The following is a 57671-nucleotide window of genomic DNA, read 5'->3' as shown; positions in this document are numbered from 1 at the left end:
CGTGTAGAGGGGGTGCAGCCGCTCGGGGTGCCCGCCGGTGCGTTCCACACAGCCGTCCACCCAGCGCAGGAATGCCTCGGCCTCGGTTATCGAGCCCAGGTCGACCAGGGCCCGGGCGGTCATCGCGGCATCACGCAGCCAGCAGTACCGGTAGTCCCAGTTACGGACTCCGCCCAGTTCCTCCGGCAGCGAGGTGGTGGCCGCCGCCAGGATCGAGCCGCTGGCCTCGTGGCAGAGGCCGCGCAGGGTCAGTGCGCTGCGGGCGACCAGGTCCCGGGCGGTGGTCGGCAGTCGCAGCGAGGCCACCCAGTCCTTCCAGGGGCGTTCGGCTGCGGCCTGCCGTTCGTGGATGGGCAGCCGGTGGTGTTCCAGGCTGTGCGTACCGAAACGCAGCTCCAGCACCACCTGACCACCGAGCGCGGCGAGGTCCACCACCGCCTTGGCGGTCTCGTACCCGCCGTCGTTGCCGACCTCCCACTGCACCCCGGGGGAGTAGAGCGCGACAGGTTCGTTGGAGCCGAGCACCAGCAGGCCGTCACCGAGCGGCTGAAGCTGCACGGCGACCTGGGCGAACTCCGGCCGGGGCGCGAACTCAAGGCGAACCCGACCGGTGCCGGTGAGTACCCGGACCAGGGTCGAGTCACCGGAGATGATGGCTGGGCCGTCCGGCGTGGCCTTGGGGTCCGGCTTGTCCAGCCAGTCGGTGACGGTGAGACCGGACCAGCGGGTCTCCACGGTCATCGTGCCGGAGCGGTAGCGCTGGCCCAGCGGAATGCCGCCGCGTTCGGGTGCGACGCTGAAGTGCCCGGCCGGACTGCCGCCGACCAGGTCCGCGAAGATCGCCGCCGAGTCGGGCTTCGGGTTGCACAGCCAGCTCACCTTGGCGTCCGGCGTGAGCAGCGCGACCGTACGACCGTTGGCCAGCATCGAGTGCCGCTCGATCGGTACCGCCCGTTCACCGAACAGCCAGTGCCGTCGGGTCTCCAGCAGCAGCCCGAGTGCCCGGGCGGCCTCGATCGGCTCGGCCACCCGGTAACCGGCCTTGGTCTCGCCGGGGCCGATCTTGATGCCGACATCCGGACCGTGCAGGTTGCCGAAGGCGTTTTCGTCGGTCACGTCGTCGCCGATGAAGAGCACCGCACTGGCCGAGAGCTGGGTGCGCAACTGGTCGACGGCGGTGCCCTTGTGGGTGGCCACGACGGAGAGCTCGATGACTTCCTTGCCCTGGGTGACGGTGACGTCCGGCCAGGTCGCGGGACCGCTGCGAACCGCGTCGATGGTGGCGGCGGCGATCTGGGGATCCACCCCACGGGTGTGCACGGCGACACTTGCCGGCTTGCGTTCCAGTCGGACGCCGGGGTGGGCCGCGGCGATGTCGCGCAGGGCGTCCCGCAGCCGGGTGCGTACGGCGATCAGCTCGGGGGAGAGCCGCTCGACGAAGCCGATGTCGAATTCGGAACCGTGGCTACCGACCAGGTGGACCTCGCTCGGCAGCCGGGAGAGGGCGGCCAGGTCGCGCAGCGCGCGGCCGGAGACGACCGCCACGGTGGTCTGTGGCAGCGCCGCCAGGGCCCGCACCGCGGCCACCGACTCCGGCAGCGGTACGGCCTTGCTGGGGTCCTCCACGATCGGTGCGAGCGTGCCGTCGTAGTCGCAGGCGACCAGGAGTTGGGGTACCCGGGCGATCCGCCCGATGGCGGCGCGTAGTTCCGGGTCCATCGGGCCCGCGACGGGCGTGACGTTCTCGGTGGACGCCGCGTTCACGCTGCCTCCATGTCGGGCACACCGAGCTCGGTGAGGAAGGACTTCGCCCAGTGCCCCACATCGTGGGTGCGCAGATGGCGTTGCATTGTCCGCATACGGCGACGAGCCTCCGGCTTCTCCACATGCACGGCCCGTAGCAGAGCGTCCTTGACCGCGTCGGGGTCGTGCGGGTTGCACAGGAACGCCTGACGCAGCTCGGTGGCGGCGCCGGCGAACTCACTGAGTACGAGTGCGCCCCCGTGGTCCGCCCTTGATGCGACGTACTCCTTGGCCACCAGGTTCATTCCGTCTCGGAGCGGAGTAACCATCATCACGTCGGCGGCGGCGTACATCGCAGCCAGTTCGGTCCGACTGTACGACTGATGCAGATAATGCACCGCCGGCACGCCAACCCGGCCGAATTCGCCATTAATCCGACCAACTTCGCGCTCAACCTTGACGCGAAGTGCCTGGTAGTGCTCCACCCGCTCGCGACTCGGTGTGGCGACCTGCACCATAACCGCGTCGGGGACTGTCAACTTTCCGTCAGCCAGCAACTCGCGGAAGGCCTTGAGGCGGAGTTCGATGCCCTTGGTGTAGTCGAGCCGGTCGACGCCGAGGATGATCGTCCGGGGATTGCCCAGCTCCTCGCGGATCTCCTTGGCCCGCGCCTGGATCGCCGGGTCGGCGGCCAACCGCTCCATCTCCTGCGTGTCGATCGAGATGGGGAACGCGCCGGCCTTGACCTGACGGCCGTCCACCTGGATCATCTGGCCCTCGTACCGCAGCCCCAGCAGGTGCCGGGCGAGCCGGACGAAGTTCTGCGCGGCGAGCCGCTGCTGGAACCCGACCAGGTCGGCACCGAGCAGGCCACGCAGGATCTCGGCGCGGAACGGCATCTGCATGAACAGCTCGATCGGCGGGAACGGGATGTGCAGGAAGAAGCCGATCCGCAGGTCGGGGCGCAGCTCCCGGAGCATCGCCGGTACCAGCTGTAGCTGGTAGTCCTGGACCCAGACCGTCGCCCCCTCGGCGGCGACCTCCGCAGCGGCCTCCGCGAACCGGGCGTTGACCAGGCGGTACGCCTCACGCCAGCGGCGCTTGTAGGCGGGCGTCTCGACGGCGTCGTGGTAGAGCGGCCAGATCGTCGCGTTCGACTGTCCCTCGTAGTAGCGCTCCAGTTCCTCCGCGCTCAGCGGCACCGGATGCAGCCGGATGCCCTCCAGGTCGAACGGTTCGGGGGCCGCGCCGGTGCCGCCTGCCCAGCCGACCCAGGTGCCCTGGTGTTCGGCGAGAACGGGATGCAGTGCGGTGACCAGCCCGCCAGGGCTGCGTCGCCACTGCCGTCCCTCGGGTGTGCTCACCTCGTCGACCGGCAGTCGGTTCGCCACTACGACAAAGGAGCTACGGACGGTCACGATCGGCCACCTCCGGGTGCTGACGGGTCCACCGCGATGAGCGTACTGAGCGTAGCTGCGGCGTCTGTTCCCCTGTGCCGGACTCACCTACCCGCCCCGAACTCGGCGAACCCTGGACGTGATCATGTTGACAGGTGAGCCGCCCCGACCGGCCCTCGGGGCGGTGACGGGCCCCGGTGGACCTGGTCTGGCGGGGCGATGTGGGCGCAGCCCGGCGTACCTGTCAGGATTGACAACGGCGTGCGCGCGGCCGGCTCCCGGCCGACGGCGACGGACGGCGGCCCTGGCCCGCGTCCGTGGCACGCGAAATCGGCGATCGAAAGCGACGGAGGAGCCCGCACCGTGGCCCAGTTCATCTACGTCCTGGACAAGGCGCGCAAGGCGCACGGCGACAAGGTCGTGCTCGACAACGTGACGCTGAACTTCCTGCCAGGCGCCAAGATCGGGGTGGTGGGTCCGAACGGCGCCGGCAAGTCCAGCCTGCTCAAGATCATGGCGGGTTGGGATCAGCCGAGCAACGGTGAGGCCCGTCTGATGCCCGGCTTCACCGTGGGAATGCTCGCGCAGGAGCCGCCACTCAACGACGCCAAGACCGTGCTCGGCAACGTCGAGGAGGCGGTCGCGGAGACGAAGGTCAAGCTGGAGCGGTTCAACAAGATCGCCGAGCAGATGGCCACCGACTACTCCGACGAGCTGATGGAGGAGATGGGCCGGCTCCAGGAGGAGCTGGACCACGCCGACGCGTGGGACATCGACTCCAAGCTCGAACTGGCCATGGACGCGCTGCGGTGCCCGCCGCCGGACGCCGACGTCACCCAGCTTTCCGGTGGTGAGCGCCGCCGGGTCGCGCTGTGCAAACTGCTGCTGGAGGCCCCCGACCTGCTGCTGCTCGACGAGCCCACGAACCACCTGGACGCCGAGAGCGTGCAGTGGCTGGAGCAGCACCTGGCCAAGTACGCCGGCACCGTCGTCGCCATCACCCACGACCGCTACTTCCTGGACAACGTGGCCAACTGGATCCTGGAGCTGGACCGCGGTCGCGCCTACCCGTACGAGGGCAACTACTCCACCTACCTGGAGAAGAAGGCGGCCCGACTGGCGGTCGAGGGGCGCCGCGACGCCAAGATGAAGAAGCGCCTGGCCGACGAACTGGACTGGGTGCGCTCCAACGCCAAGGCTCGGCAGACCAAGTCCAAGGCTCGCCTCGACCGGTACGACGAGATGGCCGCCGAGGCGGAGAAGACCCGCAAGCTGGACTTCGAGGAGATCCAGATCCCGCCGGGTCCGCGTCTGGGCAACACCGTCATCGAGGCGAACAGCCTGACCAAGGGCTTCGGCGAGCGGGTGCTGATCGACAACCTCTCCTTCTCGCTGCCGCGCAACGGCATCGTCGGCATCATCGGCCCGAACGGCGTCGGCAAGACCACCCTGTTCAAGACCATCGTGGGGCTGGAGGAGCCGACCGGTGGCTCGGTCCGGGTCGGCGAGACCGTCTCGCTGTCCTACGTCGACCAGAACCGGCAGGGCCTCGACGGCGACAAGACCGTCTGGGAGGTCGTCTCCGACGGACTGGACCACCTCATGGTGGGCAAGGTCGAGATGCCCTCGCGGGCGTACATCGCGGCGTTCGGCTTCAAGGGCCCCGATCAGCAGAAGCCGACCAAGGTGCTCTCCGGCGGCGAGCGCAACCGGCTCAACCTGGCGCTGACGCTGAAGATCGGCGGAAACGTCATCCTGCTCGACGAGCCGACCAACGACCTGGACGTGGAAACCCTCTCCAGCCTGGAGAACGCGTTGCTGGAGTTCCCCGGCTGTGCGGTGGTGATCTCCCACGACCGGATGTTCCTGGACCGGGTCGCCACGCACATCCTGGCCTGGGAGGGCGACGACGAGGACCCGGCGAAGTGGTTCTGGTTCGAGGGCAACTTCGAGGCGTACGAGAAGAACAAGGTCGATCGCCTCGGCGCCGAGGCGGCCCGCCCGCATCGGGTGACGTACCGCAAGCTGACCCGCGACTGACCGGGCGGTCTGTCGTGGCTGACCGGTTCGTCTACCACTGCACCCTGCGCTGGTCGGACCTGGACGCGTACGGCCACGTCAACAACGCCCGCTTCCTCACCCTCTACGAGGAGGCCCGGGTGGCGTTGATGTTCGTCGGCGCCCGGGCGAACGGGGTGGGCTCGTTCGCCGAGGGCGTGGTGATCCGTCGGCACGAGGTCGACTACCTGCGCCCGGTGGACTACGCCCTCGATCGGGCCACCGTCGAGACCGCACCCACGGTGCGGATCGAGCTGTGGGTGGAACAGTTGCGCGCCGCGTCCTTCACCATCGGATACGAGATGTACGACGGCGAACTGCTCATCAGCCGGGCGCGTTCGGTGCTGGTGCCGTTCGACCTGGCTCGGCAGGTGCCCCGGCGGCTCAGCGAGCCGGAGCGGACGTTCCTGCTCGGCTACGCCCCGGGAGGTGCGTCGTGAGCGTCGGACACGGCATCGTCGACGTCGCCGACGCGGGGGCGTTCCTGGCCCGGCTCGTGCGGTTGGAGCGCGCCGCCCTGGTCCGACTGAGGCCGGCCGCTGTCGGCGCGCGTACCGCCCTCTGGGCGCGGCTGCCGTGGGAAGTGCTGGCCGTGCGTACGGTGGCCGGCGCGGGTCCTGGTGATGTGACGGTCGCCGCCGGGCAGTTGCTCGCCGAATTCGCGGCCGGCCGTGCGGACCTGCCGGCCCGCCGCGACGCGCAGTGGCGGTGGGCCTTGCCGCCAGCGGTGAGCCGGCGGGTCGAGACGATGCCGGGCGGGGAACTGCGCCGGCTGGCCGAGGCGGCGGCCGGTACCCTGCGCGAGGCGGCCGAGCACGGCGTCGGCGGCCGGGCGGTGGGGCAGCGGGTGCTCCGCGACGCCCTGCTGGACCACGTGGCGGTCGTGGTCACCCCCGACGACGAGCCTGACCGTCCGGTGGAGGTGACTCAGCGGATGGTGCAGGGTCTGGTTCGAATGGGTTTCCTCGGTGCCTCCGAGGATTCGGCAGCTGGTGACGGCGTGCAGGTACGTGCGGCTGGCCGATGGGTCGGATTGGTGGGACCGTACGGAGCCATCTGGTCGCAGAAGGCCACCGATCTTGTCGTGCGGCCATCCGTGACTCATCCGAACGGCTGACCGCTACCCATCCTTCCGGTTTGGTGCTGGCGTTGGGGGGGTGCTTCGTTCCGGCTGTCCGGGTACCGTCCATCCTCGGATCCACCCACTGTAGGCGACCGGATCCGCTGGGGAGTGAGGTGCGCGAGCGATGCCGTGGTGGTCATGGCGTCCAGGTCCCGCCAGTGGCGGTGACCCGGAAACTCGAAGCAGGATCATGGTGGAAGGTACGGTCCGGGTCGGCCCGCCGGCGCCCCGCCAACCGGGCGACGACTGCCCGGCTGCGGAGCGTCCGTTGATCGCCGACATGCCAGCCACCGTCGAACAGGTCACCCTGCGTCGGATCTGCGACGCGCTCGACCTGCTCGACGTGCGTTACCTGGCCGACGGCGACGGCAACCTGCTGGCCATGTGGGAGCGACACGCGGTGCTGGTCACCCTGGAGGGGCCGGAGGACGAGATCCTCGTGCTGCGTGTCCGGCCACACGCGACGGTGCCGCCGGACTGGGCGGACCGGGCCTACCGGGTGGTCAACGAGTGGAACCACACCCGACGTTTCTGCAAGGCGTACGTGGGTGATCCCACCGAGCGTGGCCAGTTGCCGATCTACGCCGAGTTGCAGGTCCCGCTGGCGGCCGGTGCCCACGACGCGCTCCTGGTCGAGCTGCTCGACTGTGGCGCCGCCGTGGCCACCAGCTTCGTCGACTGGCTGCACGACGAGGGCGCCCTGCTCTGAGCGGCGGAGGCAGCCGCCCCGCCGTGGTGGCGGGGCGGTGGAGGTCAGCCGTGGGCGGCCGGGTCCGCCATGTCGTTCACCATGAAGTACGCCGCCCGTTCGAGGTAGTTCCACAGCTCCGTGGCCAGGGCCGGGGGCAGGTCGAGGCTGTCGACCGCCCGGCGCATGTGTCGCAGCCAGGCGTCGCGTTCGGCCGCGCCGATCCGGAACGGGGCGTGGCGCATCCGCAGTCGGGGATGGCCCCGCTGCGCTGAGTAGGTGTTCGGGCCGCCCCAGTACTGCATGAGGAAGAGCCGCATCCGGTCGGCGGCCGGGCCCAGATCCTCCTCCGGATACATCGGGCGCAGCAGCGGATCGGCGGCGATGCCGGCGTAGAACTCCTCGACCAGCCTGCGGAACGTGGGCTCACCGCCGACGGCGTCGAAGAACGTGACCGCTTCGCCGTGGCCTTCGGACTCACCTGCGGGATTCACCGTTCCATCCTGCCAGGCCCGCCGGGGCGCTCGCCCGGTCGGCACCGGGTGAACGAGGGTGGCTCAGGTCACCGCGTGCCGAGGCCGTCCCGGACCCACGTGTCCGGGCCCGGGATCCTCGGCAGAGGTGTCCCCGGACGATCCGGCAGGGGCGGTGGCATCGGCACTCGCGACGGAGGCGGCTCGGGCGGCGTCGACGGAGGCGGCCACGGTCTGCTGGTCGGGCCAGCGCAGGGCGACGATCGACATCAACAGCACCCCGGCGACGCTCCACACCCCCACCACGAGTGGAATCGGGAAGCGCTCGGCGAGCAGCCCGGTCACCAGCACGGCCGCACCCTGGATGACCTGCATGCCGGTCGCCATGACACCGAACGCCCGGGCCCGGAAGCCGTCCGGGAGGGCCTGGACGAAGAGCCCGTTGGCCGTCGGAATCAGCCCGGCGACGGCGAATCCGCAGATGGCGGCGAGTAGCGCCACCACCACCGGCGGCGGATCCAACAATGCGGGCACCAGCGCCAGCGGGGCGCCCACGGCCAACGGCCGTAACAGGCGCAGTCGGCGGGCGGGTGCGACGGTACGGCCGATGATCAGCCCGCCGAGGATGAAGCCGGCCGGGGTGGCTGCCATGATCACGGCCTGGGCCAGCCCGGGGTCCATGCTCTGGCCGGCGTGCTCGTTGGCCCAGGCGGCGGCCAGCCCCTCCGGCACGATGGAGAAGAGCATGGCGCTGAAGACCAGGACGGCGATAGCACGCAGCACCGGCGTCCTGAAGACGATCTGAAAGCCCGCGGCGGTCTCCCGCAGCAGGTGACTGCGGTGGGCGTTGGTCATCGCCGGTGGTCGGTCGTGCACCCCGAGCCGGACGATCACGGCGGACAGCGCGAAGGCGACCGCGTTCATCAACAGCGCGGCGGTGGGGTTGACCGTCGCGATGGCGGCGCCGAGCAGGTAACCGACCACCTGGGCGGCCTGCCCCACGCTCGCGTTGACGGACAGCCCGACGACGAGTCGGTCCCCGGGCAGGATCAGCGGCAGCAAGGCCGACCGGGCGGCCTGACTCGGTGGGTTCGCCAGCGTGGTGGCGAACAGCAGCACCAGGATCAACGGCACCGGCATCCCGGGGATGGCGACCAGCAGCATCAGCGACATCCGGATGAGGTCGCAGACCATCATCACCTGTCGGTACGAGTGCCGTTCGGCGATCGTGGCCAGCAACGGGCCGCCGACGAGCCACGGTAGATAGCTGACCGCGAAGGCGGCCGCCGACAGCGCCACGGACTCGGTTTCCCGGTAGACCAGGAGGGTGACGGCTGCCCTGGCGACGTAGTCACCGACCCAGGTCAGCGTGCTGGCCGCGAAGACGGCGCGGTACTCACGCTGGGCGAAAACCTCCCGGAAGGTGGCCGGCCCCTCCGGAGAAGGTCGCTCGTCGGACACCATCGCCTCCATCGTCCCGGTGTCTGGCCACTCGTGATGGCGGCCCGGGACCATCGTCAGGTCTGCGGATCAGCGAGGACGTGACACCGCTCGGTAAGCGCGTGCACCGGATTCTGCCCGATCGTCTGACAACTGGCTAGGGCGAACGGTTGGTTGGTCGCATCTCCGACTGAACGAACGGACGATACCCGAGGGGGCCGCTCAGTCGCGACCCCCGCCGGTCGGTTCAGGTGGCGCCGCCTTGACCGGTCTCGGAGTCCGATCGAGTAGGTATGCCGGGGTAGAGGCGGCCCGCCGCGATCCTCGCCGTGATACCCGAGTTCTCCAGCGCCTCGGCCAGTCGGCGACGCAGCTCCCGGGCGACGGTGAACTGACCGTCGGCGGTCGTCTTCACCACCGTGCGCATCACCGTGCCCTCCACCGTGACCTGCTCGACGCCGAGGACCTCCGGCGGCTCGACGATCGAGCTGGCCAGTTCCGGGTCCACCGCGATCGACGCGGCGGCGGTACGCAGCACGGCCGTCGCCTCCTCGGTGCCGGCGAAACCGATGGGCAGGTCAACCACCACCAGCGCCCACCCCTGGCTCTTGTTGCCCACCCGGATGATCTCGCCGTTGCGGATGTACCAGAGCACGCCCCGGGCGTCCCGGACGGTGGTCACCCGGAGCCCGACCGCCTCGACCACGCCGGTCGCCTCGCCGAGATCGACGTTGTCGCCCACCCCGTACTGATCCTCGATCAGCATGAACAGCCCCGCGATCAGGTCCTTGACCAGGCTCTGCGCGCCGAAGCCGAGGGCCACGCCGGCGATGCCCGCGCTGGCCAGCAGCGGGGCCAGGTCGAAGCTGAACTCCTTGAGCACCATCAGTAGGGCGATGCCGAAGATGAACGCGGTGCTCATACTCCGTAGCACCGAACCGATGGCCTCGGCACGCTGCCGGCGACGCTCCGGAACGAACTCGCCAGGCTCGGTGGCGGCGGTCGGGATGCGCTCGCGCAGCGGGCGGAGCATGGTCGGCACACCGGCGTCGCTGGTGCTGCGGACGAGTCGACGGATCGTGCGGTGCACCAGCCATCGGGCAGCCAACGCCAGCAGCAGGATCAAAATGATCCGCAGTGGCTTGACGAGGATCCAGAAGCTGCCCTCGGCGAACCACACCGAGTCGGTCCAGTTCCAGACGATCTTGCACAGCGCCTCGTCCAGGCACTCCGGGCTCGGTGTTTCGGCCGGCTCCGGACTGGACGGGGCGGGGGTGGGGCTGAGGCTGCTGACGGTCACCCTGTGTTCGTACCTCAACCGGTCGGCGGGTCCGCCGTCGACCCACCGGCCGGTGCCGCCCGGCCGGCCGAGCGCGGCCGGGGGAAGGCGCGGGCTACCCAGGATTAGTACGTGCATTCCCGGTTCCGATCAGGGACTATTGGCGCAGCGGACGTCGGTGATCCGGCCGGCGTCGACGTGGTGTGGGGCTGTGCCCGACGCCGGTCGGCGGTGGCGAGTGGTAAGCCGCTTGACCGGGAGGGTGACGCGATGCCTGACATACGACCCACGGTGGGCTCCGGCGCGCTGGTCCTCAACGCCACCTACGAGCCGCTGTGTGTCGTGTCGGTACGTCGTGCCGCGATTCTCGTACTCTCCGCCAAAGCGGTATGTGTCGCCGACGGTGAGGGCATCCTGCACAGCGCGCGCAGCGCGCTGCCGGTGCCCTCGGTCGTCCGGCTCACCCGTTTCGTCCGGGTGCCGTACCGCACCCACGTGGGTCTGTCCCGCCGGGCGATCTTCGCCCGGGACGGCTGGCGGTGTGCCTACTGCCGGGGCCCGGCGGAGACCATCGACCACGTCTTTCCCCGCAGCCGGGGCGGCCGGCACGCCTGGGAGAACGTGGTCGCCGCCTGTGCCAGGTGCAACCACACCAAGGGCGACAAGACCCCGGCCGAGCTGGGTTGGCGGCTGCACGCGTTGCCCACCGCCCCGAAGGGGATCGCCTGGCGGGTGCTCGGCCACCGCGCCCCCGACCCGCGCTGGGCCGACTGGCTGGATCTCCGCGAACCCGAAGCCGCCTGACCTGTCAACGGCTCGCTTGTCCGCCCAGCTCAACCCCGCAAGATGCCCACCCGCGCTCGCGGACGACCCCGCGCCTCCCGCGCGGCGAGTACGCCGAACAGGTTTTCGGGGGAGCCCGACCCGCGCAGGGATCAAGCCTGACCGCCCGGAGCGGGTCGGGCTCCCCCGAAAACCCCACACAGGTCAGGCTTCCGGAAACCCCACAGCAAGCCCTACCGAGCCTCGACCAGAGAAGCGAACACCACGACGTTGTCCGCGTACCCGGTCTCCCCGCCGACCCAGCGCCCGCCGCAGGTGATCAGCCGCAGTTGGGGACGGCTGAAGTCACCGAAGACGTCGTCCGTCGGCAGTTGTTCCTTGTCGAACCGGTCGACCCGGTCGACCTCGAAGACCGCCACCGAGCCGTCCGAACGGGCAACCTCGACCCGGTCACCGGCCCGCAGCTGGGGCAGTTGATGGAAGACGGCCGGGCCCGTGGTGGTGTCGACGTGCCCCACGATGACAGCCGGTCCGTACTGACCGGGAGTGGGCCCCTGGTCGTACCAGCCGGCCTCCTGGGCCCGCTCGGCCGGCGGTGCGGCGATGCTGCCGTCGGGGGCGATGCCCACGTTGTGCACCGGTGCCGCCAGGTCGATCTTGTTGATCTCGATGCCGACCGGCTCGCTCGCCGCCAGCAGCGGAAACTTCTTGGGTGGTTGCGCCAGCCCGGCGATGAAGCGGTCCGGTAGCAGGCTCAGCCCGGTCAGCCGTTCGACGCCGAGCATCGCGATGATCAGCAGCATCAGCGAGCCGATCACCAGTACCGGTAGCCCTGGCCCGGAGCGACGACCGTGGTGTCCGGTCCCCACCGCCCAGGCCCGTGGCCGCCGGGGTGGTAGCGGCGCCGCCGCCGGATCGGGCGTGGCGACGCTTGCCGAACCCATCTGCGCCGCGACCCGGACCAGCCGGCCAGCCGCCGCGACCACCCTCCGCCGGACCCGCTGGCTCCGACGGGTGGTGGTTCGCCGTGGACCGGGGCCCGGTTCCGGCGCGGGTACGCGGAAGCCGGCCATGGCGACGGTGGGTCAGGAGCCGGCTCGACGCCGGCTGCTCAGCAGTCCGAAGACCACCGCCGCGGCCACTGTGGCGACGCCGCCCAGCAGCAGCATCGAGCCGGTGCCCCGGTCGGCCGTACCGCCGCCACCGGTCGCCGGCCCCTTGGTGGGCTGTTCCATGTTCAGCACGGTCAGCGTGGTGCTGGCGGTCCGGTCGTTGTCACAGCGCAGGTGCACCGGATAGTCGCCAGCCGCCTTGTTGCCGGGCACGGTGACCGAACCGGTGAGGAAGCCGTTGTCCGGCCGGAGGAAGACCCGGTTGAAGGCGTCCGAGGTCACCTCGGCCTGGCGGTCGTTGGCGTTGTCGCAGCTGGCCCGGATGTGCACCCGGGAACCGGCCTGGACGCTGTTCGGCGTCACCTCGACGAAGGTGTTCTCATTCGCGCTGGCAGGTGCGGCACCGGGCAGGGCCAGCCCGGCCAGAGCGAACGCCGCGATCAGGACGAAGGCCCCGAACAGTCGGGCGATGGTCGACGGGGCGCGGTGGACGCCTCCGTACGGTTGCAGACCTCGCATGATCCCCTCCCTCCCGGCACCGGCGTACCGGGCCTGTTGGGGCGACCCGGGTGGCTTTCCCCCTGCTCCGGCAGCTAACCCGCCTCCCGGCGACGGGGACGGCTGTCCGGAGGGGAACCTTCCCTCGGGGTGACGGGCTGCCAGGCGAGCGGGGTGGAGAGGACCATCGTGCTCGACGGCTGCCCGTAGGGGGCCAGGCGGTCGATGACCGCCTCGAAATCGCCTATCGAACCGGCCGCGACCTTCAGCACGCTGCACGCGTCACCGGTGATCCGGTGGATCTCCAGAATTTCCGGCCATCGCGCGACGTCGGGGTCGTGCAGGATGCAGCGGGCGCCGTAACAGGACATCCGGATCAGCGCGACCACGTTGCGACCGGCCCGGGCCAGGTCGACGTGGGCGTGGTACCCACTGATCACGCCGGTTTCCTCCAGCCGGCGCACCCGCTCGGCGACCGCGGGTGGGGACAGGTGCACCCGCCGGGACAACTCGCTGAAGGACAACCGTGCGTCGGCCTGCAACTCGCGGAGCAGGGCCCAGTCCATCTCGTCCATGCCCGTGACCTTACGTCCGACAGGTCGAACCCGACGAGCGGGTTCCGTTTCACAGGTCGACCACGGAAAGCGCCGTTGAACAGGCATTCCGTCCGGCCAACCTCGCAGGAGATCATGACTGGACGGGCGAGCCGGAAGGAGCGGACGCATGGAGCAGACGGATCTGCGCCCCCGAACGGAGGTGCGTCCGGTCACCGCACGGCAGCGGGTGGCGCGCGCCGCCCGCAACGGCGGCGAGCCCACCCTGGAATTCGCCGAGCGGGTGCCGTACGACGCGTACGTGCAGGCCAGTACGCTGCATCGCCTGCAACAGCCGCTCAGCGCCGACCCGGGCGAGATGTCGTTCCTGATGGTCAGCCAGATCATGGAGTTGTACTTCGGCCTGACCTGTCACGAACTGCGGGAGACGTCCCGGCTGCTGCGCTCCGACCGGGTGTGGGAGGCGTTAGCCCCGCTGCGCCGCGCCGCGCTGCACCTGGAAGGGCTCAACGCGGCCTGGCGGGGACTGCGCTGGATGACCCCGGCCGACTTCAACCGCTTCCGCAACCTGCTCGGCGAGGGGTCGGGCTTCCAGTCGGCGATGTACCGCCACCTGGAGTTCCTGCTCGGGCTGCGGGACCCGGCACTGATCCGCCCGTTCCGGCGGCAGACCGAGGTGTACGCCGAGCTCACCGACGCCCTGGCCAGCCCGAGCGTCTGGGACGAGGTGGTCGCCCTGCTCGCCCGGCACGGTCACGACCTGCCTGCTGACCTGCTGGAGCGGGACGTGGCCACCGAGCACGAGGCGCACCCCGCCGTCGAGGCTGCCTGGGTACGGATCTACGCCGACTCCGGCCCGGACAACCACCTGCGGCTGCTCGGCGAGGCGCTGACCGAGGTGGCCGAGCAGTTCGGTGACTGGCGGCACCACCACATCAAGGCGGTTCAGCGAACCATGGGCGCCAAGGTGGGCAGCGGCGGCTCCGCCGGGCTGGCGTGGCTGCAACGCAGCATGGCCCGGGTGGTCTTCCCGGAGCTGTGGTCGGCCCGGACGGCGATGTGAGGCGGTTGTGACGACGATGAGCAACGACACCGAGGCCGAGGCGCTCCGCCTCGACGCGGCCGAACCGGGGCATCGGCACCTGTTCCACGTGCCGCCGGCCGACGGTGGTCGCTATCCGGAGGCCGCCTACCTGGCGGGCAATTCGCTCGGCCTGCAACCGAGGGCCACCCGGGACGAACTCCTGGCCGATCTGGACGCCTGGAGCCGGCTCGGCGTGGAGGGGCATCTGGCGGCGGAACGGCCCTGGCTGCCGTACCACGAGCTGTTGACGGCGCCGGCCGCCCGACTGGTCGGCGCCCTGCCCACGGAGACCGTGGTGATGAACTCGCTGACGGTCAACCTGCACCTGCTGATGGTCAGTTTCTACCGACCGGCGGGCGAGCGGACCCGGATCGTCATCGAGGACGCCGCCTTCCCGTCGGACAGTTACGCGGTGCGCAGCCAGGCACGGTTCCACGGCCTCGACCCCGACAGCACGGTCGTCCGGCTCGCGCCGCGTCCCGGTGAGGACACCCTGCGCACCGAGGACATCACCGGCTACCTGGCGGCGGAGGGCCACACCGTGGCGCTGGTGCTGCTCGGCGGCGTCAACTACCTCACCGGCGAGCTGATGGACATTCCGGCGATCACCGCGGCCGGCCGGGCCGCCGGCGCGGTCGTCGGGTGGGACCTGGCGCACGCGGCGGGCAACGTGCCGTTGTCGCTGCACGACTGGGACGTCGACTTCGCCGCCTGGTGCTCGTACAAGTACCTCAACTCGGGGCCCGGCGCGCTGGCCGGGGTCTTCGTGCACGAACGGCACCACGGCGACGACAGCCTGCCCCGCTTCGAGGGGTGGTGGAGCACGGCGGCGCAGACCCGGTTCGAGATGGCTCCGGTGAGCCGGCCACCGGCCACCGTCGAGGCGTGGCAGATCTCCAACCCACCGATCTTCGCGATGGGGCCGGTCCGCACCTCGCTGGAACTGTTCGACTCGGTTGGCATGCCGGCGCTGCGGGCGCGCAGCCTCCGGCTCACCTGCTACCTGGAGCGGCTGCTGGACGAGGTCACCGCCGGCCGGCCGCTCACCGTGATCACTCCGCGTGAGCCGCGCCGACGCGGTTGCCAGCTGTCGGTACGCATCGGCGCGGGCAGCGCCAACGAGCTGACCAAGCGACTGCGCCACGAGCACGGGGTGATCGCCGACGCCCGGGAACCGGATGTGGTCAGGTTCGCCCCGGTGCCGCTCTACTCGACGTTCCATGACTGCTGGCGAGTCGCGGACGCGTTGGCCGCGACGGTTTCGGAGGCGGCCCGGTGACCGGGGAACGCGACGAGATCGCGGTGGTCGGTGCCGGGCTGGCCGGTTGCCTGCTGGCCTGCTTCCTGGCGCGCCGGGGTCATCAGGTGGCGCTCTACGAGCGGCGCCCGGATCCGCGCAGCGGCGCCCCCGAGCGGGGCCGGTCGATCAACCTGGCGCTCTCCGAGCGGGGGCTCGACGCGCTGCGTCGTATCGGGCTGGCCGAACAGGTGATGGCGGACGCGTTGCCGATGCGGGGCCGGATGATCCATCCGGTGGCCGGGGCACCGGGATTCCAGTCGTACAGCGTCTCCGGCGGCCGGGCGATCAACTCGATCAGCCGGGGCGCGTTGAACAACGCCCTGCTGGAGGCCGCCGCCAAGCTGCCGGGGGTGCGCATCGCCTTCGAGCACCGGCTGGTCGGGCTCGACCCGGCCACCGCGACGATGACTTTCGAGACGCCGGGGGGCACGGTCACCGCGGGCGCGCGGGTGGTGCTCGGCACCGATGGCGCCGGTTCGGCGGTACGCGGGCAACTGCTCGCCCACGGCCTGGTCACCGAGAGCGTCGACTTCCTCGACTACGGCTACAAGGAACTGACCATCCCGCCGCTGGGCGGCGACTTCGCCCTGGACCCGGGTGCGCTGCACATCTGGCCGCGCGGCACCTCGATGATGATCGCGTTGCCCAACCCGGACCGCTCCTTCACCTGCACCCTGTTCTGGCCCACCCACGGCACTGCCAGCTTCGCCTCGCTGGGCAGCGCGGCGGCGATCGAGCGGCATTTCGCGCAGCACTATCCGGACCTGCCGCCGATCGCTCCGAACCTGGTCGACGACTACCAGCACAACCCGGTCGGGGTGCTCGGCACGGTGCGGTGCGATCCGTGGCAGGTCGACGGCCGCGTCGCCCTGCTCGGCGACGCGGCGCACGCCATCGTGCCGTTCTACGGCCAGGGCGCGAACTGCGCCTTCGAGGACGTGGTGGAGCTGGACCGCTGCCTCGACGAGTGTGCCGGGGACTGGTCGGCGGCGCTGCCGCTGTTCCAGCGGCGCCGACAGGACAATGCCGAGGCGATCGCCCGGATGGCGCTTGCCAACTTCGTGGAGATGCGCGACAAGGTCGCTTCCCCGGTCTTCCGGACCCGGAAGCGCGTCGAGCACGCGTTGGAGCGTGCTCTGCCCGGCCGGTACGTCTCCCAGTACGAACTGGTGTCGTTCTCCACCGTCCCGTACGCGCAGGTGCGGCGTCGGGTCCGCCAGCAGTACCAGGTGGTCGGCCTGGCCGCGGCCGGCCTGGCGGCGGTGGTCGGCGCGGCGGTGGCGCTCGGGCTCAGGAGACGCGGATGACGCTCTGGGATCCCCGGCTGATGGCCGGACGGGCACCTGACGGTCCCGGTCTGCTGCGGAACTTCGTGGGCGGCGAGTTCGTCGCTGCCGGAACCCGGTTCACCAAGCGCAGCCCGGTGACCGGCGAGCCGGTGTTCGAGGTGGCCGAGGCTGACCGGTCCACGGTGGACGACGCGGTGACGGCGGCCCGGGCGGCATTGCGGGGCCCGTGGGGCCGGGCGGGGGAGCGGGAACGCGCCGAGGTGCTGCGCCGCGTCGCCGACGAGCTGGAGCGTCGCTTCGACGACCTGGTGGCCGCCGAGGTCGCCGACACCGGCAAGTCCATCTCGCAGGCCCGCACCCTGGACATCCCGCGGGGCGCGGCGAACTTCCGGGCCTTCGCGGAGATCGTGGCGACCGCGCCGACCGAGTCGTTCACCACTGTCACACCGACCGGTGGTCGGGCGCTCAACTACGCGGTGCGCAAGCCGGTCGGCGTGGTCGCGGTGATCGTGCCGTGGAACCTGCCGCTGCTGCTGCTCACCTGGAAGGTCGCCCCCGCTCTGGCCTGCGGCAACGCGGTGGTGGTCAAGCCGAGCGAGGAGACGCCCGCGTCGGCCACGCTGCTCGCCGAGGTGATGGCGGCGGCCGGGGTGCCGGACGGCGTGTTCAACCTGGTGCACGGCTTCGGGCCCGGATCGGCCGGCGAGTTCCTCACCCGTCACCCGGGCGTCGACGCGATCACCTTCACCGGTGAGTCGGCCACCGGCGGTGCCATCATGCGAGCCGCCGCCGACGGGGTGAAGGCGGTCAGCTTCGAGCTTGGCGGCAAGAACGCCGGGCTTGTATTCGCCGACGCAGACCTGGACGCGGCCGTGACCGGCTCGGTCCGGTCGAGCTTCACCAACGGCGGTCAGGTGTGCCTCTGCACCGAACGGATCTACGTGCAGCGGCAGGTGTTCGAGGAGTTCACCGCGCGGCTGGCCGAGCGCGCCGGCGAGCTGGCGTACGGCTGGCCGGCCGACGAGGCGACGGTGAACATGCCGCTGATCTCCCACGGCCACCGGGACAAGGTGCTCGGGCACTACGACCTGGCGCGGGCCGAGGGCGCGCGGGTGCTCGCCGGTGGCGGGGTGCCCCGGTTCGACGACGCCCGCGACTCTGGCGCGTACGTGCAGCCGACGGTGCTGACCGGGCTCGGCCCGGACGCGCGGACCAACCGCGAGGAGATCTTCGGCCCGGTGGTGCACGTGGCGCCGTTCGACGACGAGGACGAGGCGTACGCCCTGGCCAATTCCACCGAGTACGGCCTGGCGGCGACGGTCTGGACCCGTGACGTGGGCCGGGCGCACCGGGCCGGTGCCCGGTTGGACGCCGGCATCGTCTGGGTCAACACCTGGTTCCTACGCGACCTGCGGACCCCGTTCGGTGGGGTGAAGGCCTCCGGCATCGGTCGCGAGGGTGGCGTGCACTCGCTGGATTTCTACTCCGAGCTGACGAACGTCTGCGTGGACCTGTCATGAGCGAACGGAGTAAGCGAATCATCGGGTTCAGTGCGGTGGTGCCTCATGACGGCACGCAGCGAAGCGGAGTGCCGTCATGAGCGATCTTGATATGGCGGCCAAGGAACTGGCCGAGGCGCGCGACACCGGCAAGCCCTGCCCGCCGCTGCGCGGGCGACTTCTTCCACAGGGCGACGTCGGTGCCGCGTACCGGGTGCAGCAGCGCCAGGTGGGCGAGTGGCTGGCGTCCGGCCAGCGGCGGGTCGGCGCGAAGATCGGGCTGACCTCCCGGGCGGTCCAGGAGAGCCTCGGGGTGTACGAGCCGGACTTCGGGGTGCTCACCGACGCGATGGCGGTGCCCGACGGCAGCGAGGTGACGATCGGCCGCCTGCTGCAACCCCGGGTGGAGGCGGAGGTCGCCTTCGTGCTCGGCGCCGACCTGCCCGACGACCGGGTCACCACCGCCGACCTGCTGCGCGCCGTCGACCATCTGCTCCCGGCCATCGAGATCGTCGACTCGCGGGTCGCCGGCTGGGACATCTCCATCGTGGACACGGTGGCCGACAACGCCTCCAGCGGCCTGTTCGTGCTCGGCACCACGCCCCGCCGGCCGGCCGAGGTCGACCTGCGGCTGTGCGGGATGGTCCTCGAACATGCCGGGGAGCCGGTGTCGGTGGGGGCCGGAGCGGCCTGCCTGGGCAATCCGTTGCACGCGCTGGCCTGGCTGGCCGGCACGATGGCCCGCGCCGGTGACCCGCTGCGCGCCGGTGACGTGGTGCTCTCCGGCGCGCTCGGCCCGATGGTGCCGGTGACGCCGGGTGCCGCGTACGAGGCCCGGATCTCCGGTCTCGGCTCGGTCCGGACCTGCTTCTCCTCCAGGGAGGTCGACGGATGACGGGTGTGGCGGTGATCGGGTCGGGCAACATCGGCACCGACCTGATGATCAAAGTTTTGCGGTTGTCGGAATCGCTGCGGATGGTGGCGATGGCGGGTATCGACCCGGCTTCTGACGGGCTGGCCCGGGCCCGCCGGCTCGGCGTGGCCACCACCGCGCAGGGTGTCGAGGGTCTGGTCGCGATGCCCGAGTTCGCCGACGTGGACCTGGTCTTCGACGCCACCTCGGCCGGTGCGCACCGGCACAACGACGCGGTGCTGCGCGCGCACGGGCGGACCGTGATCGACCTGACTCCGGCGGCGATCGGCCCGTACGTCGTACCGCCGGTGAACCTGGAGGAACACCTGGGCGAGACCAACCTCAACATGGTCACCTGCGGTGGGCAGGCGACCGTGCCGATCGTCGCCGCGGTGCGGCGGGTGACCCCGGTCGCGTACGGGGAGATCGTCGCGTCGATCGCCTCGCGGTCGGCCGGCCCGGGCACCCGGGCCAACATCGACGAGTTCACCGAGACCACGGCCCGGGCGATCGAGGTGGTCGGCGGCGCCGACCGAGGCAAGGCGATCATCGTGCTCAATCCCGCCGACCCGCCGCTGCTGATGCGCGACACCGTCTACTGCCTCTGCCCGGACCCCGACGCCGACCGCGCCGCCATCGCCGCCTCCGTCGGCGACATGGTGGCCACCGTGCAGGAGTACGTGCCCGGGTACCGACTCAAGCAGGACGTGCAGTTCGACCGCGTCGACAGCTACGTACCGTCGCTGGGACGGCAGCTCACCGGGTGGCAGGTATCGGTCTTCCTGGAGGTTTCCGGCGCCGGGCACTATCTGCCCGCGTACGCCGGGAATCTGGACATCATGACCTCGGCCGCGCTGCGCACCGCGCAGCGGCTGGTCGCCCTGCGGGCGGAGGTGCTGGCCAAGTGACAGAGTTGTACATCCAGGACGTCACGTTGCGCGACGGCATGCACGCCATCGCCCACCGTTACACCGTCGACCAGGTCCGCACCATCGCCGCCGCCTTGGACGCCGCCGGGGTGGCCGCGATCGAGGTGGCCCACGGTGACGGTCTGGCCGGGTCCAGCGTCAACTACGGCCACGGCGCGGCCAGCGACGCCGACTGGATCGCGGCGGCGGCCGAGGTGATGACGAGGGCGAAGCTGACCACCCTGCTGCTACCCGGCATCGGCACCATCGCCGACCTGAAGGCCGCCCGCGCGCTCGGGGTGACGAGCGTCCGGATCGCCACCCACTGCACCGAGGCGGACATCTCCGCCCAGCACATCTCCTGGGCCCGGGAGAACGGCATGGACGTGGCCGGTTTCCTGATGATGTCGCACATGAGCGACCCGGCCGGGCTGGCCGCCCAGGCGAAGCTGATGGAGTCGTACGGTGCGCACTGCGTCTACGTCACCGACTCCGGCGGCCGGCTGCTGATGTCCGACGTGGCGCAGCGCGTCGACGCGTACCGGCAGGTGCTTGAGCCGACCACGCAGATCGGCATCCACGCGCACCACAACCTTTCCCTCGGGGTGGCCAACAGCGTGATCGCCGTCGAACACGGCCGGATCGCCGGCGACGGCCCGCCGGGGTCGCCGGCCGGCCGGACGGTCCGGGTGGACGCCTCCCTCGCCGGCATGGGTGCCGGCGCCGGCAACGCACCGCTGGAGGTCTTCGTCGCGGTCGCCGAGCTGTACGGCTGGCAGCATGGCTGCGACGTCTTCGCATTGATGGACGCCGCCGATGACATCGTCCGCCCGTTGCAGGACCGGCCCGTCCAGGTCGATCGGGAAACCCTCTCCCTGGGGTACGCGGGGGTCTACTCCAGCTTCCTGCGCCACGCCGAACGGGCCTCGGCGCGCTACGGCGTGGACGTCCGATCGATTCTGGTGGAACTGGGCCGACGCCGGATGGTCGGCGGGCAGGAAGACATGATCGTCGACGTGGCGCTGGACCTGGCCGGCAAGGAAAAATCATGATCGGGCCGGACATCGCGGGGATTGCCGAGACGCTCGGTACGGCTGCCGACACGGCCACCGCCACCGCTCAACTCGCCGTCGAGACCGGGCTGGACGTCGACGCGGCGTACGCGGTGCAGACCGCGCTGGTGCAGCGCCGGCTGGACCGGGGAGAACGGCTCGTCGGGTTGAAGATGGGGCTGACCAGCAAGGCGAAGATGGCCCAGGTCGGCGTGGACGAGGTGATCTGGGGCCGGCTCACCGATGCGATGCGGGTCCCCGACGGCGGCACTGTCGACGTGGCCGAGTTCATCCATCCCCGGGTCGAGCCGGAGGTGGCGTTCCTGCTGGACCGGCTTCCCGAGCCCGGTGAACCAGTCGGTGACTTCACCGACGCGGTGCGGGCGGTCGCTCCGGCGATCGAGTTGATCGACTCCCGGTACGCGAACTTCACCTTCTCCCTGCCGGACGTCATCGCCGACAACACGTCGGCCGGCGCGTTCGTGATCGGCCCCTGGTCGCGGGTGCCGGACGGGCTGGACAACCTGGGCGTGTTGCTGGAGATCGATGGGCGGGTGGCACAGGTCGGCTCGACGGCGGCCATCCTCGGTGACCCGCGTCGGGCGCTCGACGAGGGCATCCGACTGGCGGGCCGACACGGCGTACGGCTGCGCTCGGGCTGGGTCTTTCTGGCCGGCGCGGCGACTGCCGCGGTGCCGTTGCGTGCTGGTGCTCGTGTCCGGGCTGTGGTCGAGAAGCTCGGTACGGCTTCCTTGCGGAGTTCGTCGTGACCGGCCTTGGGGTTCCGGGCAGCCCGACCGGCTCCGGGCGGTCAGGCTTGATCCCTGCGCCGGTCGGGCTGCCCGGAACCCTCGACGTGGTCGGGGTCCGTGCGCCGGTGCCAGGTGGATTGGATCTGGTGTGGCCGGTGCCGGTGCCGGTGCCGGTGCCGGTGCTGGCTGGGTGGGGGTCTGGTGCTGTCCGTCCGGGTTGTCGCGGGGGTCTGTCGTGAGTGGGGGTGACGGGGCTCGGGTGGTTGCCGGGAAGGCGGTTCCTCGGGGGGCGTTTCCGCATGTGAAGGTGGCGGGCGGGTTCGTCTTCGTGTCGGGGACGTCGTCCCGGCGGCCGGACAACACGTTCGCGGGTGTGTCGGTGGACGAGTTCGGCACGACCGACCTGGACATCCGGGCACAGACCCGGGCGGTGATCGAGAACATCGCGGACCTGCTGCGGTCGGTCGGTGCCGAGCTGACCGACCTGGTCCAGGTGACCAGCTATCTGGTCAACATGAATGACTTCGGGGGATACAACGAGGTGTGGGCGGAGTTCTTCGATGCGACCGGGCCGACCCGGACGACTGTCGCCGTGCACCAGTTGCCGCATCCGCACCTGCTGATCGAGATGCAGGCCGTCGCCCTGCTCCCAGAAGGAGGCCAGCCATGAGTGAGATCGCCGAGCCGTTCAGCTTTCCCGGCTGGATCGCCGAGAACCAGCACCTGCTGAAGCCGCCCGTGGGCAACAAGGAAATGCTGCCCGGCTCCGAGGACTTCATCGTGATGGTGGTCGGCGGCCCCAACCAGCGCACCGACTTTCACGTCGACCCGTACGAGGAGTTCTTCTACCAGGTCAAGGGCAACATGCACATCAACCTCATGCTGCCCGAGGGTCCGCGTACGGTGCACGTGCGCGAGGGCCAGATGTGGATGCTGCCCCGGAACACGCCGCACTCGCCGCAGCGACCGGAGGCCGGCTCGATCGGGATGGTGATCGAGCGGGTACGCGAGGAGGGGACGCTGGAGAAGTTCCAGTGGTACTGCCCCGAGTGCTCGCACAAGGTGCACGAGGTCGAATTGCAGGTGCGGGACATCGCCGCCGACCTGCCACCGGTCTTCGCCGCGTTCTACGGCGACGAGTCGGCGCGTACCTGCGACAACTGCGGCGCCCTGCACCCGGGCAAGGGCTGATGGTGTCTCCGGTGGTGGACGTGCACACGCACGTCGTACCGAAGGGCTGGCCGGACCTGGCCGCCGCGTGCGGCGGGTCCGGCTGGCCCTGGCTGCGGGTCGACTCGGAGCGCGCCGCCATGATCATGGTCGGCGAGACGCCGTTCCGCCCGGTCGGCGCGGAGTGCTGGGACGCCGACACCCGGCTGGCCGACATGAGCACCGACGGGGTCGACGTGCAGGTGGTCTCGCCCACCCCGGTCTTCTTCTGCTACGACCGGCCGGCCGACCAGGCGGTGAAGGTGGCCCGCATCTTCAACGACCTGACCCTGGAGGTCACCGCCGCGGGCGGGGATCGGCTGCTGCCGTTCTGCCAGGTGCCCTTGCAGGACCCGGACGCGGCCTGCGCCGAGGTGGACCGCTGCCTGGCGGCCGGCCACGTCGGCGTGGAGATCGGCAACCACGTCGGCGACCGGGACTTGGACGACGCCGGCATCGTGACGTTCCTGACCCACTGCGCCGAGGTCGGTGCGCCGGTCTTCGTCCACCCGTGGGACATGGCCGGCAGTCCCCGGCTGGACCGCTGGATGGCCCGGTGGCTCACCGGCATGCCCGCCGAGACCCACCTGTCGGTGCTGGCGATGATCCTCGGCGGGGTGTTCGACCGGGTGCCGGACACGTTGCGGATCTGCTTCGCCCACGGTGGCGGCAGTTTCCCGTTCTGGCTGGGGCGTGCCGACAACGCCTGGCACCGCCGCGGTGACCTGGTACGCGGTGCCTCCGCCGCGCCGCCCAGCTCCTACGTCGACAGGTTCTACGTCGACTCGGTGGTCTTCTCGACTCCCGCCCTGCGGCTCCTCGTGGACATCATGGGCGCGGAGCGGGTGCTGGTGGGCAGCGACTACCCGTACCCCCTGGGCGAACGCCCGGCCGGCGCGGTGGTCCGCCAGGCCGACTTCCTCACCGACGCCCAGCGCGCCAACCTGCTCTCCACCAATGCCCTCCGCTTCCTCGGGCGAGGCGATATATAAGGGTGGAATGCTCGTATATACTGGGGCCATGAAGACTGTTATTGATCTTGATGATGAGCTGCTCGAACGGGCCCGTCGTGAGCTGGGCACCAAGAGCAAGAAGGACACCATTCACGCCGCGCTCCGGATGGTCGCCGAGCGCAGCGAGCGGATGGATGGGATCCGGGAGTTGCTCTCCATCGATCGGGACTGGACCGGCTTGCTGGAGGATGACAAGACACCCGGCGGTAGGCGGGACGCAGCGTGACCCCTCCGCCCGGCCTATACCTGATCGACACCTCGGCCTGGGGCCGCCTCCGCCAGCCGATCGTCGGAAAGCGGATCCTGGCGCTGCTCGAGGAGAGGCTGGCCGCGACCTGCCTACCGTTGGACCTGGAGGACGGGCGTAGCGCCCGCGACTTCAGGAATGCGATGACGATCCGCGCCCGGCGCGCCGAGCTGATGATCGACCTTCCAATCACCCCGGCCGTGGCGACGAGAGCGCGGGACCTGCAACTCGCGTTGACCGCCCGGGGACACCACCGGGCCGCGAGTCCGGTGGATCTCATGGTCGCCGCCTCTGCCGCCGAGTACGCGGCCACCGTTCTCCACTACGACCGGGATTTCGACCTGTTGGCGGAAGTCGGTGGACCACGGTCCGAGTGGGTGTCGCCACCGGGCACCCTTGCCTGAGGCCGGACGCTCGTGTCGAGGCGGCGACGAGTGGCCTGAGCGGGCAGGATGGCGGCATGGCCGAGCCGCATGACCTGACCGCGCTGGAACAGGCCGCCGCGCTCGCCCGTGGCGAACTGTCCAGCCTGGACCTCGTCGAGCATCATCTGCGGCGGGTCGACGCGCTCGGCGACACGGTGGGCGCCTTCGTCACCGTCACCCCCGAGCTGGCGCGCGAAGCCGCCCGCGCCGCCGACGCGACGCCGGTCGATCGGCGTGGGCCACTGCACGGGGTACCGACCGCGATAAAGGACCTGACCCTGACGGCGGGCGTCCGCACCACGTTCGGTTCGGCCGCCTTCGCGGACTTCGTACCGCCCGTCGACGCCGACGTGGTGCGCTTCATGCAGGCTGCGGGCCTGGTCAGTCTCGGCAAGACCACCACCTCCGAGCTGGGCTGCTCGCTGTACTCCGAGACCCTGGTGGCGCCGCCGGCCCGCAATCCGTGGGCGTTGGCGTACACCGCCGGCGGCTCCAGTGGTGGCGCGGCGGCGGCTGTGGCGGCGGGCCTGGTGCCGGTGGCGCAGGGCTCCGACGGTGGAGGCTCCCTGCGGATTCCCGCGTCGCTGTGCGGGCTGATCGGCTACAAGCCAAGCCGCGGCGTGGTCTCCGGCGGTCCGCTCGGATTCGGCGCCTTCGGCCTGCCGACCAGCGGTCCGCTGGGCCGGACCGTTGCCGACGTGGCCGCGCTGCTGGACGTGCTGGCCGAGCCGGTGCCCGGCGAGCCGTACCTGCCGCCGGCACCGCCGCCGGGCGGCTATCTCGCCGCCGCCCGGGCCGCCGAGCCCGGCCCGCTACGGGTCGGCCGGTTCACCACCCCGATGCTCGCCGACGAGCCGGTCCACCCGGACTGTGTCGCCGCGGTGGACCGGGCCGCGGAGTTGCTCGTCGCCGCCGGGCACGAGGTCGTCGAGGTGCCGGTACCGCTCGGCCCGCAGGTCTGGCCGCTGTTCGAGATCGTCTGGTACGTCCTCGCGCTCGCCCCGGTGCCGCCGCAGCGGGAGTCCGAGCTGCTGCCGCTTACCCGTTTCCTGCGGACCCAGGCCGCCGGGATCTCCGCCGGCACGCTCACCGCGACCCTCGGCGAGATCCAGGCGCAGGTACGCCTCGGCGTCCGTCGTACCGCCGGCTGTGACCTGCTGCTCTGTCCCACCCTGGCGGCCCCGCAGGCGCCGGTCGGCTGGTTCACCCAGGGGCGTACCCCGGCGGAGGATTTCGACAGGCAACGCCGCTTCTCCCCGTACTGCGCGGTCTTCAACGTCACCGGTCAGCCGTCGGTTTCGCTGCCGGTTGGCGTGACCGCCGAAGGGCTGCCGGTCGGCGTGCTGCTCACCGGCCGCTACGGCGACGACGCGAGGCTGATCGCGACCGCTGCGCAACTGGAAGCCTCCAGTGGCGGATGGGATCGGCACCCCGCAGTCTGGCGGAGCGTCGGCTCCGCTAACGTGAATGACAGCGGAGTCGGGAGGTCACCGCGGTGATCCACCACCCGACCCGATCGAAGATCTCTCTTTCCGCCTGGGGGCGTTGGGATTGTCTGTAACCGACACGTTGCTGGTTTTCGTCGGCATCCCGGCAGCCATCGTGCTGGTGATCGCCGGCCTCGTCTACGCGGGCAGCCAGGGCGGGGGTGGCGGTGCCAAGCGGTACCGGCCGGGCCGGCCGTTCACCTTCACGCCGGTGTGGTTCCTCGGCCGCCCCGAGGAACTGGCCGACTCCGCGGGCACCGCGCTGTCGGTGGGGGCACAGGCGCCCGCGCTGACCAGCCGCACGCAGGAACAGGCCGGCGTAGAGGCGCCGACCGGTGGAACCGGAGGCGCAAGTGACCGTTGGTGAGAAGCAGCACGCGGCCGGGACGGAGAACCCGCCGGACGTGCTCGACGGGCCGTTCTCGACTCGCCAGCTGCTGCGCATCGACGAGGCGCTGCGGGTGGCCGACCGGACGACCGGCCTGGTCTTCTCCGTCTTCGTCGGCGGCCTCGACGAGCCGATCCGGGAGCACGCCGAGCGGTTGCACCGGCAGCTGGCCGAGCCCGACCGGTCGGTGCTGATCGCGATCTCACCCAACCAGCGTCAGCTGGAGATCGTCACCGGCCGGTACGCCCGCAAGCGCGTCCCGGACACGTACGCCAAGATCGCCGCGTTGTCGATGGTGGCCTCGTTCGGTGGCGGTGATCTCGCCGGCGGCATCATCCAGGGCCTCGACCAGCTCTCCCGCTACGCCGGCAAGGGCTGAGCCCGACCGGTACGACAAAAGCCCGGCCCGCGTCGCGCGCGGCCGGGCTTTTGCATGGCCAGGATTTCCAGCTTCACCTGGGCCAGGCGGACGGATCCAGCCGCATCGGCCACGGCTCGGTCACCTCGACCGGATCGTCCGGCCCGACCGTGCCGAGGAGGTTGTAGTGGACCTCTTTGACCAACTCGTAGCGGTACACCACCGGGCCGAAATCACCGCGCTCGACCCGCCAGTAGAACGGGATGCCGGCCTCGGCGTAGAGCGCGGGCTTGGCGAACCGGTCGTGTCGGCGGCTGTTGGGCGACTCGACCTCGACGACGAGCGCGACGTACGCCGGTTCCGCCCACATCCGGTCCTGCGGGGCTCCAACCTTGAGCACCGTGATATCTGGAATCAGGTTGCCGGCCGGCACCTGCACCCCGATCTCCCGGATAACCCGCCACCCCTCCGGGGCCGCCTGCCGCATCGCCATCCGAATGTCATCAGCCAACTCGTGATGATATGGACCGGCGGGTGGGGTCACGTGGAGGCTCCCGTCGATGATCTCGTAGCGGCTTCCATCCTCTGGCAGGTCGGAGAGATCCTGCTCCCGCCAGCTTCGCTCGGGTGGGCGCCGCTCGTGAATCGGCTGTGCCATCACGTCCACCTCCTTCCATCACCATAACCGGCGAAGCCGGCGCGGGCGCACACCCACGCCGGCTCCAGGCTCCCGCCTTGTCAGGCCGTTCGGGCGTCCCGGGCCTGCGCGGCGAGCGCGCGGACCACGCCGTCGCGGCCCTCGGCGACCAGCCGCCGCAACGGCCCGGGGTGGCCCTCCTGCGCCAGCCAGGCGTCGGTGGCCTCGACGGTGTCGTCCTGCACCAGGTAGGCCGGGTACAGGAGCATGGCGAACTCCTGCGCCGGCTCGCTGTCCCGGGTCGCCCAGACCTGCCCGACCGCAGCGAAGTAGCGGTCCCGGTAAGGCGTCACCAGTTCCACCTGCGTGGGGTGGCTGAAGCCCTGCAACAGGGCCCGGTGCCGCCAGTTCGGCAGCGCCTCGGGGCCGGTCAACTGAGCCCAGACGGCGGCCTTGTTCGCCTCGGTCGGCACCAGCGCGTGCGCGTACGCGGCCTCCCGCTCACCGCTTGAGGTCTTGTCCCGGGCCAGCTCCGTCTCGATCTCCGACGCCCCGGCCGCGCCGTTGGCCACCAGTGCCTGCAACACGCTCCACCGCAGCTCGGTGTCGATGGTCAACCCCGGGGTCACCTGGGTGCCCTCCAACCAGCCGCGCAGCACGGCCAGATCCTCGCCGGAGCGGGCTGCGGAGACGTACGCCCGGGCCCAGGCCAGCTGGAAGCCGCTGCCCGGCTCGGCCGCGGCGAGCGCGGTCTTCGCGGTACGGGCCAGGTCGGCCCAGCCGGTCGGCGCCCAGGCCGGGTCGGCGTAGAAGGTGAGCGCGCTGCTGACCTGGCGCAGCGTCGCGGTGACCAGGTTGATGTCCGTCTCCGCCGGCAGCCCGGCCAGCACCAGGGCGACGTAGTCGCGGGTGGCCAACTCGGCGTCGCGGGTCATGTCCCAGGCGGCGGTCCAGCACAGCGCCCGGGCCAGCGACGACTCGAGGCCGGCGATGTGCTGGACCACCGTCGCCATGGACCGCTCGTCCAGCCGCAGCTTGGTGTAGCTGAGGTCGTCGTCGTTGAGCAGCAGCGCGTCGGCCGCGGGCACGCCGGTGAGTGCGCCGAGCTCGGTCAGCTCGCCGTCGACGTCGACTTCGTACCGCTCGCGGCGGACCAGCCGGCCGTCGGCGAGGTCGTAGAGCCCCACCCCGATCCGGTGGGTACGCAGGGTGGGGTAACCCTCCGGCGCCTCCTGACGGACCGCCACCCGCTGGTAGGTGCCGTCCGCGTCGATGGTCAGCTCCGGGCGCAGCGTGTTGACCTGGGCGGTCTCCAGCCACTGTGAGGCGAAGGTGGTCAACTTGCGACCGGAGGCGGTCTCCAACTCGGACAGCAGGTCGTCGAAGGTGGCGTTGCCCCAGGCGTGCCGGGCGAAGTAGGCGCGCAGGCCGGCCAGGAACGGCCCCTCGCCCACGTAGGCGACCAACTGCTTGAGCACGCTGGCGCCCTTGGCGTACGTGATGCCGTCGAAGTTGACCTCGACGGCCTCCAGGTCGGGCATCTCGCAGTAGACCGGGTGGGTGGAGGAGAGCTGGTCCTGCCGGTAGCCCCAGTTCTTCCGGATGGACAGGAAGGTCGTCCACGCCTCGGTGAACCGGGTGGCGTGCGTGTTGCACCAGTGGCTGGCCCACTCGGCGAACGACTCGTTCAGCCACAGGTCGTTCCACCAGCGCATGGTGACCAGGTTGCCGAACCACATGTGCGCCAGCTCGTGCAGGACGGTGTTGGCCCGCTGCTCGTACTCGAAGTCGGTGACCTGCGAGCGGAACAGGTAGTGCGACTCGGCGTGGGTCACACAGCCGAAGTTCTCCATCGCGCCGGCGTTGAAGTCCGGCACCCACAGCTGGTCGTACTTGGGCAGTGGGTACCGCACCCCGAACTGCTGGTGGAAGAAGTCGAAGCCCTGCGTGGTGACCAGGTTCAGCTCGTCGGAGTCCAGATACTGCGCCATGCTCGCCCGGCAGAAGTAGCCCAGGTCGATGCCGTCGTGGGTGTACCGGACCTCGTGGTACGGGCCGGCACACAGCGCGGTGATGTAGGTGCTCATCCGGGCGGAGGTGGCGAAGTGGACGGTCTTGTGGCCCTCGCCGGCCGCCTCCTCCCGCTCCACCGGCATGTTGGAGACCACCTTCCAGTGCTCCGGAACGGTGGCGTGCCAGGTGTAGACGCTCTTCAGGTCGGGCTGGTCGAAGCAGGCGAAGACCCGCTGCGCGTCGGCCGTCTCGAACTGGCTGTAGAGGTAGGTCTCACCGTCGACCGGGTCCACGCTGCGATGCAGCCCCTGACCGGAGTTGGAGAACGCGAAGTCCGCGTCGACGACCAACGTGTTCTCGCTGGCCAGCCCGGTCAGCGTGAGCCCTTTCTCGGCCGAGAAGTCGGCCAGGTCCACCGGGGCGCCGTTGAGCGTCGCCGAGCGTACCGAGTCGGCCGCCACCTCGATGAACGTGCTCGCCCCCGGTTCGGCGCAGCCGAACCGCACCTCGGTGGTCGACCGGAAGGTACGACCGTCAGCGGCGTGAACAGCACTGGACAGGTCCAGACTGATGTCGTACCCGGTCACGTCGAGCAGGCGGGCCCGCTCGGTCGCCTCGACCTGTGTCAGGTTGCGCACTCCCGGCACTGTTCGTCTCCATCCCACTCTCGCCGTCGTCACGGTCGCACGTTCCGTCGACCGCTCGTGACGGCCGGTCCGGGCCTGAGTCTTCCATGTACGGGTAGGCGGTGGTGGGCGAGGTCACGGCTCGATCCTCGGGCAGGTGGCAGGGGGCGGAGCAAAGATCGGAGGTACGCCGGTGCGCCGGCGAAATCATTGCGAAAGGAACTCGTCGTGAACGAGCGCGTCACCGTTGACATGTGGTTTGACCCGATTTGTCCCTGGGCGTGGCTCACGTCCAGATGGTTGCTGGAGGTGGAGCGGGTTCGTCCGGTCGACGTCCGCTTCCAGGTGATGAGCCTGTCGGTGCTCAACGAGGGTAGGGAGCTGTCCGACGACTACCGGGAGCTGATGCAGAACGGGTGGGGGCCGGTGCGGGTCTGCGTCGCGGTGCAGCAGCGGCACGGCGCCGACGCGGTGCGGGCGCTCTACACGGCCCTGGGTACGCGGATCCACCTCGGCAAGGAGCCACTTGGTCCGGAGCTGTACGTCGCCGCCCTGACCGAGGCCGGACTGGACCCGGCGCTGGCCGAGGCGGCCGGGGACAGCGACCTCGACGCGCCGCTGCGGGCCAGTCACGAGGCTGGTATGCGGCCGGTCGGCACCGACGTCGGCACCCCGGTCATCCACGCTCCCGGCCCCGACGGCCGGCAGGTCGCCTTCTTCGGGCCGGTGGTCACTCCGGCGCCCACGGGCGAGGCCGCGGGTCGTCTCTGGGACGGCGTCCTGCTGGTCGCCGGCACCCCCGGCTTCTTCGAACTCAAGCGCAGCCGCGACCTCGACCCCATCTTCGACTGAGGTGCGAGCAAGGCACCTTGGCGACGCTTGGTGACCCGCCGGCCCCGACGCCCGGCAGCGCCGCTGCCGTGGGGCCCGGCGTCACCGGTGCGGTCACGGACTCGTTTGTCCCGATGTCCGCAGCCCACCGCTCGTGGAGGTGCCTGGTGGCCAAGCATCGTGCCCCGGTCGACGATCGCTGGAGTCGGGAGGAGGGCGTCGGCGGGGGAGTGCCACGGCCGGCGCCGATCCCGGGGAACGGTCGGGCGGGCGCCTGGTCCGCGCCCCGGCAGGATCGCAGCCCGAACGCGGCCGGCCGGTTCGGGCGCAACGGCGCGGTGGGCATCGCCTCGGTCCCCGCCACCTCGCGGTTGACCCCTCCCGGCCGCGAGATCCGAAACCAGGGGCCCCGGCCGGCGCTGCCGCGCCGTCCCATCGTGTTGCCAGCGCTCGCCGGCCGGCATCGACGGGCGGCCGAGGCGGAGCGTTGAGCTGGTGCCCCGGCTTTCATCTGGTGGGCTCGGGGCGGGTCCGGCGGCGACACCCGACGCGTCGCCGGTAGCGTCAACTGTCATGACGGTCGTGCACCCGATCACCCGCGCCTGGATCACCACTGGTGGTACCGGTGCCCAGAACTACGACGAGTTCGCCGACGACGCGGAGATCACCGCGATCATCGAGGCGAATCCGCACAGCGCCCTCGGCATCGAGATGCCGCACAAGGCCCCGGAGAGCCTCGGCCGGTCGTTCGCCGACGCCCTGCCGGACGCGGTGAGCCGGCTCGCGGAGGCGAAGGCCGACGGCAGCTACACACCGGCAGAACAGGTGGTGGTGCTGTACCGGATCAGCGCGCCGGGCGAGGAGCCGGCCTACGGGCTGTTCGCCATGGTCGACACCGACCAGATCTCCACCCGGGCCGACGAACCCGGCCTGGTCATCCGCAACGAGGACGTCTTCATCGCGAAGGTGCGCGAACGGGTCGCGTTGGCCGAGGCGTTGGGGCACCTGCTCTCACCCGTACTGCTGCTGCAGACCGGGCGCGGCGACGAGCTGCATGTGGCGCTCGCGGCGGCCACCGACGCGGCCGGGGCGCCCGCCGCCACCGACACCGACCAGGCCGGACGTACCCACGCCATCTGGCTGGTCGGCCCCGGCCCGCAGCAGGACGAGCTGACGGCCCTGGCCGGCGGGGGCGAGTTGGTCGTCGCCGATGGCAACCACCGCAGCCTGGCCGCGCAGACCGGCGGGATGTCCCGGTTCCTGGCGGTCGTCACCACTCCGGCCTCGGTGGCCATTCAGCCGTACAACCGCCTGGTGAGCGAGCTGACCACCACCCCCGGGGAGCTGCTGGAGCGGCTGGCCGCCGCCGGGGCGCGGATCGCCGAGCTGGACGGCCCGGCCGAGGTCCCGGCGACCGGCGGCAGCGTCGTGCTCCAGCTTCCCGATCAGGCGTACGCGGTGACGCTGCCGCACACCGGCGCGGGTCGCCTGGAGAATCTCGACCACGCCCTGGTCGAGCGGCTGCTGTTGCGCGACGCCCTCGGCCTGGATCCGGGTGACAAGCGGATCACCTACGTGGGCGGTGACTACCCGTCCAGCTGGCTGACCGGCGAGGTCCGGGCCGGTCGGGCCGAGTTGGCCATCCTCATCGCGCCGGTGACCGTCGACGATTTCGTCGCGGTGAACCTGGCCCGGGAGAAGATGCCCCGCAAGAGCACCTGGTTCACCCCGAAGGCACGCGGCGGCCTGGTGGTCGCCGAACTGCCCTGATCCGTTGCCCGTCCCATCGGGCGCCGCCCCGGCGGTGCCCGGTGGGACGGGCCTGACAGACTGCGCGTTATGCGCGTCTACCTGGGATCCGATCACGCCGGTTTCGAGTTGAAGGTGCACCTGGCCAACCACCTCGCCAAGCAGGGGTACGAGGTGGTCGACATCGGCCCGCACGCCTACGACCCGGAGGACGACTACCCGGCCTTCTGCCTGCACGCCGGCACCCGTGTGGTGGCCGACCCGGGCAGCCTGGGTGTGGTCATCGGTGGCTCTGGCAACGGCGAGCAGATCGCCTCGAACAAGGTGGCGGGGGTGCGGGCGGCGCTGGCGTGGAGCGTCGAGACCGCCCAACTGGGCCGACAGCACAACGATGCAAACGTGGTCGCCGTCGGCGCCCGTCAGCACACTCTCGACGAGGCCACCGCCATCGTCGAGGCGTTCCTGACCACCTCGTTCTCGGGCAGTGACCGGCACGCTCGTCGGATCGCCCAGGTCGCCGAGTACGAGCGCACCCGGCAGCTGCCCGACCTGCCCTGATCCGCGACTCTGGGACGATCACGCCTGATCCGGGGTGGGGCAGACCACTCGACCCCGGATCAGGACGGGTCAACGGCGGGGCAGCTCGTCGCGAGGGGTCCAGTTACGGCGGACGATCACGACCCGCTCCGCCGCCGCGGCGAGATCCTCGTCGGTGGGTCGGGCGGCGTCCCGCGCCCGCATCGCGGCGGTCACACTGACCTGCGACGACCCGGACCCGACCAGCCCGCGCAGCCCCCGTTCGCCTTCTTCGGGGGCACCGTTGCGTCGCCCACGCGGGGCCTCACCGCCGTCGTGCACCCCGGCCGTGGTGGCCGCCGCCGCACCACCGTCGATCCCGCCTCCCGGGGCGCCGTGGTGCCGATGCCGTCGTCGTCGCCGTTCCCCGCCATCCGCCACCCCCCGACCGTACCCCCACGGCCGTCACCCGACCGCCTCGCTGATCAGGCCGTCAGAAGATCTCCATGGCGGAGGGGGCTCGGTGCCAGGTGAAGGCGGGGCCGGTGGCGGTGAGCGCGCCGGGGCGTAGCTCGCGCAGCCGGCCGGTCTCCGCCAGTGCGGCCGGGGTCACGCCGCCGAGGAACAGCTCGCCGAGGCAGCGTACGTCGCAGGCCAGGTCGGCCGGCCCGCTCGCCGGTGTGCAGGTGGCCTCGACCGGACCGCCCCGCAGCCGCCACCGGCCGGTGTTCTCCGGCAGCAGGTGGTCGGCCACCTCGATGACCACGTCGATGTCGGTGGCGTAGCGCCGGGCGGCGAGCGCGGCCGGCACGTCCACCACCCGTACCCACAGCGCGTCGACCAGCCGGCAGTTGAGCCGGCGCGGTTCGTCGAGCAGCCGCAGCAGCGGCTCGTCCACCGCCGCCCGCATCCACGCCAGCCGTCGGGTCAGGTCGAGCGAGAGCAGCATCCGCCAGATCGCCAGATACCCCGCCGGGGTGCTCGCCACCACCTCGTCGACCGTGGTGAGACTGTTCGGGCCGCCGTCGTCCCACTCGGCCTTGGTGCGGAACAGCCCGTAGCCGTCGACACCGTCCGGTCCCTCGTGCAGCACCACCCGCCGCTCGGTGGCGCCACCACGGTGCGCCTGCGGGTCGACGAGCACGTACCGCCACCACCTGTCGTCGCGCGCCGACCAGCCGGGGCGATCGGCGCGTACGCGCTCGTACACCCGGGCCAGGTCGGCCTGGCGGTCGGTCGGCCGGTCCAGGCGCAGCCGGCCCTCGCCCGGCGTCGGTGCCGGTAGCCGCAGCTCGGTGGTCTCGCCGGAGACGTGGTACCGCTGCGAGGCCAGGCCGTAGCCGAAGCGCGGATAGATTCGGCCCTCGCTGGCCCAGAGCACCGCGACCGGCTCCCGGCGACTGTCGTAGATCTGACGCAGTTGGTGGTGCATCATCGCGGTGAGCAGGCCCCGCCGACGGTGGGTGGGCGCGACCCCGACCATGCTGACGTGTGCGGCGGCCAGGTCACCACCGGGCACGCCGAGCGTCCGGGTGAACGCGATGGCGGTGGCGACCAGGTCGGACCCGTCGCGGATCTGCAGGGCGCGTTCCGGTTCGAAGATCGGACGTTCGACTTCCTGGGCTTCGGTATCGAGCGTCTGATGGAACAGGGAACCGAGGAACCCGTTCATCTCGTCGAAGTCGTCGGCGGTGGCGGTCTCGATCGCCAGGGCGGAGGTGGTCACCGCTCGTGTCTAGCCGATCGGTGTGGGTGGGGCGACCTATTTGCGGGCTGGCTACCCTCGAAGTCTCCAGCAGCGTCCGGGGGCGCCGCCGGTGAAAGGGGGAGGGAACGACATGGCCGAGCAGACGCAGCCGTGGGCGGAGCGGACCGTCGAGGTGCCGCCGCAGCCCGATGGCGGGGTGCCGCCGCAGCGCGACCCGTACCGTCGGGGTGTGGCCCAGGTCGGTGCCCGGGCGCCGCGTACCGAGCCGTTCCCGACGGTGGAGCACGAGCAGACCGGCACCGGCTGGCCCGGCGAACCGGTGCCGCGTCAGCCGTTGAGTTGGCACGTGGCCCGGCTGAAGCGCGGCGGCGAGTGGAGCTTCGCGGGAGCGCTGTTCGCCTTCGTCTGCTGGGGGATCTGGGCGATCTCCGGCGGCGGCGACCTCGTCGGACCGGTGGTGATCTTCGTGCTGAGCCTGCTGGTCGCGGCCGGGTTGTTCACTCTGGCCCGGCTGCTCGGCCGAGTGGTGCTGGAACGGCAGTTGGGCCGGGTCCGGCGCACCGCCCGGGGAGCGCACCTGGTGACGGCGGTGTTCCTGACCGGCCTCGGTGTCGCGTTCCTGCAACAGACGCAGTGGATCATGGACGCCTGGACCTGGCTGACGACCTGAGTGGCCGTCACCGGGCGGGCCGGCTCGGCGGCCGACCCGCCCGGTTCGTGGTCGCGTCGCACCGCGACCGAGGTCGTCACTCCACCAGGACGGCCGCCTGCTTACCCCGCCCGACGCGATTCATCCCCGCCCGCCGGGCGGTGCGGGCGACACGCCCTAGGAATCCTCGGGCCGGTTGTCTGCCGCGGCCGGGTGGCCGTCGTCTCCGTCCGGCGTCGCCTCGTTGCTCGCCGCCTGCTCCATCGCGTACGCGCACAGTTCCTCGAAGGAGACGTTGTTCTCGAGCGCGATCGCGAACAGCTTCTCGAACGAGTCCATCACCTCCACCGGGACCGAGCCGCCGCGCACCCGGTGCAGCCAGGCGGACTGCTGTTCCAGCGGGTGGGTGCCGACCGCCGGTTCACCGACGTACAGGGGAAACGGCACGCGCGCCGTGCCGAACCGGCACGGGATCATGAAGTACCTCACCGGACCGTCCCTCCATCGGCACGGATGTCCACCGCACCGATGCTGCCGGTGTTGGCGATGTTGATGCCGCCGAGATTGTGTTGTTCGACCGCGCCGGTGCGCGGCGCCGGCTCGTGGCGCGGATGATCGTCGCCGTCGCTCACCTCGGCCGCGGGCGGTGTACCCCGTTCGGTGGACAGAGACGCAGCATCCGCCCGGGTCTGCCGTCGGGTACGGCTGGCGGCGACCACGGCGCTGACCACGGTGACCAGGAAAGCGCCCAGTCCGGCCCACCAGCTCGCGCGTTCGAGACCCTCGCTGGCCAGGAAGATCACGCCGATGACCAGCAACATGGCGCCGGCCAGCGCGTAGACCACGACCCAGCCGACGGCCCGCCAGTTACCCCACATGTCTCCATCGTGGCCCTTCACTTCCCGTGCCCCGTGGGCCGTTCGGTCAGTAATGGCCGCGCCACGTATGGTTGTGCGTCTTACCTGCGCCGGGTTTTCTGGTTCGGTGACACCGCCGCAGGATGACGTGCCATCCGTCAGTCGACCGCCACAGTCACCCGCTGATGCGCTTGCCGGGTTGCTCCGTGACCTGCCCGGTGGTGCGACCGGCGCCGCCGGGCAGGCCAACACGGGCGGTACGAACATCGCCAACAGCGGCGTCATCGAACGCCTCACGGTGGCGTTGTCGGCCGCACATCCACAACCATCGACCACCGCCTTCGTCAGCTACCCGGAGAGCGACCGGGACTGGGTGGAGCAGTCGCTGCTGGCGGCCCTCGATCCGCTGCCCATGCAGCTCTTCTACTCCGGTGGCCAACTGCACCAACCCGACGACTGGGAAATGGTGTACGCCGTCATGGACAAGGCGTCACTGCTCATCGTGGTGGGTCGGGACAGCTCGGTGGTGCGTGATCGGCGGGTCCGTGACCAGGTGGCCTATTGGCTCGACAACCATCCGGACCGCAGTGGTGTGGTGCTGGTCGGCCAGCCGGACAGCCGGCCCGAGGCGATCGATCGACGGCTCGCCGGCCTGCCCATGGTCGCGGTACCGGGCGGCGACGCGGCTGCGGTGGCCCGGGCCGCCGCGAACGACCGGCTGGTCCGGGTCATCCGCTTGACGCCGCGCGCCGAACCGGTCGCGACCCGGGACCGGGCGGCCGACGAGGACGCGCTCGCCCCGGTACGCGAGGCGTACCTGCGCTGGGTGTACCGGACGCACAGCGGTATCGACAGCGTGATCGCCGGGGTGTCGGTGACGATGCCGCTGGCCGAGTGCCCGCCACCGGGGCCGCTGGTTCGCGACGGTTCGACCGGCCGAGCGCGGACCACCGAACTCGATCATCTGCGTAGCCGGGCCCGTCAGGCGGCCGGCGGCGGCACAGTGCCGGCCAGCGAGGCCGAGTTTGCGGTGCTCGCCGATCGGCCGCTGCCGACGTACCTGTCTCCGGCACGATCGATCGACCGGCTCGACCTTTCCGGGTTGCCGAACCTGTCCCCCGGCCGACTGGCCGGCACCGTCTGGCGGGCGATCGTGCTCGGCGAGCCCGGCAGCGGAAAGAGCAGCATGGTGCGCCGGCTCGCACACGACACCGCCGCGCGGCAACTCGCCGACGACGGGGAGCATGATGAGGTGCGGCGGCTGCCGGTGCTCTGTCGGGCCGCCGATCTCGCCGTCGGGCTGGCCGGCGCCGAGGAATCGGCGGAAGGGCTGGCCGCCCTCGCCATCCAGCTTGGGTGGGCCGGTGCAGCCCCCACCGACCCGGCCAGCGGCGACCCGTTGCCGCCCGACGAAGTGGCCAGACTCGCCCGGGTGGCGCTGCGTAGCCGGCGGCTGGTCCTGATCGTCGACGGTCTCGACGAGGTGCCCTCGCTGACCGATCGCCGCTCCGTCGCCGCCGCACTGGATGTCTTCGCCGCCTCCGGCGGTGTCCGGCTGGACCACCCCGCGCGGGCCCGCGGAAACCAGACGATCATCACCAGCCGGATCGCGGGCTACTACGGGGCGGCGCTCAGCGACCGGTTCGAGCAGTTGCTGATCGGGCCACTCGACGGTGACGGGGTCGCAGCGGTAATCGATTACTGGCTCGGCGGTTACTTCGCCACCGTTCACGTCCCCGAGGCCAACCAGGCACAACGACGTACCGAGATCGATCAGGTGATCACCGGTGGTGGCTCCGCCGTGTGGCAGCTCGCCGCCAACCCGTACCTGCTGGTGTCGCTGATCTCGGTGGTCCTCTCCGGACTCTCCGGTCGTCCCGGTAGCCGCGGTGACCGGTGGCTACGGGCGGACCTCTACACCGCGATGGTCGAGCACGCGGTGCGACGAGGGGGGCTGCGTTTCCCCGACGCGTCGGTCGACACCCTGATCCGGCTTCAGGCCGCGGTCGCGTACCAGATACACGACGTGTCACGAAGCGGGCTCGTCGAACGCACCACGCTCACCACCCTGTGTCACCGGGCGCTGGACCTGCTCGGCGAGCCGGTGTCGCCAGTCGTTGCCGAGCAGGCGGAACTGGTGATCGCCAGCATCGACCTGCTCACCGATCGTGGGCAGGGTTTGTACGGGTTCCGGCACCTGACGGTGCAGGAGTACTTCGCGGGCCGGTGGCTCATCGACGCCGGCACCGTGGACGCGATCGTCACCGGGATCAGCGACCGCCTCGGCGACCCGCGTTGGCTGGAGGCGGTCCGGCTCGCCCTCGGTCAGCTCAGTCGGGTCTCGGAGAACGTCTTCTCGTCGGTACTCGACGAGTTGCTCACCGGGCCCACCAGACGACTGGCCGCCGAGATGCTCAGCCACAGCCTGGCCGACATCGCCGGCCTGCGCCGGCAACACCTGCGTGCCCTGGTCCGGGTAGCGGTGGAGACCGAGGCCGAGCTGACCGGCGCCGTCGTCACGCTGTACCCGGACGGCGCCCGGATGCTGGAGCCGCTGCTGCGCTGGAGCGTCAGCGTGCAGGGCGACACCGCACCTCGACTGATCTGCGAAGCGCTCTGCGAGCACCTGCGCGATCCGTTCCCGGCGAGCATGGTCGCCGCTGCCCGGCTGATCGACGCACTACGCCTCGACGACCGATCGGTCGTGCAGGCGCTGCTGGAGGCCCAGCACCGGGACGGCGCGGACCACGGCTGGCAGGCCACCCGCGCGCTGCTCTCCGTGCTGCACCGACGGATGGCCGCGACCGGTGGCGGTGACCCCGAGGAGGTCAGGTCCAGGCTGGACGCCGAGCAGCAGGCGCTGCTGACGGCGATGGCAAGTGCCGTACCGCCGACCGTCGGCGCGGGCAGCGGCCGACGTCGTGCCGGCATCCGCGGCACCACCACGATCGGCGTACGCAACCAGATGCGTATCGCCCTGACGACCGAAGCGGCGCTGCGCGACCGGGTCCGCGGCGACCTCGGGTGGCTCCGGGCGATCCTCTGCCTCTACGGTGGCATCCCCTTCCTCGACATGATCCACTGGCTGCGGCGGCGGGACGAGGCCATGTCGGTGTTCGCCGCGCCGACCAGCGGGCCGGCGGAACGCTACCGGGCCGCGGTCCTGCTCGACACCCTCATCCAACCGGCGATCGCAGCGCGTGGTCCGCACCCGGTGGCGCTTCGCCCGGAACAGATCGCGGTCGACAGCCCACTGACTGATCGACTGCTGACCTGGTTGCGTACCGCCGTGCCCGGCAGCGACCTGCCGGGCCTGCTCACCGACGTGTTCACCGACCGGCGCCTCGATACCGAGACACGCGGCGACGCCCTGGCGGCCTGGCTGGTGCTGGACACCGGTGAGCATCAGCCGTCCGCGACAGCGCCGTTCGTCGGGCCGGCGGCCGAGCCGGGCGACGACAGCGCGACCGTGGAAGCGGTCCGGCAGCGGGCCCGGTGGCGGCTGGGCCGCACCGACATGCTGCTCGGCGACGCGCTCGCCGGCCTCAGCCCGCTGGCGGCCGGAGCCGGGCTCGCCGGGGACGCCTCCGCCGACCAGTCCCGGGACGTGTTCGCCGATGTCGTACGCGCACTCTGGGTCGTCGGGCATCCCCGACGGGGCGGCGACTCGTCGACCGACCGGCCGTTGTCCGAGGATCTGGCGCTCGCGGTCTGCGGGGCGAACGAGGACAAGGAGTACGACGTCGCCGTCATGCTCGACGTCAGCGGCCGGGACATGGTCAACGTCGCGGGCGGCCTGGCCACAGCGCTCGCCGGGGTAGCGCGTACCGAGTCCGTCGCCGCCGCCGGCACCGACGACTGGCTACTCGACCCGCTCTCGCCGCCCACCGACGACCTGGCGGAGGCACTCACCGTGCTCGCGGGTCTGCATGCCCGGTGGGGGTTCCTGCGGTGCTGGTTCCTGGATCGGCTGGCCGAGCAGATCATCGCTGCGGGATTCCGTACCGAGGCGGCCTGCCTCGCCTTGGAGGTGCTGATCACCGATCCGACCAGCGCCCGGCGTACCCTCGAACGACTCGGCACGGCTGGCGGTGCCCGGCCGTCCGGCGATGCTCCCGCCGAGGACTCCGACCAGCACGATGAGGCTGGTGACGTCGAGCAGGCGGCGGGCGATCAACCGCTCGCCGGGAGCGGGCTGCCAGGCGATCCGATGGCGCTGGCCGCCCTCGACCGGTCGGGTGGGCAGCCCCGGCCGACGTACGCTGATCTCCGTGGGCGGATCCGGCTGGCGGCGCTGCTCGGTGACCGCTGGACGCTGCCCGCTCTCGACCGGGCGCTCAGCGGCCTCACCGACGGACACCAGCGCCTGCGGGCGATCGAACTCGCCGTGCAGGAGCGGTTGATCGCACCGGCCGCCGACCTGCTGGAGCGGGCGGTGTCGGCGACCCGGCAGATCGACGACCCTGCGGCACGTGCCAGTGCGTTCGCCCGGGTGGCCCGGTGGGCTGACCCGGACACCGAGGAGGCCCTGCTGTGCGAAGCGCTCGTCGCGCTGCGGGGCGCACCGCCCGACGAGGTCGCCCGCGTGCTGTCGGTCCTGCCACCGCCGGCAAGCGACGAGACACGGGCCCGGCACGGACGGTGCGAGACGGTGCTGACCACACGCCGCCAGCGCAGCATCGCCCGGGGCGACGCGGCAGGTGCGCTGCTCAGCCATGACAGGGTCGGCCGGGACGCGGACACGACGCAAGCCTGGGCCGCGCTCACCACGGCCGTGCTCTGCCGTCGCGGCCTCGACCTGCTCCGGGATGCTGCCGGTCGGTTCACATCGGAACGTGCCGCCTGGTCCGCCCTGTCCGACGTCGAGCGACGCCCCGCCGCACTCGCCGCTCTGCGCGCGCGGGCGGCAGCCGGTGTGACCCCGCTTCGGCTGGAGAACCAGGCCGTGGCCGGCCTCGACGCGCTGCTCGCCGCAGAGCAGGTCGACGACGCCGTCGACCTGCTGGCATCCAGCCGGGCGACCGCACGGGTGCCGAGCCTGCCCCGGTGGCGTGCGCATCCCCGGGCGGAGTTTTCGGCCGTCGCGACGCTGCTGGCGATCGAGTCCGGGGAACTGGATCCAGCCGCCGTGGCTCGCCTTCCGGAACTGCTCCGCAGCGGTGACGACCGGATCCGGCTGCGGACAAGGACCGCCATCGCCACGGTGTCCCGAGGCGGGCAGGGTCCACCGAAACTGCGGGCCAGCGCACTCGGCGCGGCAACGATTGTCGAACTCGTACGGCTGGTCGGTGACGCCCACGAGCGTCATCCGCACCTCCACGGCGACCTCTCGTGGGCGCTGGCCGACGTTGTGCACGACGCACCCGGTGTCCTGCGAACGGCGCTGGAGACGCTCTCCCCGGAGCCGGGTACCCGGCAGCGACTGCTCGCCACGCTCCAACACCTGCGCCTGCCGGTTCTCGACATGTTGCTCGCGGAACTGCCCCGCCTCTGCGACGAGGAGCAGGCGAAGGTGCTCTGGGCGCTGCGGAGGGTGGCCTGGTCGCCGAGCCGCTTCGGCATGGAGGCCACCCGGCTGCGTCGGGCGGCCGGCGCAGCCCGACGATGTGTAAACGAAAGCGGCGACGGACCTGCGGCGCACGCATTGCGCCTGCTCGGACAGATCCTGCCCGTGACCGGTCTCTCCATCGAATCGCTGGTCGGCGAGGCGCTTTCCGGGGACGGGCTCGCCGTGGCTGCCTGCGACGGCGTCGGGTTCCTGCTGAACCGGGTGCGATGGGAAGCCCCGGATCTGGACACCACGGAGGCGATTGCCGAGTTGTGGCTGCTGGCTCGCGATCCGTACGAGCCGATCGCCGTCGCCGCGTTGACCGCGTTGACCCGTGCGGGAGCGACGATCGAGGACGACGCCTCCATCGCACCCGACCTCGTGCTGCGTGGCCTCGTCGGGGCGGTGGACCCGTTCCTGGCCGGCGACGAGTGGCTGGCCGGCCTACGGCGGGCCGCACGTTTCGTCCTGCACGGCGCCCCGGCCGGGCCCAGCGCTGCGCCGAACCCGCTGCTCGCGCTACTGCTGGACGAGGTTGTCGAGGAGATCGTGGACCGCGACGAGGCTGCTGACCGGGTGCGGTGGGATGCCGAGACCGACTATCTGTCCGTGCTGTGGGCGGTGGCGACGAGGCAACCGGCCGCCCTGCGGGAGGCAGTGGCCGATCAACCACACGACCTGCCCGCCCTGCTGCTGACGCTGCTCGGACGAGAGCCGGCGTGGGCGATCCGCAGTGTCGCCGGTGCGTTGCTGGTCATCCTGAGCGACGGTGACGCGCCGTCGCTGCGAACTCTGCTGGACATGGCGTGGGACACCGACGCGGTCGGCGAACGGGTCCTGAGCTCCTTCCGGTGGCTGGACCGGGTCACGGCTGCGGGCCTGGCAGAACTCGTCCGGGCCACGGCCGACCCGTTCGTCGCCCGGGCCTACTTCGCCGTGCAGATGCTCGCCGCGCTCGCGAAGCAGGGGGTACTCGGGCCCGAGGAGCAACGGACCGCGCTGGCTGCGGTGGCCGGAGCGGTTCGTCGCCCGGACGCCACCCGACACGTCCTGCTCGAACGGGACGGTCGGATCAGCAGCCTGGGCACCCTGGCGGACGCCTGCCGGCAGGCCGTCGGCTGGCTCGAATCCGATCGGCGGTCGCGTGAGTCGCAGGCCGCCCATGCCGGTGTGGTGCTTGCCGCCTCGGGCGTCGGTGGCGAGCCGGTTACCTTGCGGCTCACCGGCGACGTGCCGACCAGCGAGCCGATCCGCTACCAGATCGAATATCTACAGCAGACGGAGAGCATCGAACTGCCGGGCGTCCTGACCCAGCAACTCGGCGCGGTCACCGCAGCCGCCGCCGGGGCTGCCGTACCGCTGCGTGCCCTGCTGCCGGCGACCGGCGGGCAGGCGTCGTCCGCAGTGGCCCGAGAATGGGTGCCGAGCCGACCGGCCGAGCCGGAAGCCGCGCCGAAGGTCGCGCGGGACGAGTCGTCGACGCACCCGCTGCTGCTGGTCCTCGGCGCGAACATGGTCGGTGAGGAGATCTACAGCTACCTACGGGTGCCAAAGCAGCAGATCGAGGACATCCGCTCGGCGCTCGCCTCCGGTGCCCCGTTCACTCCGGCCGACTTCGGCACGGTGATCTTCAGCGGTCGGGGCAAGCCAAGCCCTGAGGTCACCGAACTCGTCGGCGTACCCGACTACCTGATCCAGTTCAACGCACCGTCAGCGGTGGTGCCCGGGCAAAGCGAACCATCGGACGAGGTGTCACCCACCGACGTGCCCGGGGCCGGGTAGCGCAGGTCCGTGCCGGGACGTCCAGGTCAGGCGTTCAGGTACGCCAGCACGGCCAGCACTCGGCGGTTGTGGTCGTCGGAGGGCGGCATGTCCAGCTTGGTGAGGATGTTGTTTATGTGTTTGCTCACCGCCTTCTCGGTGATCCGGAGCTTGGCGGCGATCGCGGCGTTGGAGCGGCCCTCGGCCATCTCGCCGAGCACCTCCCGTTCCCGGACGGTGAGGGCTGCCAGCGGCTCCCGGCGGGCGAGGAGCTGTGTGATGACCTCGGGATCCATGGCACTGCCGCCTGCGGCGACGCGGCGCACCGCGTCGATGAACTCGCCGACGTTGGCGACCCGATCCTTGAGCAGGTAGCCGACGCCACCCTGCGGAGTGCTGAGCAACTCCCGGGCGTACAACGGCTCGACGTGCTGGGAGAGCACCAGGATCGGCAGTCCGGGGATCCGGTTCCGGGCCGCGATCGCGGCCTGCAGGCCCTCGTCGGTGAACGTCGGTGGGAGCCGGACGTCGACCACCGCCACCTCGGGCTGGTGGGTGACCAGGGCGGGTAGCAGAGCCGGGCCGTTGTCGACGGACGCGACCACGTCGAATTCGAAGGCCTGCAAAATGCGGGTCAGTCCGTCACGAAGGAGTGCGTGGTCCTCGGCGATGACAACGCGCACGGCAACTCCATGGTGACGACGGTGGGCCCACCGGGCGGGCTCGACAGCGTCATCGTGCCATCGAAGGCGGCGAGGCGACGCTCGATACCACGCAGACCGGTGCCGCCGGCGGAGTCGGCACCGCCGGCACCGTCGTCGGTCACCACCATCGTCAACAGCCCCCCGACGTGGCGCAGCGACACCCACGCGTGGTGCGCGCGACTGTGCCGGACCACGTTGGTCAGGGTCTCGGCCACGGCGAAGTACGCCGCCGACTCGACCGGCGTGTCGAGCCGGCCGGGAAGCTCGGCGTCGACCGCGATCGGCACGGGCAGGCTGAGCGCCAGCGCCCGCACCGCGCCCTCCAGACCACGCTCCGCCAGTACGGGCGGATGGATGCCGCGGACCAGGTGCCGCAGCTCGACCAGCGCGGTACCGCTCGACTCACGTGCCTCAGCGAGCATCTCGTGAGCCGCGGCCGGATTACGGTCGATCAGTTCGTCGGCGAGCCCGATCATCATGCCCAGCGAGACGAGCCGCGCCTGGATGCCGTCGTGCAGGTCGCGTTCGATGCGGCGTAACTCGGCGGCCTGGGCGTCCACCGTGCCGGCCCGGGTCACGGTCAGCTGGGTGACGCGCAGCCGGAGTTCGGCGGCCCTGGTCGGCGCGAGGAGCAGCCGGTCGAACAAGGCGTCCACGCGACGCAGCCACGGTGCCGCCCACAGGCCGAGGGCCAGGATGGCCGCACCCTGCGGAACGCAGAGCAGGGCCTCACCCACCGAGTCGACGGACCAGACCGTGCCGTAGCCGTACCAGTCGGTGCCGAGCCAGATCCACACCGGCGTCAGCGTCAACCCCGCCAGCCCGTACAACGGTATGGCCAGCGCGACCACGCCGAGGGCGATCCCGACCAGGGCGCCCGGCACCAGCCAGGCGAGATCCCGCCAGGTGGCCGGGTCGGTGACGACCCACCGGAAGCGGCGCCAACCCCCGGGCACGGCCCGCTCCGGAGGCGGGTGGTACGGACGGGCCACCAGGACACCGGACCGGGCGGCGACCCGCCGCTCAAGATCGGTGCGTCTCCTGACCAGCTTCGTCGTCCAGGGCACCAGCGCCATGCCGAGGAAGGGCACCGGCACCAGCGCCAACGCGACAATCGACAGGACGAGCAGCGGGAAGTTCGTGAGCGCCAGGCCGATCGCGGCCACCCCGGCCAGCACGGAACGCACGCCCCGGCGGGCCCACGGGGCTATCCGTTCACCAGCTCCGGCCACGTCCACAGGTCACATTCTGCCCACGGTGGCCGCCGATTGTCGGTGGTGCCAGCACCCCCTCCGCAGAGGAGGTAGAACTCCTGACGCGCAGATCGTGACGCGGTTTGCTGGTTCCATGACGACCACGACGACCGGCAGCGATTTCGCCGTACTCGCCCGCCGGATCACCGGAGCGGGCCTGATGCGGCGGCGGCCCGCGTACTACCTCGTCCGCCTCAGCGCCGTCGCGCTCATGTACGTCGGCGGTTGGACGGCCTTCTTCGTCATCGGTTCCTCCTGGTGGCAGACGATCACGGCCGTCTTTCTCGCCGTCACGTTCGCCCAGGTGGCACTGGTGGCGCACGACCTGGCGCACCGTCAGGTGTTCCGTACCAGACGACCCAGTGAACTCGCCGGACTGCTCGCCGGGAACCTCGGCGTCGGGATGAGCTACGGCTGGTGGATGGACAAGCACACCCGCCACCACAACAACCCCAACCACGACGACCTCGATCCGGACGTGGCACCCGAGGTGCTCATCTGGGCGGCCGAGGCAGCCGCCGGCCGGCGCGGGCTGAAGGGCTTCATCACCCGGCACCAGGCCGTACTCTTCTTTCCGCTCCTGACGCTGCTCGCCGTCAGCCTCAAGGTGTCAAGCGTCAAGGCCCTGCGCGACGGCACGGTGCGCCGTCGCGGTGCGGAGAGCGCCCTGCTGGTGCTGCACGCCGTCGGCTACCTCACGGCGCTCCTCGTGGTCCTCACGCCACTCCAGGCGGTCGCCTTCCTGCTGCTGCACCAGGCCCTGTTCGGCGTCTACCTGGGCATGACGTTCGCCCCGAACCACAAGGGCATGCCGCACCCGACCGGCGACGAGGACTTCCTGCGCAAGCAGGTGTTGACCTCCCGCAACGTCCGGGGCAACTGGCTCACCGACGTGGCACTCGGCGGCCTGAACTACCAGATCGAACACCACCTGTTCCCCGGCATGCCGACGCCGAACCTGCGCAAGGCGCAACCGATCGTGCAGGCGTACTGCGCCGAGATCGGCGTGGCGTACGAACAGACCGGCCTCATCGACTCCTACCGCCAGGCCCTAAGACACCTGCACGAGGTCGGCGCCCCCGCCCGCGCCGAACACGCGGCCCGCTGAGCCAGTCAAAGTCGTACGTGCCGGGTGCCCAGGTTCGCGGGACATGGCTGCTCCAAGTCGCGGACGCTGGGAATCAGCGACCGCGCGCCAACTGCTCGACCTCGGCGAAGCTCACGACGCGGTCACACTCATCATCGGTCAGCTTGTTGATCAGAGCCTTGCCGGCCTGAGCCTGCCTGGTGCTGGGCAGGTCACCGGCAACAAGGTCCGGCAGCGCCAGTTCGTAGCCCACCCGAGCCCTGGCCGAATACCGATGACGGGTACGCGCCACCGCACTCGCCACCCGCACGGCATGTTCATTGCCCGGCGGAACATGCCGGCGGTCGACCTCACGGGCACCGAACCGCATCCGATGATGGAACTCGCACGTCTCGCACGCGGCCGGCCCCTGGGTCAGCCGTGACCCACACGCCGGACAGCTCAACCGATCGATCGCCCCGTCGACGGTCCGCCAGTCGTACGCCGCCGGATCATCGGCCACCAGCCAGGCCAACTCGACCGCCTCGGAAGAATCAGGCTCGACATCGAGGCCGACGGCAAACCGCTCCCACGCCTGACGAATCTCCGACTCGATCTCCGCGATCACACGAGCCAGCAGCGCGCTACGCCAAGTGCGGCAGTCACCAGTCACGGCGCCAATCGTGGCAGCACCACACGCACCACGGCGACCACTCCTCGGTGCGACGGTCAGCCGGCTGCCAGACCCGAACAACCCGGGGTAGTCAGCGACGCGGCAGCCCGATGGTCCGCCTCGTTGGTGTGACCAATTCCGCGATCGTCCGGCTGGCCTGTCGCCGTTAGCCGACGCCAAGCGGCGCAGTGGGTCCGATCGACTCAGCACGGGGACGGCGGCCACAGCTTCCCCGAACTATCGTGCCGCCCATGCTGTTCGATGCGTCCATCTCGCAGATGTTCTTTGCCTCGGTCTTATGGCTGGCTGGTCAGGTCGTCCTGTACGTCGTGATCCGGACAGCCGTGCGCCACGCCATCGAGGACGCGGATCGTCGCCGAGCCGCAGAGCAACGTGGGTGAGCCGGAGAGTCTCGCTCCGCCAGCAGGCCGAGTAACACGGACCGCACCGCGCGCTCGCGCCGTGCCTAGACGCCCGGACACCACCGAATCACAGGCGGTGCCGGCAGCCACGCTGCTACGAGCGAATAGACCGCTCTGCGGGGGAGAGCTGCTGCGGCAGAACCGCAACCCGGGCCCGAGCCACGGCCACTGCCATGATCGGGAACGGCACCTGGCCGCGTCTTGGCTGGAAGTTGCTGGAGCGGGCGACGGGAATCGAACCCGCACCGTCAGTTTGGAAGACTGAAGCTCTGCCATTGAGCTACGCCCGCGTACACCCGGAGGACCGGGTGCGCCCGACAGCCTACCCAATACCCGCGGCAGCCGCGCGGCCGTATCCCCGTGCCGCGCCTGCGCGTCGATCCTCGCAACTTGCGGCATGTTGCGGTCTCACGAGGCCGGGAAACCGCAACATCCCGCAAACTGCACCCGCCGACCCGCCGACCCGCCGACCCGCCGACCCGCCGACCCGCCGACCCGCCGACCCGCGCCGACCCGCCGGCCCGCGCCGACCCGCCGGCCCGCGCTGCCCCGCGCGGAGTGCTGGTGCCTGGTTTGTCCTCGTTCGGCGCGTTGGGGGACGCCCCGGCAGTCGGTTGTCGGAGGGACGGCATAGACTGCTCGTCGCCACGGGGTGTGGCGCAGCTTGGTAGCGCACTCGCTTTGGGAGCGAGGGGCCGTGGGTTCAAATCCCGCCACCCCGACTGCCGCAAGCACCGGACGGCGGCACCCGGACGACCGGCACGCGGGGCATGCCTGCAGCCGGCCCCGGGTGCCGCTGGTCCGCCGTGTCGGTTCGCCTACACTCGATGGGCCGAAAGTGTGCCCAGAATCAACCGAGATCCGTCAAGGAGTACGCCTGTGAAGAGCACCGTCGAGACTCTGAGCCCGACGCGCGTGCGGCTCGCCATCGAGGTGCCGTTCGTCGAGCTCGAGCCGAGCCTCAAGAAGGCGTACCGGGAGATCGGCCAGCAGATCCAGATCCCCGGCTTCCGTAAGGGGAAGGTGCCGCCGGCGATCATCGATCAGCGGGTCGGCCGGGGCACCGTGCTCAACGAGGCGGTGCAGGAGGCGATCCCGCAGAACATCCTCGCCGCGGTCCGGGAGCACGACCTGAAGACGCTGGGCCGTCCCGAGGTCGACATCACCGAGTTCAACGACGGTGACTCCCTCAATTTCACCGCCGAGGTGGACGTCCGGCCGGAGATCACCGTGCCCGACCTGGCCTCGATCGAGGTCACCGTCGACGAGCTGCAGATCGACGACAGCGAGATCGACGAGCAGGTGAACGGGCTGCGTGAGCGTTTCGCCACCCTGAAGACCGTCGAGCGCGCCGCGGCCGAGGGCGACTACGTCCAGATCGACCTGCGGGCGACCGTCGACGGCGAGGAGGTGCCGGGCGGTTCGGCCAGCAACATCTCGCACGAGGTGGGCAGCAAGCAGCTCCTACCGGGGCTGGACGAGGCGGTCGTGGGTCTCTCCGCCGGTGAGGACACCACCTTCACCACCCAGCTGGTGGGCGGCGACTTCGCCGGCCGCGACGCCGAGGTGCTGGTGACCGTGCGCACCGTCAAGGAGAAGGAGCTGCCCGAGCTGGACGACGAGTTCGCCCAGCTCGCCAGCGAGTTCGACACCATCGAGGAGCTGCGGGCGGACCTGCGCGAGCGGGTCACCCGGGGCAAGCGGGTCGAGCAGATCTACGCCGCTCGGGACAAGGCCCTGGAGCAGCTTGTCGCGGCCGCCGACGTGCCGGCGCCGGAAGGCGTGATTCGCGACGAGGTGGAGAGTCGCAAGGAGGCGATGGCCGACCAGCTGGAGCGCATCGGCGCCTCGATGGAGGACTACCTCGCCGCCGAGGAGAAGACCGAGGAGCAGATCGACGCCGAGCTGACCGACGCCGCCACCCAGGGCGTGAAGGTGCAGTTGCTGCTCGACACCCTCGCCGACGCCGAGGACGTGCAGGTTTCCGACGACGAGTTCGGTCACGAGATCGTCCACCGCGCCCAGCGCGCCGGTATGGCCCCCCAGCAGTACTACGACCAGCTTGTTCGCTCCGGTACTGCCGGCGCGGTCTACGGCGACGTCCGGCGGGGCAAGGCCCTCGCCTCGGTGATGGAGCGCATCACGATCAAGGACTCGGCCGGCAACGTGGTGACCATGGACGCGCTGCGTGAGGCGAGCGAGCAGGAGCACTCGCACGAGCACTGATCGCCGGGTGGGCCACCGTCCGCCGGTCGCGGTGGGTGGTGGCCCAATCCCTTTCCGGGTACGCCTTCGGCCTGCTGCGCTGAGAGCGAACAGTGCCCGGACCGGGAGTCCGGCGACCGGCCCAGCGGTTAGTGTCGGACACGACGGTACGGAGAGCGAAGGGCTGCCATGACCGACATGCACATCCCAGCGAAGCCGCTACGGGCGATCGACGCCCGCGGCGGTGACACCATTGGCAACCTCGACGACTCGGTCTACAACCGGTTGCTCAAGGAGCGGATCGTCTTCCTGGGCAGCGAGGTGACCGACCAGGTCGCCAACCGCATCTGCGCGCAGCTGCTGCTGCTCGCCGCGGAAGACCCGGACCGCGACATCAACCTATGGATCAACTCGCCCGGTGGCTCGGTCTACTCCGGCATGGCCATCTACGACACGATGCAGTTCATCGACAACGATGTGTCGACCGTGGCGATGGGCATGGCCGCGTCCATGGGCCAGCTGCTGCTCTGCGCGGGCACGAAGGGCAAGCGTTACGCCCTGCCGCACGCCCGGATCATGATGCACCAGCCCTCCGGCGGGATGGGCGGCACCGCCGCCGACATCGCGATCCAGGCCGAGCAGATGCTGTACACCAAGCGGATGTTCCAGGAGCGCGTCGCCTACCACACCGGTCAGCAGCCGGCGCAGATCGAGGCGGACTCGGACCGGGACCGCTGGTTCACCGCCCAGGAGGCCGTCGACTACGGCTTCATCGACAAGGTGATCACGGGTGCCGCTCAGGTTCCCGAGGGCGCCGGGACCCTGAGCTGATCGAGGAGCAGACGATGACCGACCTCAGCCTGCCGCCCCAGTTCGCGGCCGTGCACAACCGCTATGTTCTGCCGTCGTTCGTCGAGCGCACGTCGTACGGGGTCAAGGAGTCCAACCCGTACAACAAGCTCTTCGAGGACCGCATCATCTTCCTTGGCGTGCAGGTGGACGACGCGTCGGCCAACGACGTGATGGCCCAGCTGCTCACCCTGGAGGGGACGGACCCCGACCGGGACATCATCATGTACATCAACTCGCCGGGTGGTTCGTTCACCGCCATGACGGCGATCTACGACACCATGCAGTACGTCCGGCCAGACATTTCGACGGTCTGCCTCGGCCAGGCCGCCTCGGCTGCTGCGGTGCTGCTCTCGGCGGGCACTCCGGGCAAGCGGATGGCCCTGCCGAACTCCCGCATCATCATCCACCAGCCGGCCACCGAGGGCGGCTACGGGCAGGGCTCGGACATCGAGATCCAGGCCAAGGAGATCCTGCGGATGCGCACCCAGCTGGAGGAAATGCTCTCCCGGCACTGCAACCGCCCGGTCGACCTGGTTCGCAAGGACATCGACCGTGACAAGATCATGACGGCCGAGGAGGCCCGCGAGTACGGGCTGGTCGACACGATCCTCACCAGTCGTAAGAAGGGTCTGTTGGCCGCGAACGCGGCCAGCTGACCCCTACCGGGTCAGAGGTCGGTCGGGCTCGTTGCCGACCGACCTCTGACACACCCGTTTTGGGGGTCGGAGAAACCTCCGGCAGCGGGTAACGTCGGGTCCGTACCGCTTCGCCGGGCGACCGGCGGGCGATAGAAGACGGGCGGAGCGTCAGCGTCCGCAGGTCGTGGCCGGGGCTCCGGCCGATGAGTGCAGGGAGAACGTAGGTGGCACGGATCGGTGACGGCGGCGACCTACTGAAATGCTCCTTCTGCGGGAAGTCGCAGAAGCAGGTCAAGAAGCTCATCGCGGGCCCTGGGGTCTACATCTGCGACGAGTGCATCGATCTCTGCAACGAGATCATCGAAGAGGAGTTGGCCGAGTCCGGCGAGGTGAAGTGGGAAGAGCTTCCCAAGCCGATGGAGATCTGCCAGTTCCTCGACAACTACGTCGTGGGGCAGGAGGGGGCCAAGAAGGCCCTCGCCGTCGCGGTCTACAACCACTACAAGCGGATCCAGGCCGAGGCGGCCGGTGCGCCGGGCTCCGGCAACGACGGGGTGGAGCTGGCCAAGTCGAACATCCTCCTGCTGGGCCCGACCGGTTGTGGCAAGACCCACCTGGCGCAGACCCTGGCCCGGATGTTGAACGTGCCCTTCGCGATCGCCGATGCCACCGCCCTCACCGAGGCCGGCTACGTCGGTGAGGACGTGGAGAACATCCTCCTCAAGCTGATCCAGGCCGCGGACTACGACATCAAGCGGGCCGAGACCGGCATCATCTACATCGACGAGGTCGACAAGATCGCCCGCAAGTCGGAGAACCCGTCGATCACCCGTGACGTCTCCGGTGAAGGCGTGCAGCAGGCCCTGCTGAAGATGCTTGAGGGCACCGTCGCGAACGTGCCCCCGCAGGGCGGCCGCAAGCACCCCCACCAGGAGTTCATCCAGATCGACACCACAAACGTGCTGTTCATCTGCGGTGGTGCCTTCGCCGGCCTGGATCAGATCATCGAGGCGCGTACCGGCCATGGGGGCACCGGCTTCGGTGCCCGGCTGCGCGCCGTCTCCGACCGCTCCACCGATGACATCTTCAGCCAGGTGATGCCGGAGGACATGCTCAAGTTCGGGCTGATTCCCGAGTTCATCGGTCGACTGCCGGTGATCACGAGCGTCCGGAGCCTGGACCGCACCGCGCTGGTGAGGATCCTCACCGAGCCGCGCAACGCCCTGGTCCGGCAGTACCAACGCCTCTTCGAGCTGGACGGCGTCGAGTTGGAGTTCGAGCGTCCCGCCCTCGAAGCGATCGCCGACCAGGCGATGCTGCGTGGCACCGGCGCTCGTGGGCTGCGCGCCATCATGGAGGAGGTTCTGCTCTCCGTGATGTACGAGGTGCCCAGCAATCCTGATGCCGCCCGGGTGCTGATCACTCGTGAGGCGGTACTGGAGAACGTGAACCCGACCATCGTTCCGCGTGAGTTCACGGGGCGCCGTGCCCGGCGCGAGCGCGAGGAGAAGTCCGCCTGAACTCGACCGGTGGCTCGGTCTGCCCCCTGCCAGCGACGGCGGGACGCGGGCGGCGGCGACCGCCGCGCTGCTGGACGAGTTCCCCGCGACCGCACACTGCGGCCGGCCACCGTCCACCCGTACGCTGGCAGCCATGCGCGTCGCCGTCTGCCAGCTGAACTCCCGGGATGACCGAGAGGCGAACCTCGCCGCCGCGGAATCCCTCATCGAACGCGCTGCTGGCGCCGGCGCGGACCTGGTGCTGCTGCCGGAGTATGTCGACTATCTCGGCCCAGGCGCCGGGATGCCCGCGCCGGAGTCCGCGGACGGCCGCGTGGGCGCGTTCTTCGCCGCCGCGGCGCGTCGGCTCGGGATCTGGCTGATCGCCGGCTCCTTCCACGAGGCAGGCCCCGACCCGGACCGCACCTGGAACACCACGCTGGTCTTCGACCGTTCGGGTACGCTCGCCGCCTCCTACCGCAAGATCCACCTGTACGACGTGGAGATCCCCGGCCGCGTTTCCTATCGGGAGTCGGCGACTGTGGCGCCCGGGGAGCAGCCGGTCGTGGTCGACGTCGAAGGGTTACGGGTGGGCCTGTCCATCTGCTATGACCTGCGCTTCCCGGAGCTCTACCGGCAACTGGCCACCGTTGGTGCCGCCCATCTGCTGGTGGTGCCGGCGGCTTTCATGATGCACACCGGGAGAGACCACTGGGAGGTGCTGCTGCGAGCCCGCGCGATCGAGAACCAGTGCTTCGTGGCAGCAGCCGGGCAGACCGGTGACCACGAACCCGACCGCACCTGTTACGGGCGGAGCATGGTGATTGACCCCTGGGGGACAGTGCTGTCCCAGGTACCCGACGGTCCGGGGCTCGCGGTGACCGACATCGACCTGAGCTGCCTGGACCGGATCCGTGCCGAGCTGCCGAGCCTGGCGAATCGCCGGCTCTGACGCCGCTATCCCTGAAGTAGTACGCCGACAAGTGCGAAGCCGGCGATGGCGGCTGCGGTGATCAGAAGAGCGGTGCTCATCCTGGAGGGGCCACGTCGGGCCAGACGGCCGATCGAGACCAGGACCGCGAAGAGCACGAAGGCACCGATGAGCAGTTGCCATATCGGTAACAGCAGGCCGAGCAGCGCGTCCTCGGCGAGGACCGGGCGTACGGGCCGGGACACGTCATCCATGCCTGACACTCTGGCACGTCGGAACCCCTCATGGCCGTCTGCGGGGGACAGCAGCGGAGACTGCGCCCGTACCCGAACCGGCTTCGGTGAGCCGAGCCGTCGGCCGGGACCGAACACCGGGATGCCACCCGACCAGCGTCCACTGCACTCAAACCTCGTATCGATGAACGATGATTTGCCTTCTCGGGGGTGTCCGCGTAACTTTCTCTCTGCACGCGGGAGGCCGGGCAAACCGGCCGAGAACGGGCGCCAGCAACGCGAAGACCAGTCAACGCGGAGCTGAGGCCGGGCGGTGTGGAGCGACTCAGCGAGATGGAGTTGCGATCGCGAAGCCGACCGGGTAGGGTTCTGGAGCCGGCAGGAGCCGGGCGGGTTGTCCTGAGTGATGATCGGCCGGTCTGCGGTTCTCCACGACAGTCGCTGACACCGCAAGGTGGGCGATGGCGTGGGCCCCGAGCGAGTTACGAGAAGCCTGATTGTTCAGGTTGACCTCGGAACACAGTTCGGATAGTTTGGAGCGGTTGCCCCGGACGCGGTTCCTCAAATGAGGGCCCGGGTTTGGTGTGTGGTTGTTCTTTGAGAACTCAACAGGGTGCTTGATATGCCAGTGCCAAATTTTTGTTTGATTCCCGGGCTGGCCAGTTTTTCTGGTTGGTTTGGATTCCTTTGGCAACAATTTTGTTTGTTGCTGGGATGGATTTTCCTTCAGGTTTTTGTTGGAGAGTTTGATCCTGGCTCAGGACGAACGCTGGCGGCGTGCTTAACACATGCAAGTCGAGCGGAAAGGCCCTTCGGGGTACTCGAGCGGCGAACGGGTGAGTAACACGTGAGCAACCTGCCCTAGGCTTTGGGATAACCCCGGGAAACCGGGGCTAATACCGGATATTCACTTACGGACGCATGTTTGTGGGTGGAAAGTTTTTCGGCTTGGGATGGGCTCGCGGCCTATCAGCTTGTTGGTGGGGTGATGGCCTACCAAGGCGACGACGGGTAGCCGGCCTGAGAGGGCGACCGGCCACACTGGGACTGAGACACGGCCCAGACTCCTACGGGAGGCAGCAGTGGGGAATATTGCACAATGGGCGGAAGCCTGATGCAGCGACGCCGCGTGAGGGATGACGGCCTTCGGGTTGTAAACCTCTTTCAGCAGGGACGAAGCGCGAGTGACGGTACCTGCAGAAGAAGCGCCGGCCAACTACGTGCCAGCAGCCGCGGTAAGACGTAGGGCGCGAGCGTTGTCCGGATTTATTGGGCGTAAAGAGCTCGTAGGCGGCTTGTCGCGTCGACTGTGAAAACCCGTGGCTCAACTGCGGGCCTGCAGTCGATACGGGCAGGCTAGAGTTCGGTAGGGGAGACTGGAATTCCTGGTGTAGCGGTGAAATGCGCAGATATCAGGAGGAACACCGGTGGCGAAGGCGGGTCTCTGGGCCGATACTGACGCTGAGGAGCGAAAGCGTGGGGAGCGAACAGGATTAGATACCCTGGTAGTCCACGCTGTAAACGTTGGGCGCTAGGTGTGGGGGGCCTCTCCGGTTCTCTGTGCCGCAGCTAACGCATTAAGCGCCCCGCCTGGGGAGTACGGCCGCAAGGCTAAAACTCAAAGGAATTGACGGGGGCCCGCACAAGCGGCGGAGCATGCGGATTAATTCGATGCAACGCGAAGAACCTTACCTGGGTTTGACATCGCCGGAAATCTCGCAGAGATGTGGGGTCCTTCGGGGCCGGTGACAGGTGGTGCATGGCTGTCGTCAGCTCGTGTCGTGAGATGTTGGGTTAAGTCCCGCAACGAGCGCAACCCTCGTCCCATGTTGCCAGCAATTCGGTTGGGGACTCATGGGAGACTGCCGGGGTCAACTCGGAGGAAGGTGGGGATGACGTCAAGTCATCATGCCCCTTATGTCCAGGGCTTCACGCATGCTACAATGGCCGGTACAATGGGCTGCGATACCGTGAGGTGGAGCGAATCCCAAAAAGCCGGTCTCAGTTCGGATCGGGGTCTGCAACTCGACCCCGTGAAGTCGGAGTCGCTAGTAATCGCAGATCAGCAACGCTGCGGTGAATACGTTCCCGGGCCTTGTACACACCGCCCGTCACGTCACGAAAGTCGGCAACACCCGAAGCCGGTGGCCCAACCCTTGTGGAGGGAGCCGTCGAAGGTGGGGCTGGCGATTGGGACGAAGTCGTAACAAGGTAGCCGTACCGGAAGGTGCGGCTGGATCACCTCCTTTCTAAGGAGCACCATCCAGCGAAGGCTGGTATGGAGCCCGCGGCCCGCGGATGTCGGGTCGGGGTGCTCGATTGGCGGAGACACTGGCGAGTTTTCCTCGGCAACGGCCGGAATTTCCTAGTACAGCTGCCCTGTGGGGTGGTGGGAACGGGGTTGTGGTGCGGCTGGGGGAGGCGTAGGGCACCCTGTTGGGTCCTGAAGGAACAACCCGTGGTGGTTGTCTTTCAGAGCCGATGCTTGGGACGTGGTGTCCTGAGTGGCGCCAGGCATGGCCTGGTTTCTCATACCGCCGGTGGTTGCCGGGCTGGTGGGAGACGGTGGGTTGTGGGTTGGTTGTTTGTTGAGAATTGCACAGTGGACGCGAGCATCTTTGTGGTCAAGTTGTCAAGGGCGAACGGTGGATGCCTTGGCACCAGGAGCCGATGAAGGACGTGGGAGGCCGCGATAGGCCTGGGGGAGCTGTCAACCGAGCTGTGATCCCAGGGTGTCCGAATGGGGTAACCCGGCATCAGTCATGTGGTGTCACCTGCACCTGAACTCATAGGGTGTGTGGAGGGAACGCGGGGAAGTGAAACATCTCAGTACCCGTAGGAAGAGAAAACAACATGTGATTCCGTGAGTAGTGGCGAGCGAAAGCGGATTGAGGCTAAACCGGTTGCGTGTGATACCTGTCAGGGGTTGCGTGGTCGGGGTTGTGGGACCCTGCTACACGAGCTGACACTCGTGTGAGGAGTGATAAAGCCAGTGGTTAGCTGAATGGTCTGGAAAGGCCGACCGTAGACGGTGATAGTCCGGTAGGTGAAAGCTGCTGGTCTTCTGTGGGTGTTCCCGAGTAGCGGCGGACTCCTGAAATCTGCCGTGAATCTGCCAGGACCACCTGGTAAGCCTAAATACTTCCTGGTGACCGATAGCGGACGAGTACCGTGAGGGAATGGTGAAAAGTACCCCGGGAGGGGAGTGAAATAGTACCTGAAACCGTT

The 57671-nt window shown here is 70.1% G+C and carries 52 protein-coding genes, 2 tRNA genes and 2 rRNA genes (2 of these 56 only partly in view); 37 read left to right on the top strand and 19 right to left on the bottom strand.

Annotated features, from left to right (window positions below):
• Both otsB and ACN26Z_RS25415 read right to left on the bottom strand, forming a co-directional pair.
• Positions 1-1719 carry the 5' portion of a trehalose-phosphatase gene (gene otsB, locus ACN26Z_RS25420; protein ID WP_093411309.1) on the bottom strand. It extends 843 nt beyond the left edge of the window, so 1719 of the gene's 2562 nt are visible here — the first part of the coding sequence; it begins with the start codon at positions 1717-1719; its stop codon lies beyond the left edge, outside the window.
• 41 nt (positions 1720-1760) lie between these two features.
• Positions 1761-3161 (bottom strand): alpha,alpha-trehalose-phosphate synthase (UDP-forming), encoded by a 1401-nt coding sequence (locus ACN26Z_RS25415; protein ID WP_093411226.1) that lies wholly within the window; start codon positions 3159-3161, stop codon positions 1761-1763.
• A gap of 342 nt (positions 3162-3503) precedes the next feature.
• Between ACN26Z_RS25415 and ettA the strand changes: the two genes are divergently transcribed.
• The 4 genes from ettA to ACN26Z_RS25395 all read left to right on the top strand — a co-directional run bounded on the left by ettA (position 3504) and on the right by ACN26Z_RS25395 (position 7030).
• A complete protein-coding gene (gene ettA / locus ACN26Z_RS25410; protein WP_093411228.1) occupies positions 3504-5180 on the top strand; it encodes an energy-dependent translational throttle protein EttA in 1677 nt (558 codons plus the stop codon).
• A gap of 14 nt (positions 5181-5194) precedes the next feature.
• Positions 5195-5638, top strand: coding sequence for an acyl-CoA thioesterase (locus ACN26Z_RS25405; RefSeq protein WP_093411230.1), 444 nt, complete (start codon positions 5195-5197; stop codon positions 5636-5638).
• Complete coding sequence (locus ACN26Z_RS25400) at positions 5635-6315, top strand: hypothetical protein (RefSeq protein ID WP_093411233.1); 681 nt, start codon at positions 5635-5637, stop codon at positions 6313-6315. Before ACN26Z_RS25405 ends, ACN26Z_RS25400 begins: the two co-directional genes overlap by 4 nt.
• A 130-nt stretch (positions 6316-6445) precedes the next feature.
• Positions 6446-7030, top strand: a complete 585-nt coding sequence (locus tag ACN26Z_RS25395) for a YbjN domain-containing protein (RefSeq protein WP_093411235.1) — start codon at positions 6446-6448, stop codon at positions 7028-7030.
• A 44-nt stretch (positions 7031-7074) separates the two neighbouring features.
• Here the strand turns inward: ACN26Z_RS25395 and ACN26Z_RS25390 are convergent, their stop codons facing one another.
• The 3 genes from ACN26Z_RS25390 to ACN26Z_RS25380 all read right to left on the bottom strand — a co-directional run bounded on the left by ACN26Z_RS25390 (position 7075) and on the right by ACN26Z_RS25380 (position 10222).
• Entirely contained in the window at positions 7075-7503 is a 429-nt protein-coding gene (locus ACN26Z_RS25390) for a globin (protein WP_210940093.1), read from the bottom strand.
• Between the two features lie 63 nt (positions 7504-7566).
• Entirely contained in the window at positions 7567-8946 is a 1380-nt protein-coding gene (locus ACN26Z_RS25385) for an MFS transporter (protein ID WP_421463651.1), read from the bottom strand.
• Between the two features lie 223 nt (positions 8947-9169).
• Positions 9170-10222, bottom strand: a complete 1053-nt coding sequence (locus ACN26Z_RS25380; RefSeq protein WP_282237097.1) for a mechanosensitive ion channel family protein — start codon at positions 10220-10222, stop codon at positions 9170-9172.
• 249 nt (positions 10223-10471) lie between these two features.
• Here ACN26Z_RS25380 and ACN26Z_RS25375 point away from each other — a divergent pair, with 249 nt between their 5' ends.
• The gene (locus ACN26Z_RS25375; RefSeq protein WP_093411314.1) at positions 10472-11005 is read left to right on the top strand and encodes an HNH endonuclease; all 534 of its coding nucleotides are present in this window, start codon (positions 10472-10474) and stop codon (positions 11003-11005) included.
• A gap of 212 nt (positions 11006-11217) precedes the next feature.
• On the opposite strand, the gene ACN26Z_RS25370 is transcribed toward ACN26Z_RS25375, so the two are convergent.
• The 3 genes from ACN26Z_RS25370 to ACN26Z_RS25360 form a co-directional block, all read right to left on the bottom strand.
• The gene (locus tag ACN26Z_RS25370) at positions 11218-12057 is read right to left on the bottom strand and encodes a class F sortase (protein WP_421463648.1); all 840 of its coding nucleotides are present in this window, start codon (positions 12055-12057) and stop codon (positions 11218-11220) included.
• Between the two features lie 12 nt (positions 12058-12069).
• Positions 12070-12615, bottom strand: a complete 546-nt coding sequence (locus ACN26Z_RS25365; RefSeq protein WP_282237099.1) for a hypothetical protein — start codon at positions 12613-12615, stop codon at positions 12070-12072.
• 74 nt (positions 12616-12689) lie between these two features.
• Positions 12690-13169 (bottom strand): Lrp/AsnC family transcriptional regulator, encoded by a 480-nt coding sequence (locus tag ACN26Z_RS25360; RefSeq protein WP_093411243.1) that lies wholly within the window; start codon positions 13167-13169, stop codon positions 12690-12692.
• Positions 13170-13317: 148 nt separating this feature from the next.
• Between ACN26Z_RS25360 and ACN26Z_RS25355 the strand changes: the two genes are divergently transcribed.
• The 16 genes from ACN26Z_RS25355 to ACN26Z_RS25280 all read left to right on the top strand — a co-directional run bounded on the left by ACN26Z_RS25355 (position 13318) and on the right by ACN26Z_RS25280 (position 27093).
• The gene (locus tag ACN26Z_RS25355) at positions 13318-14211 is read left to right on the top strand and encodes a tryptophan 2,3-dioxygenase (RefSeq protein ID WP_421463646.1); all 894 of its coding nucleotides are present in this window, start codon (positions 13318-13320) and stop codon (positions 14209-14211) included.
• A gap of 16 nt (positions 14212-14227) precedes the next feature.
• Positions 14228-15511: a kynureninase gene (kynU, locus tag ACN26Z_RS25350; RefSeq protein WP_421463644.1), complete on the top strand. Its 1284-nt coding sequence runs from the start codon at positions 14228-14230 to the stop codon at positions 15509-15511.
• Positions 15508-16839, top strand: coding sequence for an FAD-dependent oxidoreductase (locus ACN26Z_RS25345; protein ID WP_421463642.1), 1332 nt, complete (start codon positions 15508-15510; stop codon positions 16837-16839). Before kynU ends, ACN26Z_RS25345 begins: the two co-directional genes overlap by 4 nt.
• Before the next feature lie 20 nt (positions 16840-16859).
• Entirely contained in the window at positions 16860-18341 is a 1482-nt protein-coding gene (locus ACN26Z_RS25340) for a 2-hydroxymuconic semialdehyde dehydrogenase (protein WP_421464721.1), read from the top strand.
• A gap of 76 nt (positions 18342-18417) precedes the next feature.
• Positions 18418-19215 carry a 2-keto-4-pentenoate hydratase gene (locus ACN26Z_RS25335; RefSeq protein ID WP_421463640.1) on the top strand — a complete coding sequence of 266 codons (798 nt, stop codon included), beginning with the start codon at positions 18418-18420 and terminating at the stop codon, positions 19213-19215.
• Positions 19212-20141 (top strand): acetaldehyde dehydrogenase (acetylating), encoded by a 930-nt coding sequence (locus ACN26Z_RS25330; protein WP_093411253.1) that lies wholly within the window; start codon positions 19212-19214, stop codon positions 20139-20141. Before ACN26Z_RS25335 ends, ACN26Z_RS25330 begins: the two co-directional genes overlap by 4 nt.
• Positions 20138-21193, top strand: a complete 1056-nt coding sequence (gene dmpG, locus ACN26Z_RS25325) for a 4-hydroxy-2-oxovalerate aldolase (protein ID WP_421463638.1) — start codon at positions 20138-20140, stop codon at positions 21191-21193. The genes ACN26Z_RS25330 and dmpG overlap by 4 nt, the downstream gene beginning before the upstream one ends.
• Positions 21190-21963 (top strand): 2-keto-4-pentenoate hydratase, encoded by a 774-nt coding sequence (locus ACN26Z_RS25320; RefSeq protein ID WP_282237106.1) that lies wholly within the window; start codon positions 21190-21192, stop codon positions 21961-21963. The genes dmpG and ACN26Z_RS25320 overlap by 4 nt, the downstream gene beginning before the upstream one ends.
• 199 nt (positions 21964-22162) lie before the next feature.
• Positions 22163-22615, top strand: coding sequence for a RidA family protein (locus ACN26Z_RS25315; RefSeq protein ID WP_282240713.1), 453 nt, complete (start codon positions 22163-22165; stop codon positions 22613-22615).
• Positions 22612-23136, top strand: coding sequence for a 3-hydroxyanthranilate 3,4-dioxygenase (locus tag ACN26Z_RS25310; RefSeq protein WP_093411261.1), 525 nt, complete (start codon positions 22612-22614; stop codon positions 23134-23136). The genes ACN26Z_RS25315 and ACN26Z_RS25310 overlap by 4 nt, the downstream gene beginning before the upstream one ends.
• Entirely contained in the window at positions 23136-24146 is a 1011-nt protein-coding gene (locus tag ACN26Z_RS25305; RefSeq protein WP_421463635.1) for an amidohydrolase family protein, read from the top strand. The genes ACN26Z_RS25310 and ACN26Z_RS25305 overlap by 1 nt, the downstream gene beginning before the upstream one ends.
• Before the next feature lie 28 nt (positions 24147-24174).
• Positions 24175-24393, top strand: coding sequence for a type II toxin-antitoxin system VapB family antitoxin (locus tag ACN26Z_RS25300; protein ID WP_093411321.1), 219 nt, complete (start codon positions 24175-24177; stop codon positions 24391-24393).
• Positions 24390-24818, top strand: coding sequence for a PIN domain-containing protein (locus tag ACN26Z_RS25295; RefSeq protein ID WP_093411265.1), 429 nt, complete (start codon positions 24390-24392; stop codon positions 24816-24818). The genes ACN26Z_RS25300 and ACN26Z_RS25295 overlap by 4 nt, the downstream gene beginning before the upstream one ends.
• A gap of 56 nt (positions 24819-24874) precedes the next feature.
• Positions 24875-26338 (top strand): amidase, encoded by a 1464-nt coding sequence (locus ACN26Z_RS25290; RefSeq protein WP_421463632.1) that lies wholly within the window; start codon positions 24875-24877, stop codon positions 26336-26338.
• Positions 26339-26408: 70 nt separating this feature from the next.
• Positions 26409-26693 (top strand): hypothetical protein, encoded by a 285-nt coding sequence (locus tag ACN26Z_RS25285; protein WP_282240714.1) that lies wholly within the window; start codon positions 26409-26411, stop codon positions 26691-26693.
• Positions 26680-27093, top strand: a complete 414-nt coding sequence (locus ACN26Z_RS25280) for a DUF5130 family protein (RefSeq protein WP_093411273.1) — start codon at positions 26680-26682, stop codon at positions 27091-27093. Before ACN26Z_RS25285 ends, ACN26Z_RS25280 begins: the two co-directional genes overlap by 14 nt.
• 73 nt (positions 27094-27166) lie before the next feature.
• On the opposite strand, the gene ACN26Z_RS25275 is transcribed toward ACN26Z_RS25280, so the two are convergent.
• The gene (locus tag ACN26Z_RS25275; RefSeq protein ID WP_093411323.1) at positions 27167-27730 is read right to left on the bottom strand and encodes a Uma2 family endonuclease; all 564 of its coding nucleotides are present in this window, start codon (positions 27728-27730) and stop codon (positions 27167-27169) included.
• Between the two features lie 80 nt (positions 27731-27810).
• A complete protein-coding gene (gene pepN, locus ACN26Z_RS25270) occupies positions 27811-30360 on the bottom strand; it encodes an aminopeptidase N (RefSeq protein WP_421463629.1) in 2550 nt (849 codons plus the stop codon).
• 216 nt (positions 30361-30576) lie between these two features.
• Between pepN and ACN26Z_RS25265 the strand changes: the two genes are divergently transcribed.
• The 4 genes from ACN26Z_RS25265 to ACN26Z_RS25250 all read left to right on the top strand — a co-directional run bounded on the left by ACN26Z_RS25265 (position 30577) and on the right by ACN26Z_RS25250 (position 33486).
• Entirely contained in the window at positions 30577-31200 is a 624-nt protein-coding gene (locus ACN26Z_RS25265; RefSeq protein WP_421463627.1) for a disulfide bond formation protein DsbA, read from the top strand.
• A gap of 146 nt (positions 31201-31346) precedes the next feature.
• Complete coding sequence (locus ACN26Z_RS25260) at positions 31347-31670, top strand: hypothetical protein (RefSeq protein WP_421463625.1); 324 nt, start codon at positions 31347-31349, stop codon at positions 31668-31670.
• Positions 31671-31752: 82 nt separating this feature from the next.
• On the top strand, positions 31753-32949 hold the full coding sequence (locus ACN26Z_RS25255; protein ID WP_282237111.1) for a DUF1015 family protein: 1197 nt from the start codon (positions 31753-31755) through the stop codon (positions 32947-32949).
• 69 nt (positions 32950-33018) lie between these two features.
• Positions 33019-33486: a ribose-5-phosphate isomerase gene (locus tag ACN26Z_RS25250; RefSeq protein ID WP_282237112.1), complete on the top strand. Its 468-nt coding sequence runs from the start codon at positions 33019-33021 to the stop codon at positions 33484-33486.
• A 69-nt stretch (positions 33487-33555) separates the two neighbouring features.
• On the opposite strand, the gene ACN26Z_RS25245 is transcribed toward ACN26Z_RS25250, so the two are convergent.
• Together ACN26Z_RS25245 and ACN26Z_RS25240 are read right to left on the bottom strand one after the other, a co-directional pair.
• Positions 33556-33885 carry a hypothetical protein gene (locus ACN26Z_RS25245; protein WP_093411286.1) on the bottom strand — a complete coding sequence of 110 codons (330 nt, stop codon included), beginning with the start codon at positions 33883-33885 and terminating at the stop codon, positions 33556-33558.
• A gap of 52 nt (positions 33886-33937) precedes the next feature.
• Positions 33938-35170, bottom strand: coding sequence for a GNAT family N-acetyltransferase (locus ACN26Z_RS25240; RefSeq protein ID WP_421463622.1), 1233 nt, complete (start codon positions 35168-35170; stop codon positions 33938-33940).
• A 112-nt stretch (positions 35171-35282) separates the two neighbouring features.
• Here ACN26Z_RS25240 and ACN26Z_RS25235 point away from each other — a divergent pair, with 112 nt between their 5' ends.
• Positions 35283-35822 (top strand): hypothetical protein, encoded by a 540-nt coding sequence (locus ACN26Z_RS25235; RefSeq protein ID WP_093411290.1) that lies wholly within the window; start codon positions 35283-35285, stop codon positions 35820-35822.
• Positions 35823-35978: 156 nt separating this feature from the next.
• On the opposite strand, the gene ACN26Z_RS25230 is transcribed toward ACN26Z_RS25235, so the two are convergent.
• The gene (locus ACN26Z_RS25230; protein WP_093411292.1) at positions 35979-36290 is read right to left on the bottom strand and encodes a DUF2610 domain-containing protein; all 312 of its coding nucleotides are present in this window, start codon (positions 36288-36290) and stop codon (positions 35979-35981) included.
• Positions 36287-36679 (bottom strand): hypothetical protein, encoded by a 393-nt coding sequence (locus ACN26Z_RS25225; protein ID WP_421463620.1) that lies wholly within the window; start codon positions 36677-36679, stop codon positions 36287-36289. Before ACN26Z_RS25225 ends, ACN26Z_RS25230 begins: the two co-directional genes overlap by 4 nt.
• 106 nt (positions 36680-36785) lie before the next feature.
• Here ACN26Z_RS25225 and ACN26Z_RS25220 point away from each other — a divergent pair, with 106 nt between their 5' ends.
• Positions 36786-43988 (top strand): hypothetical protein, encoded by a 7203-nt coding sequence (locus ACN26Z_RS25220; RefSeq protein WP_421463618.1) that lies wholly within the window; start codon positions 36786-36788, stop codon positions 43986-43988.
• Between the two features lie 26 nt (positions 43989-44014).
• Here the strand turns inward: ACN26Z_RS25220 and ACN26Z_RS25215 are convergent, their stop codons facing one another.
• Both ACN26Z_RS25215 and ACN26Z_RS25210 read right to left on the bottom strand, forming a co-directional pair.
• Entirely contained in the window at positions 44015-44650 is a 636-nt protein-coding gene (locus ACN26Z_RS25215; protein WP_421463616.1) for a LuxR C-terminal-related transcriptional regulator, read from the bottom strand.
• The gene (locus ACN26Z_RS25210) at positions 44602-45909 is read right to left on the bottom strand and encodes a sensor histidine kinase (protein WP_421463613.1); all 1308 of its coding nucleotides are present in this window, start codon (positions 45907-45909) and stop codon (positions 44602-44604) included. Before ACN26Z_RS25210 ends, ACN26Z_RS25215 begins: the two co-directional genes overlap by 49 nt.
• Positions 45910-46018: 109 nt before the next feature.
• Here ACN26Z_RS25210 and ACN26Z_RS25205 point away from each other — a divergent pair, with 109 nt between their 5' ends.
• On the top strand, positions 46019-47032 hold the full coding sequence (locus ACN26Z_RS25205; RefSeq protein WP_421463611.1) for a fatty acid desaturase family protein: 1014 nt from the start codon (positions 46019-46021) through the stop codon (positions 47030-47032).
• A 73-nt stretch (positions 47033-47105) separates the two neighbouring features.
• On the opposite strand, the gene ACN26Z_RS25200 is transcribed toward ACN26Z_RS25205, so the two are convergent.
• Complete coding sequence (locus ACN26Z_RS25200) at positions 47106-47663, bottom strand: hypothetical protein (RefSeq protein WP_421463609.1); 558 nt, start codon at positions 47661-47663, stop codon at positions 47106-47108.
• Between the two features lie 251 nt (positions 47664-47914).
• Between ACN26Z_RS25200 and ACN26Z_RS25195 the strand changes: the two genes are divergently transcribed.
• Positions 47915-48064: a hypothetical protein gene (locus ACN26Z_RS25195; protein WP_170863644.1), complete on the top strand. Its 150-nt coding sequence runs from the start codon at positions 47915-47917 to the stop codon at positions 48062-48064.
• A 237-nt stretch (positions 48065-48301) separates the two neighbouring features.
• Here ACN26Z_RS25195 and ACN26Z_RS25190 read toward each other — a convergent pair.
• Positions 48302-48375 (bottom strand) — tRNA-Gly (locus tag ACN26Z_RS25190).
• 358 nt (positions 48376-48733) lie between these two features.
• Here ACN26Z_RS25190 and ACN26Z_RS25185 point away from each other — a divergent pair.
• From ACN26Z_RS25185 to ACN26Z_RS25160, 6 genes are all read left to right on the top strand, one after another.
• Positions 48734-48807, top strand: a tRNA-Pro gene (locus ACN26Z_RS25185).
• 157 nt (positions 48808-48964) lie between these two features.
• Entirely contained in the window at positions 48965-50311 is a 1347-nt protein-coding gene (gene tig, locus ACN26Z_RS25180) for a trigger factor (RefSeq protein WP_282237120.1), read from the top strand.
• 168 nt (positions 50312-50479) lie between these two features.
• Positions 50480-51121, top strand: coding sequence for a ClpP family protease (locus tag ACN26Z_RS25175; protein ID WP_093411495.1), 642 nt, complete (start codon positions 50480-50482; stop codon positions 51119-51121).
• Between the two features lie 14 nt (positions 51122-51135).
• The gene (locus ACN26Z_RS25170) at positions 51136-51798 is read left to right on the top strand and encodes an ATP-dependent Clp protease proteolytic subunit (RefSeq protein ID WP_093411492.1); all 663 of its coding nucleotides are present in this window, start codon (positions 51136-51138) and stop codon (positions 51796-51798) included.
• A 206-nt stretch (positions 51799-52004) separates the two neighbouring features.
• Positions 52005-53300 carry an ATP-dependent Clp protease ATP-binding subunit ClpX gene (clpX, locus tag ACN26Z_RS25165; RefSeq protein WP_210830537.1) on the top strand — a complete coding sequence of 432 codons (1296 nt, stop codon included), beginning with the start codon at positions 52005-52007 and terminating at the stop codon, positions 53298-53300.
• A gap of 133 nt (positions 53301-53433) precedes the next feature.
• Complete coding sequence (locus tag ACN26Z_RS25160) at positions 53434-54231, top strand: carbon-nitrogen hydrolase family protein (RefSeq protein WP_282237121.1); 798 nt, start codon at positions 53434-53436, stop codon at positions 54229-54231.
• 5 nt (positions 54232-54236) lie between these two features.
• Here the strand turns inward: ACN26Z_RS25160 and ACN26Z_RS25155 are convergent, their stop codons facing one another.
• Positions 54237-54464 (bottom strand): hypothetical protein, encoded by a 228-nt coding sequence (locus tag ACN26Z_RS25155; protein WP_282237122.1) that lies wholly within the window; start codon positions 54462-54464, stop codon positions 54237-54239.
• Between the two features lie 713 nt (positions 54465-55177).
• Here ACN26Z_RS25155 and ACN26Z_RS25150 point away from each other — a divergent pair.
• Positions 55178-56692: ribosomal RNA gene (locus tag ACN26Z_RS25150) — 16S ribosomal RNA — on the top strand.
• 373 nt (positions 56693-57065) lie between these two features.
• A 23S ribosomal RNA gene (locus tag ACN26Z_RS25145) occupies positions 57066-57671 on the top strand (it continues 2506 nt past the right edge of the window).
• Together the 16S and 23S rRNA genes form the textbook arrangement of a ribosomal RNA operon.

This window comes from Verrucosispora sp. WMMD703, from assembly GCF_049178935.1.
Classification (GTDB): domain Bacteria; phylum Actinomycetota; class Actinomycetes; order Mycobacteriales; family Micromonosporaceae; genus Micromonospora; species Micromonospora sediminimaris.
This window is presented reverse-complemented; position numbering and strand designations above follow the sequence as displayed.

Coding starts and splice junctions, on each gene's coding strand:
- ACN26Z_RS25395 (WP_093411235.1), top strand. CDS start 6,446: ATGCCGTGGTGGTCATGGCGTCCAGGTCCCGCCAGTGGCGGTGACCCG.
- ACN26Z_RS25385 (WP_421463651.1), bottom strand. CDS start 8,946: ATGGTGTCCGACGAGCGACCTTCTCCGGAGGGGCCGGCCACCTTCCGG.
- ACN26Z_RS25375 (WP_093411314.1), top strand. CDS start 10,472: ATGCCTGACATACGACCCACGGTGGGCTCCGGCGCGCTGGTCCTCAAC.
- ACN26Z_RS25370 (WP_421463648.1), bottom strand. CDS start 12,057: ATGGCCGGCTTCCGCGTACCCGCGCCGGAACCGGGCCCCGGTCCACGG.
- ACN26Z_RS25365 (WP_282237099.1), bottom strand. CDS start 12,615: ATGCGAGGTCTGCAACCGTACGGAGGCGTCCACCGCGCCCCGTCGACC.
- ACN26Z_RS25360 (WP_093411243.1), bottom strand. CDS start 13,169: ATGGACGAGATGGACTGGGCCCTGCTCCGCGAGTTGCAGGCCGACGCA.
- ACN26Z_RS25355 (WP_421463646.1), top strand. CDS start 13,318: ATGGAGCAGACGGATCTGCGCCCCCGAACGGAGGTGCGTCCGGTCACC.
- kynU (WP_421463644.1), top strand. CDS start 14,228: ATGAGCAACGACACCGAGGCCGAGGCGCTCCGCCTCGACGCGGCCGAA.
- ACN26Z_RS25340 (WP_421464721.1), top strand. CDS start 16,860: ATGGCCGGACGGGCACCTGACGGTCCCGGTCTGCTGCGGAACTTCGTG.
- ACN26Z_RS25335 (WP_421463640.1), top strand. CDS start 18,418: ATGAGCGATCTTGATATGGCGGCCAAGGAACTGGCCGAGGCGCGCGAC.
- ACN26Z_RS25330 (WP_093411253.1), top strand. CDS start 19,212: ATGACGGGTGTGGCGGTGATCGGGTCGGGCAACATCGGCACCGACCTG.
- ACN26Z_RS25320 (WP_282237106.1), top strand. CDS start 21,190: ATGATCGGGCCGGACATCGCGGGGATTGCCGAGACGCTCGGTACGGCT.
- ACN26Z_RS25310 (WP_093411261.1), top strand. CDS start 22,612: ATGAGTGAGATCGCCGAGCCGTTCAGCTTTCCCGGCTGGATCGCCGAG.
- ACN26Z_RS25305 (WP_421463635.1), top strand. CDS start 23,136: ATGGTGTCTCCGGTGGTGGACGTGCACACGCACGTCGTACCGAAGGGC.
- ACN26Z_RS25300 (WP_093411321.1), top strand. CDS start 24,175: ATGAAGACTGTTATTGATCTTGATGATGAGCTGCTCGAACGGGCCCGT.
- ACN26Z_RS25290 (WP_421463632.1), top strand. CDS start 24,875: ATGGCCGAGCCGCATGACCTGACCGCGCTGGAACAGGCCGCCGCGCTC.
- ACN26Z_RS25275 (WP_093411323.1), bottom strand. CDS start 27,730: ATGGCACAGCCGATTCACGAGCGGCGCCCACCCGAGCGAAGCTGGCGG.
- ACN26Z_RS25255 (WP_282237111.1), top strand. CDS start 31,753: ATGACGGTCGTGCACCCGATCACCCGCGCCTGGATCACCACTGGTGGT.
- ACN26Z_RS25250 (WP_282237112.1), top strand. CDS start 33,019: ATGCGCGTCTACCTGGGATCCGATCACGCCGGTTTCGAGTTGAAGGTG.
- ACN26Z_RS25235 (WP_093411290.1), top strand. CDS start 35,283: ATGGCCGAGCAGACGCAGCCGTGGGCGGAGCGGACCGTCGAGGTGCCG.
- ACN26Z_RS25225 (WP_421463620.1), bottom strand. CDS start 36,679: ATGTGGGGTAACTGGCGGGCCGTCGGCTGGGTCGTGGTCTACGCGCTG.
- ACN26Z_RS25205 (WP_421463611.1), top strand. CDS start 46,019: ATGACGACCACGACGACCGGCAGCGATTTCGCCGTACTCGCCCGCCGG.
- ACN26Z_RS25195 (WP_170863644.1), top strand. CDS start 47,915: ATGCTGTTCGATGCGTCCATCTCGCAGATGTTCTTTGCCTCGGTCTTA.
- ACN26Z_RS25175 (WP_093411495.1), top strand. CDS start 50,480: ATGACCGACATGCACATCCCAGCGAAGCCGCTACGGGCGATCGACGCC.
- ACN26Z_RS25170 (WP_093411492.1), top strand. CDS start 51,136: ATGACCGACCTCAGCCTGCCGCCCCAGTTCGCGGCCGTGCACAACCGC.
- ACN26Z_RS25160 (WP_282237121.1), top strand. CDS start 53,434: ATGCGCGTCGCCGTCTGCCAGCTGAACTCCCGGGATGACCGAGAGGCG.
- ACN26Z_RS25155 (WP_282237122.1), bottom strand. CDS start 54,464: ATGGATGACGTGTCCCGGCCCGTACGCCCGGTCCTCGCCGAGGACGCG.